This is a genomic window from Methanomethylovorans sp. PtaU1.Bin093 (assembly GCF_002067275.1).
In the GTDB taxonomy this organism is placed as follows: Archaea; Halobacteriota; Methanosarcinia; order Methanosarcinales; family Methanosarcinaceae; genus Methanomethylovorans.
In genome coordinates this window covers 1-57,671 of record NZ_MVQX01000060.1, presented here as the reverse complement: position 1 = coordinate 57,671, position 57,671 = coordinate 1, and the positions used below count along the sequence as shown (strand labels likewise).

54 protein-coding genes, 2 tRNA genes and 1 pseudogene (1 of these 57 running past the window's edge) are annotated in these 57,671 nt (G+C 45.7%); 23 read left to right on the top strand and 34 right to left on the bottom strand.

Annotated features, from left to right (window positions below):
* Nucleotides 1-780, top strand: partial view of an isocitrate/isopropylmalate dehydrogenase family protein gene (locus A4E24_RS07455; RefSeq protein ID WP_292352654.1) — the 3' portion only. It extends 249 nt beyond the left edge of the window; the window shows 780 of its 1,029 coding nt (coding positions 250-1,029); its start codon lies beyond the left edge, outside the window; the stop codon is at nt 778-780.
* A gap of 135 nt (nt 781-915) precedes the next feature.
* Here the strand turns inward: A4E24_RS07455 and A4E24_RS07450 are convergent, their stop codons facing one another.
* Complete coding sequence (locus tag A4E24_RS07450; protein ID WP_292352653.1) at nt 916-2,265, bottom strand: isopropylmalate synthase; 1,350 nt, start codon at nt 2,263-2,265, stop codon at nt 916-918.
* A gap of 213 nt (nt 2,266-2,478) precedes the next feature.
* On the opposite strand from A4E24_RS07450, the gene A4E24_RS07445 reads away from it, so the two are divergent.
* The gene (locus tag A4E24_RS07445) at nt 2,479-2,982 is read left to right on the top strand and encodes an amino acid-binding protein (RefSeq protein ID WP_292352652.1); all 504 of its coding nucleotides are present in this window, start codon (nt 2,479-2,481) and stop codon (nt 2,980-2,982) included.
* A 30-nt stretch (nt 2,983-3,012) separates the two neighbouring features.
* Here A4E24_RS07445 and A4E24_RS07440 read toward each other — a convergent pair whose 3' ends face one another.
* The 3 genes from A4E24_RS07440 to A4E24_RS07430 form a co-directional block, all read right to left on the bottom strand.
* A complete protein-coding gene (locus tag A4E24_RS07440) occupies nt 3,013-4,206 on the bottom strand; it encodes an NAD(P)/FAD-dependent oxidoreductase (protein WP_292352651.1) in 1,194 nt (397 codons plus the stop codon).
* Nucleotides 4,207-4,208: 2 nt separating this feature from the next.
* On the bottom strand, nt 4,209-4,922 hold the full coding sequence (locus A4E24_RS07435; RefSeq protein ID WP_292352650.1) for an HAD family hydrolase: 714 nt from the start codon (nt 4,920-4,922) through the stop codon (nt 4,209-4,211).
* A gap of 297 nt (nt 4,923-5,219) precedes the next feature.
* The gene (locus tag A4E24_RS07430; protein WP_292352649.1) at nt 5,220-6,176 is read right to left on the bottom strand and encodes an alpha/beta hydrolase; all 957 of its coding nucleotides are present in this window, start codon (nt 6,174-6,176) and stop codon (nt 5,220-5,222) included.
* A 192-nt stretch (nt 6,177-6,368) separates the two neighbouring features.
* Here A4E24_RS07430 and A4E24_RS07425 point away from each other — a divergent pair, with 192 nt between their 5' ends.
* Together A4E24_RS07425 and A4E24_RS07420 are read left to right on the top strand one after the other, a co-directional pair.
* Complete coding sequence (locus tag A4E24_RS07425) at nt 6,369-7,532, top strand: PAS domain-containing sensor histidine kinase (RefSeq protein ID WP_292352648.1); 1,164 nt, start codon at nt 6,369-6,371, stop codon at nt 7,530-7,532.
* Nucleotides 7,533-7,764: 232 nt separating this feature from the next.
* Nucleotides 7,765-7,938, top strand: coding sequence for a hypothetical protein (locus tag A4E24_RS07420; RefSeq protein WP_292352647.1), 174 nt, complete (start codon nt 7,765-7,767; stop codon nt 7,936-7,938).
* Between the two features lie 155 nt (nt 7,939-8,093).
* Here the strand turns inward: A4E24_RS07420 and A4E24_RS07415 are convergent.
* Nucleotides 8,094-8,165, bottom strand: a tRNA-Arg gene (locus A4E24_RS07415).
* A gap of 65 nt (nt 8,166-8,230) precedes the next feature.
* Nucleotides 8,231-9,499, bottom strand: a complete 1,269-nt coding sequence (locus A4E24_RS07410) for a DEAD/DEAH box helicase (protein WP_292352646.1) — start codon at nt 9,497-9,499, stop codon at nt 8,231-8,233.
* 454 nt (nt 9,500-9,953) lie between these two features.
* On the opposite strand from A4E24_RS07410, the gene A4E24_RS07405 reads away from it, so the two are divergent.
* Nucleotides 9,954-10,175 (top strand): CDGSH iron-sulfur domain-containing protein, encoded by a 222-nt coding sequence (locus tag A4E24_RS07405; protein WP_292352645.1) that lies wholly within the window; start codon nt 9,954-9,956, stop codon nt 10,173-10,175.
* A gap of 374 nt (nt 10,176-10,549) precedes the next feature.
* On the opposite strand, the gene rpsJ is transcribed toward A4E24_RS07405, so the two are convergent.
* The 21 genes from rpsJ to A4E24_RS07300 all read right to left on the bottom strand — a co-directional run bounded on the left by rpsJ (nt 10,550) and on the right by A4E24_RS07300 (nt 32,819).
* Nucleotides 10,550-10,861, bottom strand: coding sequence for a 30S ribosomal protein S10 (rpsJ, locus tag A4E24_RS07400; RefSeq protein WP_292352644.1), 312 nt, complete (start codon nt 10,859-10,861; stop codon nt 10,550-10,552).
* A 33-nt stretch (nt 10,862-10,894) separates the two neighbouring features.
* Nucleotides 10,895-12,163 (bottom strand): translation elongation factor EF-1 subunit alpha, encoded by a 1,269-nt coding sequence (gene tuf / locus A4E24_RS07395; protein ID WP_292352643.1) that lies wholly within the window; start codon nt 12,161-12,163, stop codon nt 10,895-10,897.
* A gap of 115 nt (nt 12,164-12,278) precedes the next feature.
* A complete protein-coding gene (locus A4E24_RS07390) occupies nt 12,279-14,471 on the bottom strand; it encodes an elongation factor EF-2 (protein ID WP_292352642.1) in 2,193 nt (730 codons plus the stop codon).
* A gap of 44 nt (nt 14,472-14,515) precedes the next feature.
* The gene (locus A4E24_RS07385; RefSeq protein ID WP_292352641.1) at nt 14,516-15,076 is read right to left on the bottom strand and encodes a 30S ribosomal protein S7; all 561 of its coding nucleotides are present in this window, start codon (nt 15,074-15,076) and stop codon (nt 14,516-14,518) included.
* Nucleotides 15,077-15,082: 6 nt separating this feature from the next.
* Nucleotides 15,083-15,511 carry a 30S ribosomal protein S12 gene (locus A4E24_RS07380; protein ID WP_292352640.1) on the bottom strand — a complete coding sequence of 143 codons (429 nt, stop codon included), beginning with the start codon at nt 15,509-15,511 and terminating at the stop codon, nt 15,083-15,085.
* 58 nt (nt 15,512-15,569) lie between these two features.
* Nucleotides 15,570-15,995 (bottom strand): NusA-like transcription termination signal-binding factor, encoded by a 426-nt coding sequence (locus tag A4E24_RS07375; RefSeq protein WP_292352639.1) that lies wholly within the window; start codon nt 15,993-15,995, stop codon nt 15,570-15,572.
* 15 nt (nt 15,996-16,010) lie between these two features.
* Nucleotides 16,011-16,298 carry a 50S ribosomal protein L30e gene (locus A4E24_RS07370; RefSeq protein WP_292352638.1) on the bottom strand — a complete coding sequence of 96 codons (288 nt, stop codon included), beginning with the start codon at nt 16,296-16,298 and terminating at the stop codon, nt 16,011-16,013.
* Nucleotides 16,299-16,405: 107 nt separating this feature from the next.
* Entirely contained in the window at nt 16,406-17,548 is a 1,143-nt protein-coding gene (gene rpoA2, locus A4E24_RS07365; RefSeq protein ID WP_292352637.1) for a DNA-directed RNA polymerase subunit A'', read from the bottom strand.
* A 2-nt stretch (nt 17,549-17,550) separates the two neighbouring features.
* Nucleotides 17,551-20,193: a DNA-directed RNA polymerase subunit A' gene (locus A4E24_RS07360; protein WP_292352636.1), complete on the bottom strand. Its 2,643-nt coding sequence runs from the start codon at nt 20,191-20,193 to the stop codon at nt 17,551-17,553.
* A gap of 12 nt (nt 20,194-20,205) precedes the next feature.
* Nucleotides 20,206-22,020 carry a DNA-directed RNA polymerase subunit B gene (gene rpoB / locus A4E24_RS07355; RefSeq protein WP_292352635.1) on the bottom strand — a complete coding sequence of 605 codons (1,815 nt, stop codon included), beginning with the start codon at nt 22,018-22,020 and terminating at the stop codon, nt 20,206-20,208.
* The gene (locus A4E24_RS07350; RefSeq protein ID WP_292352634.1) at nt 22,013-23,629 is read right to left on the bottom strand and encodes a DNA-directed RNA polymerase subunit B''; all 1,617 of its coding nucleotides are present in this window, start codon (nt 23,627-23,629) and stop codon (nt 22,013-22,015) included. The genes rpoB and A4E24_RS07350 overlap by 8 nt, the downstream gene beginning before the upstream one ends.
* Nucleotides 23,630-23,752: 123 nt before the next feature.
* A complete protein-coding gene (locus A4E24_RS07345) occupies nt 23,753-23,989 on the bottom strand; it encodes a DNA-directed RNA polymerase subunit H (protein WP_292352633.1) in 237 nt (78 codons plus the stop codon).
* 76 nt (nt 23,990-24,065) lie between these two features.
* Nucleotides 24,066-24,142 (bottom strand) — tRNA-Lys (locus A4E24_RS07340).
* Between the two features lie 294 nt (nt 24,143-24,436).
* Nucleotides 24,437-25,672, bottom strand: coding sequence for an adenosylhomocysteinase (locus A4E24_RS07335; RefSeq protein WP_292352632.1), 1,236 nt, complete (start codon nt 25,670-25,672; stop codon nt 24,437-24,439).
* A 34-nt stretch (nt 25,673-25,706) separates the two neighbouring features.
* A complete protein-coding gene (locus A4E24_RS07330; RefSeq protein WP_292352631.1) occupies nt 25,707-27,008 on the bottom strand; it encodes an amidohydrolase family protein in 1,302 nt (433 codons plus the stop codon).
* A 5-nt stretch (nt 27,009-27,013) separates the two neighbouring features.
* Complete coding sequence (locus A4E24_RS07325) at nt 27,014-27,655, bottom strand: HD domain-containing protein (RefSeq protein ID WP_292352630.1); 642 nt, start codon at nt 27,653-27,655, stop codon at nt 27,014-27,016.
* The gene (locus A4E24_RS07320; RefSeq protein WP_292352629.1) at nt 27,646-28,416 is read right to left on the bottom strand and encodes a 4-phosphopantoate--beta-alanine ligase; all 771 of its coding nucleotides are present in this window, start codon (nt 28,414-28,416) and stop codon (nt 27,646-27,648) included. Before A4E24_RS07320 ends, A4E24_RS07325 begins: the two co-directional genes overlap by 10 nt.
* A 117-nt stretch (nt 28,417-28,533) precedes the next feature.
* Nucleotides 28,534-29,274 carry a pantoate kinase gene (locus A4E24_RS07315; RefSeq protein WP_292352628.1) on the bottom strand — a complete coding sequence of 247 codons (741 nt, stop codon included), beginning with the start codon at nt 29,272-29,274 and terminating at the stop codon, nt 28,534-28,536.
* 145 nt (nt 29,275-29,419) lie between these two features.
* Nucleotides 29,420-30,655: a bifunctional phosphopantothenoylcysteine decarboxylase/phosphopantothenate--cysteine ligase CoaBC gene (gene coaBC / locus A4E24_RS07310; RefSeq protein ID WP_292352627.1), complete on the bottom strand. Its 1,236-nt coding sequence runs from the start codon at nt 30,653-30,655 to the stop codon at nt 29,420-29,422.
* A gap of 84 nt (nt 30,656-30,739) precedes the next feature.
* The gene (locus tag A4E24_RS07305) at nt 30,740-32,236 is read right to left on the bottom strand and encodes a right-handed parallel beta-helix repeat-containing protein (RefSeq protein WP_292352626.1); all 1,497 of its coding nucleotides are present in this window, start codon (nt 32,234-32,236) and stop codon (nt 30,740-30,742) included.
* Nucleotides 32,237-32,333: 97 nt separating this feature from the next.
* Nucleotides 32,334-32,819, bottom strand: a complete 486-nt coding sequence (locus A4E24_RS07300; protein ID WP_292352625.1) for a TspO/MBR family protein — start codon at nt 32,817-32,819, stop codon at nt 32,334-32,336.
* 110 nt (nt 32,820-32,929) lie between these two features.
* Here A4E24_RS07300 and A4E24_RS07295 point away from each other — a divergent pair, with 110 nt between their 5' ends.
* From A4E24_RS07295 to A4E24_RS07285, 3 genes are all read left to right on the top strand, one after another.
* A complete protein-coding gene (locus A4E24_RS07295) occupies nt 32,930-33,145 on the top strand; it encodes a hypothetical protein (protein WP_292352624.1) in 216 nt (71 codons plus the stop codon).
* Nucleotides 33,146-33,236: 91 nt separating this feature from the next.
* Entirely contained in the window at nt 33,237-34,214 is a 978-nt protein-coding gene (locus tag A4E24_RS07290; protein WP_292352623.1) for an NAD(P)-dependent alcohol dehydrogenase, read from the top strand.
* A 66-nt stretch (nt 34,215-34,280) separates the two neighbouring features.
* Nucleotides 34,281-35,249 (top strand): NAD(P)-dependent alcohol dehydrogenase, encoded by a 969-nt coding sequence (locus A4E24_RS07285; RefSeq protein ID WP_292352622.1) that lies wholly within the window; start codon nt 34,281-34,283, stop codon nt 35,247-35,249.
* A 69-nt stretch (nt 35,250-35,318) separates the two neighbouring features.
* Here the strand turns inward: A4E24_RS07285 and cfbB are convergent, their stop codons facing one another.
* The 7 genes from cfbB to A4E24_RS07250 form a co-directional block, all read right to left on the bottom strand.
* The gene (gene cfbB / locus A4E24_RS07280) at nt 35,319-36,800 is read right to left on the bottom strand and encodes a Ni-sirohydrochlorin a,c-diamide synthase (RefSeq protein WP_292352621.1); all 1,482 of its coding nucleotides are present in this window, start codon (nt 36,798-36,800) and stop codon (nt 35,319-35,321) included.
* A 5-nt stretch (nt 36,801-36,805) separates the two neighbouring features.
* Nucleotides 36,806-37,600, bottom strand: a complete 795-nt coding sequence (gene cfbC, locus A4E24_RS07275) for a Ni-sirohydrochlorin a,c-diamide reductive cyclase ATP-dependent reductase subunit (protein WP_292352620.1) — start codon at nt 37,598-37,600, stop codon at nt 36,806-36,808.
* A 10-nt stretch (nt 37,601-37,610) separates the two neighbouring features.
* The gene (gene cfbD, locus A4E24_RS07270; protein ID WP_292352619.1) at nt 37,611-38,738 is read right to left on the bottom strand and encodes a Ni-sirohydrochlorin a,c-diamide reductive cyclase catalytic subunit; all 1,128 of its coding nucleotides are present in this window, start codon (nt 38,736-38,738) and stop codon (nt 37,611-37,613) included.
* A 142-nt stretch (nt 38,739-38,880) separates the two neighbouring features.
* Entirely contained in the window at nt 38,881-40,287 is a 1,407-nt protein-coding gene (gene cfbE / locus A4E24_RS07265; protein ID WP_292352618.1) for a coenzyme F430 synthase, read from the bottom strand.
* Nucleotides 40,288-40,383: 96 nt separating this feature from the next.
* A complete protein-coding gene (locus tag A4E24_RS07260; RefSeq protein WP_292352617.1) occupies nt 40,384-41,007 on the bottom strand; it encodes a DUF2150 family protein in 624 nt (207 codons plus the stop codon).
* Nucleotides 41,008-41,091: 84 nt separating this feature from the next.
* Entirely contained in the window at nt 41,092-41,541 is a 450-nt protein-coding gene (locus tag A4E24_RS07255; RefSeq protein WP_292352616.1) for a UPF0179 family protein, read from the bottom strand.
* A gap of 22 nt (nt 41,542-41,563) precedes the next feature.
* Nucleotides 41,564-42,631 (bottom strand): NAD(P)-dependent glycerol-1-phosphate dehydrogenase, encoded by a 1,068-nt coding sequence (locus A4E24_RS07250; RefSeq protein WP_292352615.1) that lies wholly within the window; start codon nt 42,629-42,631, stop codon nt 41,564-41,566.
* 145 nt (nt 42,632-42,776) lie between these two features.
* Between A4E24_RS07250 and A4E24_RS07245 the strand changes: the two genes are divergently transcribed.
* The 15 genes and pseudogenes from A4E24_RS07245 to A4E24_RS07175 all read left to right on the top strand — a co-directional run.
* Nucleotides 42,777-43,628 carry a DUF63 family protein gene (locus A4E24_RS07245; RefSeq protein ID WP_292352614.1) on the top strand — a complete coding sequence of 284 codons (852 nt, stop codon included), beginning with the start codon at nt 42,777-42,779 and terminating at the stop codon, nt 43,626-43,628.
* Nucleotides 43,625-44,239, top strand: coding sequence for a stage II sporulation protein M (locus A4E24_RS07240; RefSeq protein WP_292352613.1), 615 nt, complete (start codon nt 43,625-43,627; stop codon nt 44,237-44,239). The genes A4E24_RS07245 and A4E24_RS07240 overlap by 4 nt, the downstream gene beginning before the upstream one ends.
* Before the next feature lie 73 nt (nt 44,240-44,312).
* On the top strand, nt 44,313-45,470 hold the full coding sequence (locus A4E24_RS07235; RefSeq protein WP_292352612.1) for a formate--phosphoribosylaminoimidazolecarboxamide ligase family protein: 1,158 nt from the start codon (nt 44,313-44,315) through the stop codon (nt 45,468-45,470).
* Nucleotides 45,471-45,652: 182 nt separating this feature from the next.
* The gene (locus A4E24_RS07230) at nt 45,653-46,879 is read left to right on the top strand and encodes a translation initiation factor IF-2 subunit gamma (protein ID WP_292352611.1); all 1,227 of its coding nucleotides are present in this window, start codon (nt 45,653-45,655) and stop codon (nt 46,877-46,879) included.
* Complete coding sequence (locus A4E24_RS07225) at nt 46,876-47,244, top strand: DNA-binding protein (protein WP_292352610.1); 369 nt, start codon at nt 46,876-46,878, stop codon at nt 47,242-47,244. Before A4E24_RS07230 ends, A4E24_RS07225 begins: the two co-directional genes overlap by 4 nt.
* 68 nt (nt 47,245-47,312) lie before the next feature.
* Nucleotides 47,313-47,885, top strand: coding sequence for a DNA-directed RNA polymerase (locus A4E24_RS07220; RefSeq protein ID WP_292352609.1), 573 nt, complete (start codon nt 47,313-47,315; stop codon nt 47,883-47,885).
* Nucleotides 47,886-47,887: 2 nt separating this feature from the next.
* Entirely contained in the window at nt 47,888-48,073 is a 186-nt protein-coding gene (gene spt4 / locus A4E24_RS07215) for a transcription elongation factor subunit Spt4 (RefSeq protein ID WP_292352608.1), read from the top strand.
* Nucleotides 48,074-48,655, top strand: a complete 582-nt coding sequence (locus A4E24_RS07210; RefSeq protein ID WP_292352607.1) for a GTP-dependent dephospho-CoA kinase family protein — start codon at nt 48,074-48,076, stop codon at nt 48,653-48,655.
* Entirely contained in the window at nt 48,645-48,959 is a 315-nt protein-coding gene (locus tag A4E24_RS07205; protein ID WP_292352606.1) for a 30S ribosomal protein S24e, read from the top strand. Before A4E24_RS07210 ends, A4E24_RS07205 begins: the two co-directional genes overlap by 11 nt.
* A 12-nt stretch (nt 48,960-48,971) precedes the next feature.
* Nucleotides 48,972-49,121: a 30S ribosomal protein S27ae gene (locus tag A4E24_RS07200; protein WP_292352605.1), complete on the top strand. Its 150-nt coding sequence runs from the start codon at nt 48,972-48,974 to the stop codon at nt 49,119-49,121.
* A 459-nt stretch (nt 49,122-49,580) separates the two neighbouring features.
* The gene (locus A4E24_RS07195; protein WP_292352604.1) at nt 49,581-50,252 is read left to right on the top strand and encodes a DUF2162 domain-containing protein; all 672 of its coding nucleotides are present in this window, start codon (nt 49,581-49,583) and stop codon (nt 50,250-50,252) included.
* 2 nt (nt 50,253-50,254) lie between these two features.
* Nucleotides 50,255-50,878, top strand: coding sequence for a MotA/TolQ/ExbB proton channel family protein (locus A4E24_RS07190; RefSeq protein WP_292352603.1), 624 nt, complete (start codon nt 50,255-50,257; stop codon nt 50,876-50,878).
* Nucleotides 50,875-51,237 (top strand): DUF2149 domain-containing protein, encoded by a 363-nt coding sequence (locus A4E24_RS07185; RefSeq protein WP_292352602.1) that lies wholly within the window; start codon nt 50,875-50,877, stop codon nt 51,235-51,237. The genes A4E24_RS07190 and A4E24_RS07185 overlap by 4 nt, the downstream gene beginning before the upstream one ends.
* A 116-nt stretch (nt 51,238-51,353) precedes the next feature.
* The gene (locus A4E24_RS07180) at nt 51,354-56,504 is read left to right on the top strand and encodes a cobaltochelatase subunit CobN (protein ID WP_292352601.1); all 5,151 of its coding nucleotides are present in this window, start codon (nt 51,354-51,356) and stop codon (nt 56,502-56,504) included.
* Nucleotides 56,505-56,771: 267 nt separating this feature from the next.
* Nucleotides 56,772-57,671, top strand: a pseudogene (locus A4E24_RS07175) (cobaltochelatase subunit CobN); the annotation flags it as partial.

Sequence of the window (57,671 nt, the reverse complement as noted above, 5' to 3'; positions counted from 1 at the left end):
GTGGCTGTTTCTATAAGGCAGAAATATGACCTTTATGCCAACGTGCGTCCCATCAAGACCTTCCCTAACACCAGCAGGCCTCTTGGTGATGTTGATTTCGTGTGTGTCCGCGAAGGTACCGAAGGGCTGTATGTGGGCGAGGAGATACGTCTTACAGATGATGTGGCCATAGCCATCAGGAAGATCACTCGCACAGCAAGCGGCAAGGTTGCAAGATACGCCTTTGAGGAAGCCAAAAGAAGAAATTATGATACCGTTGTGGCCATCCACAAAAGCAATATTCTCAGGCGCACATGTGGTCTGTTCCTGGAAGAGGTGAACAAAGCGGCTGCGAGCTATCCGGGTATTGAAGTGTGGGAATACCACATCGACAATATCGCACAGCAGCTGATCAAGAACCCGCAGATCTTCAACAACAAAGTGTTACTTTCCACTAACCTGTTCATGGATGTGCTCAGTGAGGAATGTTCTGCCCTTGTGGGAAGCATCGGCCTGATATATTCTGCCAATATAGGCGATAATTTCGCCATGTTCGAGCCAGCTCACGGTTCTGCGCCCAAATATGCCGGATTGGACAAAGTGAATCCTGTGGCTACAGTACTTGCAGGTGCCTGGATGCTCGGATATCTGGGTGAACCAGAGCGGTCGGCAGCCATATTCAGGGCTACTGAGCGTGTCATATCCGAAGGCAAGTATGTCACGTACGATCTGGGAGGCAATGCAAAGCTCAGTGAGATGACAAATGCGATCGCAAAGTATACTGCAGAGGAGCTTAAGTAATAGCTTCTCTTTGTTATTTTTATAGACCCTCTAAAAACCGGTCCCAAGTCAGGGAATTAAAAAACAAAATTGGTGGCAGACATCCATTACATTTGATATTGAGTAGTCTGCCAGTGTTTCTGTGTTTTATATTATTCAGTCCACTTCGTCGTACATACGAGGTTTGATATCACGCTGATCGTTTCCCGGAGCATGTTCATGACCTTCATCGTCCTCTCTGCGGTGCAGGTCCTGGTTCACTATGGGGTTGAACATGAAGTACTTCTTGACATAGGCGCGGATCTCCTCATCGGAAATGCAGGAAACCCTCTTTTCTTCATTGAAGAGTCTCTGGATGTCTGCCTGTATACTCCTTAGACGCTTATCGTTCTTATCTACCTCTATGTGAACATCCATCATTTCTTTTAGCGTTTCCTGTACCTTGAACTTAAGCACCTCTATTCCCGAAGAATCCCCGATTAGGAAGTTCCTTTGGCCTCCAACCATCTCGGGCGGATATGGTTCATACGTGAAGGGGTTCTTGATAACGCCTGCAGTATGGATACCTGACTCGTGGGCAAATACGTTCTGCCCCACCACAGATTTATTTCGGGGTATCCTTATACCGATCTCCTTCTCCATGAACTTGGCAAATTCCACAAGGCAGCTCAGATCATATTTCTCAAAGCCCTTGATACGCCTTTTCAGGAAGACCAGCAGTTTTTCCATCTCTGCATTGCCTGCCCTCTCGCCAATGCCCAGGTATGTCACATTGGACCAGTTGGCACCGTGCCAGTAGCCTGCCAGGGAGTTTGCGACTGCGAGCCCGAAATCATCATGGCAGTGAGTTTCGATGTTCTTCGCACCGAGCTCATGTTTCAGGTATTTGACAATAGTGGGTATTCCGTAGGGTTCATCTACGTTCATGAAAGGGATGCCGTATCCTATGGTGTCACAGATCCGGATGGTGCAGTCAGGATCGATCTCAAGTATCTTTTCCACCAGGGGGAACACGAAATCATAATTGTCAGCACGGGTCATATCTTCGATATGAGCGCGTGTCCTAAGACCATGGTCTACTGCATATTGCAGAGCATTGAGATATTTTTCCTGGGCTGCTTCCCTGGTTGGAAGTTTCATCTTATCGTAGATATGGGGATCGGACACGGACATGAGGATGCCTGTTTCTTCTATTCCGTCAACATTGAGGACCATGTCGATATCCGCAGGATTTGCACGAGCCCATCCTGTTATTTCCGGGAATTCATACCCTTTGTCCTGCATGAGTTTGATAGCCTTTCTATCTCTTTCATTATAGACAAATGTTTCCAGCTTTTCAATGCCGATCATATGCAGATATTCGTATATCTGCACTTTGTGCTTGCTTCTTATAACAATGCCCGGCATCTGGGCTCCATCCCTTAAGGTACTGTCACTGATCGACACCTCCTGCCCATGGGGAAGTTCTATCTTAGGCAGGTCATCATAGTCCCGGTATGTCTTCATATATTTCCTCCAACAACGCCAGCATAAATATAGTCTGGCAAAATAATACGTTCACATCTGCATTTAAAGGCATGGTCCCATATGCCTTTAAGGAGCACAGGACCGTCCAGCGGGTGTGTACAAAACCTGCTATTCTACATGTGTGTTCAGATTAAAAGGTTTTCTTTGCTATCTGACTTAAGGATTTATAATTTAAACGCTAATCTATAGACCATGTGGAGCACCATAATGCAGAAATTCCAAAAACACCCTGCTCAGCAGAAAGTCATAAGGCTACTTTTCGAGCGCGGTTTTCAGGTTAACGAAGAGGGAAAAGTTACATCCGGTAAGATAGAGATCCCCCATACCCAGCTTGCACGGGAGGTAGGGGTAGACAGGCGTGTGGTGGACTCTACCACAGAGGCCATACTTGAAGACCCTCTCTTGAAGAACATATTCCAGAAAGTGCATTCCATACCATTTTTAAGGGATGTGGCTCCTTCTCTTGGCCTTGGAGTAATTATCATAATTCCAGATGATGCGGCACATTCGGGTATAATCGCCGACGTTACCGGTGTGATCTCCATTCATGGTGTCAGCATCAGGCAGGCAGTTTCGGATGACCCTTATTTTACGAATGAACCACGCCTGACAATTATCACTGACAGCAAGGTTTCAGGAGAAGTTGTAGAAGAACTTCTCAAATTGAAAAGTGTAAAAGGGGTAAGTATATCCTGATCCTTCATATCAGGTTCTGAGGTTTGGATCTCACAGCACAGCTTTTGCAAAGGCCGTGAAGAGCTTCACCATATGCACTGACCTTCTTGGGTCAAGCATTTTCCTGATGAGTATAGAAGGATGGTCCATATCCCCGTATTCCGTAATAGTGTCCACAATAGAAGGTGTGTTCATAGCGCCTAGCAATTCATCCAGTTCACTGTCGCTGAGACCTTTGATGAAATCATGTATCTTCATACCCATGCTAAGTTCTTTTCCAATGGCGGCTTTCCATTGTTTTTCATATTGTTGTAAATTGCCTGCAGAAGCATCGTCATCAAGGGAAGCTGCCGCCTTCCCGGCAATTTTGGCACATAAAACACCTGTATAGATGCCACCTCCGGAAGTCGGTTTAGTTTGGCCGGCAGCATCGCCAACTACCATTATCCCATCAGCATAGGTCCTGCGCAGGGGTCCTATAGGTATGCCACCAAATACCATATCTGTCAGGCCACCCTGATAGCGGGCTGCAATATGAGGATGATGTTGAAGCAACCATTGCAGGCATTCATTAGTTTCAGGGCCATTGATACCATCGGTTGCCAGTCCTATTCTTGAAATATGTTCATCCACAGGCACTGTCCAGGCAAAGAACCCAGGTGCCTTCGAACCTACGAACAGCTCGACAAAATCAGGGTCATCTGACCTATATGGAGCTTCTACCTGTATACCCGGCATGATCCTCTGCACATTTCCAAGACCCGCCATCTTTGCCATATTACTGCGTACTCCATCTGCAGCAATGATCACTTTTGCCCGGATGTTCTGCACGTTGCCTTTTTCAAGCACGCTGAGAGTCTGGGAACTGTTGCTGAGCTGCATTCCTGTTGCACGCGTCCTGAGCATCACGTCAACCCCGGCATCTGCTGCCATCCTGAAAAGTGTTCTGTCGAACATTTTTCTTGACACTACGTACGCTTTTGTTTTGCCTCCGTCTATAGGCAATGGTCTTTCAGAGGGCGGGTGAACATAGGCTCCTCTGACAGAGTTAAGGACAAAGTCATCGGAAGGTTCAACATCGCATTCTTTTACCGCACGTGTGCTGAGCAGGCCTGTACATCCCACCGGTGAACCTATAAAAGCATGTTCTTCAATAAGCAAAACCTTTGCTCCTTCCTCACATGCGTAGCGTGCTGCAGTTGAGCCGACAGGTCCGCCTCCTACAACAATGACATCATACTGCATGTTTATTCTCTTTTTCCAGTTTTGAACAGGTCGAGCACTTCGCTGATATCGTTCAGTATAATATCAGGATCTGCAGTTCCGCAGGGTCTGTATGTATCGTTGTTCCTGTCCCCGTAAGCTGCATAGGCAGTGAGCATTCCTAAAGCCTTTGAAGGTGCAATGTCCCTGCGCAGGCTGTCACCAACGAAGAGAGTTTCACAAGGCTGCAGGTCAAGTGCTTCCAGAGCAAAAAGGAAGGTTTGATGCGAAGGTTTGCTTGAACCTGTGATGTCCGCACAGAAGAGAGCGTCCAGCCATTGAGAGAAACCGGTCTTTTCAAGTCTCTTCTTTGCATTTTTACTGTGTGCGTCTGTAAGTATTACAATTTTCAGTCCCATTTTCTTGAGTTCCCTGATAGTGGGAATGGCGTTTGGATATGGATCCACAGCTCTTAATTTCTCTGTTTCGTATATCTTACAGCATTCATCATACGTAGATCGTGAGAATACGCCCATATCCAAAATATAGTCCCGTATATTGTTCCAGTCTTCGAAGCCGCAGCCTGGTCTTCTGAAGTACTGGAAAAGTTCAAGTGCATCTCCACATCCAAGGTGGTCCACTATCTCCTGGCAAGCACGTGTTTTTGCTTCCACAAAATCAAAAAGTGTATTGTCCATATCGAACATGATGGAGGTAAGGTCATCGGTATTGAGTATAGCCTGTGTTTCAAGCTTCATGAATTTCCTCTCTGTATCTTTCAGACAACATGTAATAGTTAAGGTCTATAATAAAAGATGTGTTCTTATGCAGAGTGAGTTTTATATATGTCTTGTATATATCTGGATTAGTATCTATTTAATACGGGTGATCATCAGATGTCTATCGATACCATTGAACCTAACAGAGAAAGTAACCTTGAGGATAATATACAAGTGCATGGACCATGTGAAAGAACAGACGGCTTTTACTCATCTTGCGGGCAGGCTTTTATCCGGGCGCCATCAGATAAATGCCGTTGAGATCTCAGGTGGTCTTCATTCCGGCCATTGGTCAAAGATAATTGCCAGTTCTTTTTCTAATTCTCCTTTTGCAGATGGACTATATCCGTGTATGCTGCCATTCACGGTATACATTGCTTTTGGTGCTTTGGCCAATTCAAATGTAACCTCGGCCATGCTGTAGGGAACTATAGTATCATTAATAGCATGGATCAAGACGACTTTCCGGGGTGATATTGTTGCTATGTAGTTATCAGGATCTATGGACCTGTAGAATTTGTATGCATTTTCATTGATCCTGTTCTTATCAATTGCGCCAGTCTGGTACCCCGATGTGCTGATGCCAATGACTCCCTTGATCCTGGGGTCAAGAGCTGTTGCAATTATGGCAAACCTCCCTCCGTTACTGATTCCAAGCATAGCTATATTTTCAGGATCCACTTCCTTCTGGTCTCTTAACACTTCAGCAGCCATGAGGGCATCATATACCATGCTATATTCAAAGGGACCTTTACCTTCTTCAAATAGTTGCAGATCAGTTTCAGGGTTCACAACCCCCTGGTTACGCTGGTCGATAGTGATGGTGGCGTATCCCATATCCGCAAGGTCGGATGCAAGCCCCTGTTGTTCTTCCTTTGCGGTCCCGGCTCCGGGAAGCACTACTATGCCAGGGACTTTTTTGTCAGATAGAGGAAGGCGCATGAGTCCTTGTATGATGCTGTGCTCACTGGTGAATGTAAGATATTTAAGCGCATTCCCATTTTCTGTCATTTTAGCTTCAGTGATGGAATAATCTGCTTTTTCCGGCAGATCATAAGATAGTACCCCTTCATCAGAGACAGACCATTCCCCGGAACTTCTCATGTTGTGTAATATCCCAATGGCGCCCGTGATCATAAGCACAACACCTATTCCGATCGCGATACTGCGCATCCGGATGTCCTTGCTCCGATTTTGCAGGGCACTGCCTTTCAATTTTTTATTCCTTTTCATCCGATCTCCCCATTGATATTTCAATATCCACTATCCTAAATACTTAAATCATTTCCCTTTGAAAAACGTGGGTTATAAATGTACAATGATACTCCTTTTAATTTATGTTTCCATTTAACTATATGATTTAATGCTGAGTATAAATTTTTATAAGTAGAATATTATATATGCAGCCAGAGAGTATGTTGGTACATGGCAGTCTCGCAAAGAGATATTTCCAATAGGAAGCTTTCAGAGGTAACTTTAAAGGAAAGTGAAGAAAAGTTCCAGGCGCTGTATGAAAACATTCCCAGTGGAACTCTGATCATTGGGCAGGATTATATTATCGAGGATGTTAATCACAAGACCTGCGAGATCACGGGTTTTTCAAAGGAAGAGCTTGTAGGCCAGTTATGTGATATTCTGTGCCCAAAAGGATCAGGATCAAAAAAATGTCCTATATGGGTTGAGGGACTTAATGGGTTTCAGGGCATGGACACTACTATCAAATGCAAGGATGGTAGGAAGAATCCCATTCTCAAGAACACTAAAAGGATCAGTCTGCATGGTAAACAGTATATCCTTGAGAGCTTTCAGGATATCAATGAACGTAAACAAGCAGAAGAGGCAATGTTACATGCGAAGCTGGTAGCTGAGGAGGCCAGCAGGGCAAAGTCCGAATTCCTGGCAAATATGAGCCATGAACTAAGAACTCCACTTAATTCTATAATTGGTTTTTCCCAGGTCTTGAATGAAGGGACATTTGGAGATATGAATGAAAAACAAGCAAAATATGTCCGGAACATCTTGAACAGTGGAAAACACCTGTTGCATCTCATCAATACGATACTGGATCTTTCTAAAGTAGAAGCAGGAAAAATGGAGTTGTATTGTGAGAGATTTTATGTCCAAGAGTTATTGGATGATCTAAGTATAGTCATCCATCCTATGGCAGTTAGGAAGAACATAAGATTTGAGATCAATGAACTTACCAATAATGCACAGGTATGTGCAGATAAGACAAAGCTCAAGCAGATAATGTATAACTTGCTTGACAATGCGGTAAAGTTCACTTCTTTCGAGGGGTCAGTGACACTTACTCTAGAACTTATTGACAGTGAATTGCAAGTATCCGTATCAGACACGGGTATCGGGATCCCTCGGGATGCCATTGATTTTATATTCAAACCTTTCATGCAGGTTGATCCGTCTACCTCGAAGATCTATGGCGGCACAGGGCTTGGTCTTGCGCTGGTGAAGGAATTTGTTGGATTGCATAAAGGCAGGGTGTGGGTGGAAAGCGAGGAAGGCAAAGGGTCTACTTTTAAATTAAGGCTTCCACAGCAGGAACCAAACAAAAAAGAAATTAACTATTGAAAATAATGTAAGTCACTGTATTTGCGAAATTGTTCTTTTTTAACGGACCACGACAATCTTTGTCCATTCCACAAAATGTTAGCATCATCATGTATAGAATCAAAAATATATTAATATTTTCTTATGAATGGAATGGAGTACTAGAAAGACTTCAATTATCAATCATTATAAAATATTCTCACGATTGTTTATTAAAATTTTATTTATATAGTTAGCCCGCATATTATCTATTATGTTAGAAAAACTGTGGTTATTAGTCCTCGTAACAGGTATTGGATCAATAATAACTGAACATATGATATTAGGGATTGCTTTGACTTTTGTGGGCTTTGCGTTGGCAAGATATAAAGAAGAGTACGTGTATACAGAAACTGGCTATGAAAACCAGACTGTTACAGCAGTTTAAAAAAATTATATTCTTTTGCCTGTCCACATAAACCTTTTGAGTTTCTTCTGAGTATTGTTTAGAATGGTATTTATGTGGTTTTTTCAGTATAATTTTCAGTATAAGTATGTTGAGCAAAAAAAGCAGTAACTTTTAGAATTAGTTAATTTTTTTAGCGGACCTGCCGGGACTCGAACCCGGGTTCTAAGCTCCGGAGGCTTAAGTGATATCCGCTACACTACAGGTCCAGAGAGTGAATACCGATAAGGTATTCATCACTGATAAATGTGCTGTTGATGTTATTTTCAGATTGTCAGCGGCCTCTTGCAGGACGCGGGTTCCTTGCTACAGGATGCTGCCTGTTCTGTTTCTGTGGTCTGGTTCTCTGTCCGGATCCATGCTGTTTTCTTGGTGCAGGTTTCGCTGCCTCACCTGTGGCATTTTTTGCCTTTTCCGAATGATAATGGTGTTCTGCAATTTCTATTTCCTGGCATGTGAGTTTTTCGATGCTGCGCAGGTAATCGCGTTCGTCTGCCGCACAGAATGAGTATGCTGTGCCATCTGATCCTGCTCTTGCCGTACGTCCTATGCGATGCACATAATTCTCTGGCTCGTTAGGAAGGTCATAGTTTATAACGTGAGATATATCCTCAATGTCAATCCCACGCGCAGCAATATCGGTTGCCACCAGTACCCTCACATTTCCGGACCTGAAGTCATCCATAGCTTTAGTGCGCTGGTTTTGCGATTTATTCCCATGGATGGCATCCGCTTCGATATTGTTCTTATTAAGCATCAAAGCCACTTTGTTTGCACGATGTTTTGTGCGGGTGAACACCAAGACCGATGTTAAATGGTTATGCTGCAGAAGGCCGAGCAAGAGGTTATCCTTATTTTCCTGGTCCACGAAAAAAACGAACTGGTCTATTTTTTCCACAGTTGTAGCCTGTGGAGTGACTTCCACGTGCACCGGGCTGGTAAGAAGCTTGCGCGCAAGTTCTGCTATCTGTGGGGACATAGTAGCAGAAAAGAAAAGAGATTGCCTTTTCACAGGAAGCAAGGATACTATCCGGTACACATCTTTGATAAAGCCCATGTCAAGCATCCTGTCGGCTTCGTCAAGCACAAAGAACTCAACAGCATTTAGCTTTGCATATCCCTGGTCAAGGAGGTCAAGTAACCTCCCTGGGGTGGCTATCAGGACATCAACACCATGCGATAAGGCCTTTACCTGAGGTCCCTGCCCGACACCACCAAAAACAACAGTGTGCCGGAACCTTATGAACTGCCCATAAGTGGCAAAGCTCTCCCCTATCTGCGCTGCAAGCTCTCTTGTAGGCGCAAGTACAAGTACCCGTGGCATTCCAGGCTTAGATGGTCTGTTCACCTCAGACAGTTTTTGAAGGATCGGCAATACGAATGCGGCAGTCTTGCCTGTACCTGTCTGGGCAATGCCTATCAGATCCCTGTTCTCCAACAGGTGGGGTATAGCCTGTGCCTGTATCGGGGTGGGTGTAGTATATCCTTCATTTTCAAGCGCTCTTTGAAGTGGTTTTTTGATCTTTAGGTTTTCAAATGACATTTTACCTCTTGATTTAATAACACAGGGACAGATTTAATTGCAGACTCACATTCAGGATAGGTCAATTGAAGGCTACAGCATGGCAAAAAGCTCAATACAGAGCTTCAATTTTATTTTACGGCTCATATGTTCCCAGAACAAAAGAATCTAGTTTTTAGCATATCATCTATCTATTTTTTCCCCGTGTGCATATATTATGATAATTTTTTCGGCTAATTCTAGCAGATGAGTTCATTGAACAACTTTTTATTATTTTAATCTATTTACAACTTACTTTTTCCATGGTTCTTTTCAATTGACATAAATATGACAGTCCCAAAAATAATCAGTCAATATCTATACTGTAATCCTTAAATCTGAAGTCCCAACTTTTTTTATAAGATTACGTGTTTCTACCCAAGCTGCATCAAAAACAATATTAACTTATGAATATTAGTAGAAGTTGGGAATTATCATGACACATGCAGAAAAGACGATTTCTCATAAAAAACCATCTATAGAGATCACAAAAAATGGTCCTTATATTGTAAAGAATGTTGATCACTTGATCAGTTCACAAGGTGCTTCTTTGTCAACTCAGCCTGTAATGGCTTTGTGCAGGTGCGGCGGGTCCGCCAGTAAACCTTTCTGTGACGGCACTCACAGCTCTATTGATTTTGAAGATGACAAAACCTGAGAAAAAGAAGATGCTCCTCAAAAGGAGCTTCTTCTTAAACATCTTTTGTTGCCCTTCCCAGGGACTTGATAAGTTATATCATAATGCCCATGCCTTTCATATTCGCTGCCACTGGTCCGGTGTACCCTGCTCCTAAAATCAGTACTTTTTCTTTTATATGAGCTCCCATTTTCTCTATGAGTCTTTTTACGGATATACGTTACTTTTATGATGCTTTTTCATCGTAGTATTCGAGAATATGAATAAGTACTTCCTAAAAATGACTTTTAACAGCAGTTCTGTCACAAAAACCTTTCACAGCTAACACTACCGGCTTTATCAAAGAAAATAAAGAAAAAAAGAGGGTTACAGATCAGATCTGTAACTTTATGTTTTTAGTTCTGGAGCACGATCTCTATGTTGATATCCTTCGGCACCTGAATGCGCATGAGTTGCCTCAATGCCCTTTCATCGGCAGCGATGTCTATCAACCTTTTATGTACTCTCATTTCCCAGTGGTCCCATGTTGCGGTCCCTTCGCCACTGGGGCTCTTCCTAGTAGGGACAACCAGTTTCTTGGTAGGAAGAGGCACTGGTCCAGAGATGCTGACCCCTGTCCTCTCAGCGATAGCTTTTACCTGATCGCAAACTCCATCCAGATTTACCGGACTGATCCCTGATAATCTAATTCTTGCCTTCTGTGCCATATTATTCTCCTCTGAGATAAAAGGAGAGTGTCCTTATTTCTGTTTGACACTCATGCACATGCCGGCAGCAATGGTCATTCCCATATCACGGATGGCAAACCTTCCAAGCTGTGGAATGGATTTTACAGGCTCGATACACATTGGCTTTGTTGGCCTAACGGTTACAATTGCCGCATCTCCAGCCTTTATAAAGGTTGGGTTCTCTTCCTTGGCCTGTCCTGTCTTCGGGTCAAGTTTCTTGTCTATTGACATAAGGGTACATGCGGTCTGTGTGGTGTGGCAGTGGAATACTGGTGTATATCCGACCGTGATCGCAGATGGGTGCTGGAGTACCACGATCTGTGCACTGAATTCTTCGGCAACGCTTGGTGGATTGTCGCTGTGTCCGCATACGTCTCCTCTGCGCACGTCAGCCTTTCCTACACCTCTGACGTTCCAGCCAATGTTGTCACCAGGTCCAGCCTGAGGGATTTCCTCATGGTGCATTTCAATGGATTTTACTTCTCCACCTGCGCCAGTTGGCATGAATACTACCTTGTCACCTTTCTTCATTATACCGGTCTCTACTCTGCCTACAGGCACAGTTCCAATACCGGAGATGGTGTATGCATCCTGCACGGGGATCCTGAGTGGCAGCTTGTCCGGCTTTTCTGGAGTCTTGAGTGCGTTAAGAGCTTCAAGTATGGATGGTCCCTTGTACCATGGAGTGTTCGGGCTGGGTGTCTTTGAGATATTGTCACCCTCAAATGCAGAGGTTGGAATGAATGGGATCTCAGATGCCTTGAAACCGACCATGCCGAGCAACTGTGAAACCTGTTCCTTTACTTCCTTGTACCTTTCTTCGCTGTACTTTGCTGCGTCCATCTTGTTGACGGCAATGATCAGCTGGTTGATACCAAGGGTTCTGGAGAGGAATATGTGTTCCTTTGTCTGTGCCATGACGCCATCAGGTGCGGCGACCACAAGGATCGCAGCGTCTGCCTGGGATGCACCTGTGATCATGTTCTTGACGAAGTCACGGTGGCCTGGGCAGTCCACGACTGTGAAATAGTATTTGTCGGTATCGAACCTTCTGTGAGCGATATCGATGGTGATACCCCTTTCTCTCTCTTCCTTCAGAGAGTCCATAACCCATGCAAAGGCGAATGACTCCTTTCCTTTCTCTCTTGCTTCCTGCTTGTATTTCTCGATCATGTGAGCAGGTACTGCTCCTGTTTCGAACATCAATCTTCCGACAAGTGTTGATTTGCCGTGGTCGATGTGACCGATGACTGCTAAGTTCATGTGTGGTTTGTCAGCCATTTAAATCGTCTCCTATTTGATATTGCTTAAGTATGATTTGTCCTAATAGTTTTTTCTACGTTTAAACCTTTCCGAGGAAAAGCTGCAGGATAAAGGCATAAGCCTTCTCTACAGCTTACATGGAGAGATAATCGGATGCCTGTGGGATCTCCTTCTTCAGGCCTTTTCTTTGCCTGATGGCTCCCACTACCTCACCCAACAGGTTCGTAGGCAGTGTTTCAAAGCCAGCGAACTCTGTGCTCCACATTGCACGGCCTTCGGTCGCAGATCTTATATCACCGGCAAAACCGAACAGTGCAGCTACAGGAGCCCTTGATTCAATAATTGTAGTGTCACCTTCAGTATGCATATCCATTATTATTCCACGGCGACCCTGGATCTCCTTCGTGGCTCCACCCATCTGGTCCTGTGGTACCTGGATAAACACTTTCTGATAGGGTTCAAGGAGTGTATCTCCAGCCATAAGCATGGCTGCCTGTATAGCCTGTCTGGAAGCAGGAATTACCTGAGCGGGTCCTCTGTGCACAGCGTCTTCGTGCAGCTTTGCATCCACTAACTTGATCTTGATGCCCATACATGGTTCCCTTGACAATGGGCCTGCTTTCATTACCTCCTGGAAGCCCTCAAGGATAAGTTCCATTGTTTCGTTAAGGTACTGGATACCTTTCGTCATATCGATATAGATATTGGACTCGTATATGTCTACGATACCTTTTGCCTCATCCTTGTTCATTCCAGCTGCCATGAGCTTCTCACGGCGTTCCAGTTCCGGCATATTCATGGAAATATCGCCGTTACGGATCAGTTCGATCACTTCTTGCTCCAGAGGTTCGATCTCCACATAGAACCTGTTGTGTCTGTTGGGAGATTTACCTTCCACTGGACCAGCTTTGTCACGAATGGTCTCACGATACACAACTATTGGTGGTGTAGTAGTGATCTCCACTCCTTTATCACGCTCGATCCTGTGTGCAATGACCTCCAGATGAAGTTCGCCCATACCTGCCATCAGGTGCTCTCCGGTCTCCTCATCAAGAGTGATCCTGAGCGTTGGGTCCTCTTTTGCCACCTGTCTCAGCACTTCGACAAGCTTTGGAAGGTCTTTCATGTGTTTTGCTTCCACAGCAACTGTCACCACTGGTTCACTGCCATGTTTTATGCTTTCAAAGGGTGTCATGTTTTCCAGCGTGGTTACCGTGGATCCAACTATTGCATCCCTAAGGCCTGTTACAGCAGCAATGTTGCCTGCAGGTATCTTTTCTACTTCAAGCCTTTCTGGGCCCATGAAAATTCCTACCTGCTGTATCCTGTTCTTCTTGGCAGCACCGGATACGTATACTTCCATCCCGCGGGTAAGACTTCCACTGAAAAGTCTGCCAGTGGCCACTTCTCCTGCATGTGGGTCCATGGATATGTCCGTGACCATGAATGTAAGGTCTGCAGAGGCATCAGCGCCCATCATGGCTTTTCCTATAGGTGATTCTTTATCCCCATGCCAGATAGCTGCTACTCTTCCCTTCTGTGCCTGCAGGGGATTTGGCAGGAACCTGACCACCATGTCGTTTACTACCTCATGCAAAGGACATTTCTCAGCAAGTGCCTTCATGTCCTCTTTCTTACAGTAGTCATATACCTGATTGAAACTGATTCCAGTCTTTTTCATCATTGGTACGCTTATTGCCCAGTTATAAAGTGCTGAACCGAAAGCTACAGTACCGGCCGCGGCATCTACTCTCCAGCCTGCCTTGTATCTCTCTTCGTTCATTCCTTTGATAAGCTTGTTAACATGGTCTATAAGCTTCCCTAGTCTGACCTGCATTTCCTGGGAATCCACCTGTAGTTCGTTTATAAGACGATCCACTTTATTGATGAACAACACAGGCTTAACATGCTCTCGAAGGGCCTGCCTCAGCACGGTCTCTGTCTGTGGCATTGTACCTTCGACTGCATCAATTACAACTACGGCTCCATCCACTGCACGCATGGCACGGGTGACGTCACCGCCAAAGTCAACGTGACCAGGTGTGTCTATAAGGTTGATCAGGTATTCCTGTCCCTCGTATTCGTGCACCATTGAAACGTTGGATGCATCTATGGTAATTCCCCTCGCCTGTTCCTCCTCGTCGGAGTCCATGAAGAGCTGCCTGCCTGCCAGTTCCTTGGATATCATTCCGGCCCCAGCCAGCAGGTTATCGGATAATGTGGTCTTACCATGATCAATATGCGCAACTATTCCAATGTTGCGTATCTTCTCAGGTGTGCCCATCAATGCAGTGACGCGCTCCACCATTTTCTTTCTTCTTCCCATAATACTACCCTGTAATACTACTATTATTATAAGCAATGAACAGCTTAACGTGCTGCCTTTGCGACTCTTTCCTTAGCATCCTTCCTGTTAATGGAGAAGCACTTTGCATCGCGATTTGCCGCTGCTATAAGTTCTGCTGCAAGGCATTCTGCCAGGGACTTCTTTGATTTGAATGCTGCCTGGCTTGCTCCCATTGAAATATATCTTAGAGCACTGTCAACACGCCTCTGAGGTGCAGTGTCCACAGCTTTAGGAACAGATATGCCTCCGTATTTAAGCCTGACAACCTCTTCCCTGGGGCCCGCGTTGGCAATAGCCTCTATAAGTACCTGCACGGGGTTCTTCTTTGTTTTCGTATTGATTATTTCCAGAGCATCTTCAACAGTACGCATAGCAAGTTGTTTCTTGCCGGTGTTCTTTTCTCCCCTCATCATACTGTTTACAAGACGTTCAACTATAAGCAAATTCGATTTGTTGAACTGTTGGCGTGCGTGTCTCCCGCTTGAATGTGGCAATATCACAGGCTCAAGGTTAGCATATCTCTTTATTCCGAGATCTGTTACCTCTACTTCTGCAAGGTCCCATTTTCCATATAATTTATACATTGAAGATCATCTCCTGGGTTTCTCTTTGCGGCCAATGACCATCTGGTTCAGGGACACGTTGTTGACTGCAATAACTTTGAAACGTACACCGGGGATATCTCCCATTGCACCACCCATGCGTCCACCAATTCTCTCTACCGTTACTTCATCGTGTTCGTCAATGAAGTTGATAGCACCGTCCCCCGGGCAGAATGCGGATACCTGACGACCGTTCTTGATCAGCTGTATCCTTACACATTTCCTTATTGCAGAGTTAGGCTGCTTTGCTTCTACTCCTATCTTTTCAAGTACAATTCCTCTTCCCTGTGGAGCTCCTCCAAGGGGGTCCGCTTTCACGTTCAAACCAAGCGTACGCCTGTTATACTGGGTGTCTTTCCACCTAGCATTTTGGCGAATGCTCTTTAAGGTATGAGCTGCATATTTTCCATTTGGCATAATACTTTCTCCAAGATTTCATCACAGTAATGTTGCTCTTGATCCTGATTCTATGAGGTCACTGAAGTATGACATCATCTATATCGTGGTGCCTTTGCGCAACCATTTTTACTTTTCCGATGTTCTTTCCTTCACGTCCGATGGCTAGTCCCTTTTCCTTGTTAGAGACATCTGCATAAGCCACACGTTTGTCGTTCCTTGTGGTAATGTTCACCGACTTGACAGTTACAGGACCAAACGCATTCTTTATGAATATGACCGGATCATCTGAATATTCCACGAGTTCAACGTGTTTGTCAACAGTTTTTTTTATACGGTTAATGTGGTCACCATTTCTTCCGATGGCTGCACCCATATCACCCGGTTTCACCACATATATTATACGATCGTCCTCAACGATGCAATCCATCACGGTTGCACCAGTCACGCTCTCAAATAATGCGATGTATCTTATTCCTTCTGTTGACAGCCTGATCTCGCTCAAGTCAAGCAACTCCTTTCAAGCTGCTGCTAGTATATCGGATTCACCCGTTTCCAGGATCGCAAGTGCAGCGATCACAAAAGGCTTTCCGCAAACAGGACCAAGTTCCATGTTCGTACCGGAATAATTGAGTACAGGTACATCTGTAGACTCGATCTGTGCTCTTATCTCTGTCGGGCAGTTGGAAGCAAGAACCACTATTTTCGCTTTTCCGCTAATAGCAGCGTTGATGGTGCTCTTAGAGCCGATCACCACCTTTCCTGTCCTGATTGCCTTGATCAATGCTTTGTCGATATTAATATCCATATTACCATCTCTTATGCAATTTAAACCTAAGGTCTGTATTCTAATAAGTGAATCCTTATATCTACTTTCTGGTTGCTCTTCTGTAATCCGTATACCATTTTGAAACTTTATTTAGCTATCAGGTGCACGTCCCCAGTTCCAAGTTTAATTGGTTGCCCAACTATAATGTTCTCCGTGACACCATTAAGCTCATCAACATCACCGCGCATTCCTGCATCAAGCAAGTGGTTCACAGTAACTTCAAAAGCAGCACGTGCAAATACACTGGCCTTTTCACCTGAAATGCCGTGACGACCTATCTGCTTAACTTCACCATCACAACACATGATATCAGAAACTAACATTATATGTCTGATATCCACTGTAAGACCCTGTTCTCCCAGCGTACTGGTAGCTTCTTTGATAATGGCATTCCTTGCAGCTTCTATCCCGAACACATCGTATATCTCACCAATGTTATTGGTATAGGTGCGGCTGATGTCAACACCTTCCACTTCCAGTACTTTCTTCAACTGGGACCCCTCGGTGTAGAGCATATATTCATTACCATCTTTGCGTATGACGACCCTTTTGATACCTTCTATCCCCTTCAAGGTGATAGTGTCGATATTTTTTCTCATCTGCAAAAGATCTCTATAAGAAGGCTCTTTCAGCTTCACAATCAGTTGGTTGTCAATATTTTCAGAGAGCCTGACTTGGATGTCCAACTTATCGGTTAGCTTCTCGATAATCTCATCGACTGTTATATTTCGGTACATCAGGGTCTTCTCATGCAGGTCTATTATCAATTGCATGTTCAGTGCATCAGTTGTGACATCTGCAAGTTGGTCTATATGCGTAGCCTCGATCTCCCATGCAAGTTTGCGTGCCTTATCTCTGTCCTGTGCATATTCTTCCAGAACAGCAATTGTCATCGTTGGAGTGCTTGGTTCCTTTCTCGCATCAACTATCTCTATAAGGCGGGGTAGTCCCAATGTAACGTTGATCTCGGCTACACCGGCGTAGTGGAAAGTACGCATCGTCATCTGAGTGCCCGGTTCTCCTATGGATTGGGCTGATACAACTCCCACAGCTTCGCAGGGTTCTACTTTTGCATATTCATAACTTTCCTTGACCTTTTCGATGATCTCTTCAAGCTCTTTTTTGTTAACTCCTGCTTTAATGACATCTTCTTTCAGTGTCTGGAGGATATTTAAAGGCAGGTCAAGGTTACCAAGCATCGAGTCTATAGTAGATTCTATCAGAGCCATTTTCAGTTCACCTTCCTTCCTGTAACCGCTTCCACGATCTTATGTACGTTATCAGGCTTACTGTAATCACTCTTTGTTGAGTCTATACCATCTTCTCCGTACTTGAACTGCACTATCACTCCTCTTGTTTCCCTTACAGTACCATCATATTGTACCTCTAGGTCCTGGAGAGCATTTACCAGTCTTCTCTGCAGATATCCTGACTGAGATGTACGCACTGCAGTATCCACAAGACCCTCACGTCCTCCTATGGCATGGAAGAAGTATTCGGTAGGTGACAATCCGCTTTTGTAGCTGGATTTTACGAATCCGTGAGCATCGGCTCCCAAGTCACCTTTGTCAAAGTGCGGAAGTGTTCTGCCTGCATATCCTCTTCTGATACGTTCACCACGTACCGCCTGCTGTCCAACACAAGCAGCCATCTGTGTAAGGTTAAGCATGGACCCTCTTGCGCCAGACTTGGCCATTATCACCGCAGAGTTTTCCAGGCCAAGCTGATTACCTGCAATATTACCTGCCTGGTCCCTCGCCTTACCAAGTGTCTGCATGATCTTCATTTCAATGGTTTCGTCGAGTGTTCTTCCAGGCAAAGGTTCCAGTTCTTTTGCCTCATAAGCTGCTATCAGGTCCTTTACCTCGTTCTCCGCCTTGTCAAGAACTTCTTTTATATTCTTCTTGGCAGTTTCCGGAATATCCTCGTCACTGATGCCAAAGCTGAGCCCTGTCTTCATTACACCTCTGATGGCAAGTCTGGTGAAGTCATCAACAAATTTAGCACCAGCCTCTGTGCCATATTTTTTTACGACCTTATCAAGTATGATGCCTTTGAACGCCCCTATGGCCTTCTCATCAATGGTCCCCTTGACCATTTCTCCATTTCTGATAACAACATATGCGTTGTACTCACAGTCTTCTTTTTTGCATGTTTCACATTTGAAGCATACTTCAGCCGGAAATTCTGCATTCAAGCCTTCCGGAAGGATCTGACTGAATATCTGCTTGCCATTCCAATAAGGCTCCCCGTTATCATCATATCCGCTAGGCTCTGGTAACTCTCTGATCTCTGCTTTCCTGAGGAGTTCAAGAGCTTCGTTCTTAGTTATACGGTTCTCGTTCCTTGTAAGCAGGAACATGCCCGATATATGATCGTGTATTCCACCAATGATCGGTCCGCCGAAACGCGGTGAAAGGATATTCTCCTGCACCTGCATGAGTATACTTGCTTCTGCTCTCGATTCTTCTGTCTGGAGCACGTGCATGTTCATTTCGTCACCATCAAAGTCAGCGTTATATGGGGGACACACTGCAGGATTAAGCCTGAACGTTTTGTTCGGCAGGACTTTTACCTGATGGGCCATGATACTCATTTTGTGCAGAGAGGGCTGTCTGTTGAAAAGCACCGTGTCTCCATCCATCAATTGTCTTTCAACGACCCATCCCTTCTCGACCTTCTCAGCCAGCTCTTCCTTGTTGTTCTCTGTGATCTTTATACGCCTTCCATCCGGACGTATCACGTAGTTGGCTCCAGGATGCACATCGCTTCCCCTGAGAATATACATCCTCAACAACTCTGTATTTCTGTCTATGACCCTTTCAGGTATGGTCATCTGGATAGCTATGGCTTCGGGTACTCCAACTTCGTTGATACTAAGGTTGGGGTCAGGGGACACTACAGTACGGGCGGAGAAGTTAACACGTTTACCTGACAGACTTCCTCTGAAACGCCCTTCTTTTCCTTTCAGACGCTGAGTAAGCGTTTTCAGAGGTCTTCCGGACCTGTGCCTTGCCGGTGGCACACCTGATACTTCATTGTCAAAGAAAGTGGTCACATGGTACTGTAACAATTCCCAGAGGTCTTCTATGATCAGTTGTGGAGCTCCTGCATCCCTGTTCTCCTGGAAACGCTGGTTTATGCGTATGATGTCCACAAGTTTGTGGGTCAGGTCATCTTCACTACGCTGGCCGGACTCAAGCGTGATGGACGGTCTGACAGTTACAGGCGGCACGGGTAATACTGTAAGGATCATCCATTCCGGCCTGGCACTTGCAGGATCCATCCCAAGTACTTTTACATCATCATCCGATATGTTCTCGAACCTGTCCCTTATTTCAGTAGGTGTGAGCTTGTGTCCGTCCTCTATATATTCGGTTGGCTTCTCGAACTTGATCTCCAGCTGCTCGGCGCCGCAGTAAGGACAGACCTTTGTCTTTCTTGCTTCTTTGAAAACCTCGTTTATCACAGGGTCAGGAAGATGTCCCATTTCCTGGAGTTTACTGATCTGAGCAACAAAATCCTTCTTTTGAGGAGGTTCCAGCAACAGAGCACTGCAATTGCGACATATGGAACGTAATGTCTTACGGATGGTCTTGTTGAAACCAACATGCACTACCGGTGCAACCAATTCTATATGCCCGAAATGTCCGGGACACTCTCCCGCTCTGCTTCCACAAGTCTTACACTTGAGTCCGGGATCTATGACCCCAAGTCTGAGGTCCATTAATCCCATATCTATAGGGTAACCGTCATCATCATAGGTATCTGCAGTAATGATGTTCGTAACGCTCATTTTCCTGACCTCTCTCGGAGATATCAGGCCAAATTGTATTGCAGATATTCTTTTAGGGATGGAAGGTATTGTATCCATTTTATATCACCTTCACACAGCATCGTCCAATTTTAGTCTCGGTGCAACTCCCAGCGACTTGATCTCATCAAGTAACAGCTTGAAGGCATAGCTCATTTCTACCGGGTGAATGTCGGTTTCAGCGCCGCAGCTTGCACAATATCTTATATTCCTCTTGCGGTCAAAGGTAGCTATCATGCCACAGTGTCCGCAGACAAGTTCGACTACCTTGTCGGATTCATCAAGCAGTCTTTCCTTCAGTGTCATGGCAGCCCCGTGTCCGATAAGGACATCACGCTCCATTTCTCCGAACCTCAGACCTCCTTCTCTTGCCCTGCCTTCTGTTGGCTGGCGGGTAAGCACCTGTACAGGTCCGCGTGACCTGGCATGCATCTTGGAGGCGACCATATGGTGCAGTTTCTGGTAAAGGATCACGCCTACGAACACATCCGCGGGTATTCTCTTTCCTGTGACGCCATCGAAGAACACTTCTTTGCCTGTGTGGGCAAATCCCTGTCTTTTAAGACCCGCACGCAGATCCTCTTCGTTCTCTCCTGCGAAGACAGTTGCATCGATACGCCTGCCTTCCATGCTGCCTACTTTGCCTCCGATCATTTCAAGCACATGTCCGACTGTCATACGAGAGGGGATAGCATGTGGGTTTATGACAAGGTCTGGAACCATGCCGTTCTCTGTAAAAGGCATGTCCTGGTATGGTACTATAAGGCCGATAACTCCCTTCTGTCCATGCCTGGATGCGAACTTATCGCCGATCTCAGGTATTCTCTGATCCCTTATCTTTACTTTTGCAAGGCGGGTACCGTTTATTGATTCTGTGAGAATTACAGTATCAACGATACCCTTTTCATTAGAACGCATAGTTATTGCGCTTTCCCTGCGCTGCTCTACAGTGATACCGAAATCAGACTGTTCCTCAAGGAAACGGGGGGGACTGGTCTTACCTATCAGTACATCATTTGGTCCTACCAAAGTTTCAGGGTTTACAAGACCGTCCACATCAAGATTAGAATATGCCTCAGGACTGCGGGCTCCCCTGTACTCGGAATCAGGTATCTCGAACTTGTCTTCCTGTCCGCCGGGATATCTTCTTTCCTCACCTTCGAACGTCCTGATGAAATGGCTTCTTCCAAGACCTCTCTCTATAGAACCTTTATTGAACACCAGAGCATCTTCAATATTATGGCCTTCGAATGACATCACTGCCACCACGAAGTTCTGCCCGGCAGGTCTTTCATCAAATGCAATGTTCTCACAGGTCATGGTCCTTACAAGGGCTTTCTGCGGGTAGTGTAATACGTGTGCACGCGTGTCAGGCCTAAGCTTTGTGTTAGATGTTGATACACCTATACACTGCTTTACCATGGCCGCACCCATGGTATTACGGGGAGATGCGTTATGTTCGGGATAAGGCACCATGCCAGTACAGATCCCAAGCATGAGGCTTGGGTCTATCTCAAGATGTGTGTTCTTTGGAACGATCTCAGGCTCTGTAAGGGCAATAAATGCATTCTCTTCTTCTTCAGCGTCCAGGTATTCAATGACCCCGTCCTTTACCAGGTCATCATAGGTCATCTCGCCTTTCTTCAGAGCTTCCTTGCGGTCCTCGGTCAGTAAAGACTTTCCACCTTCAACTACTATTAATGGTCTCCTGGCTCTCCCTATATCGGAGTTTATGATAACTTCGTGAATGTCCTCATTTAGGGTAACATTGACCTGTCGGGATATTACTCCACTTCTCCTTTGCTTGCGAATGTTTTCCACAAGGTCCTGTGGATTGCTGTGGGTACCGATGAGTTCCCCGTCCAAAAAAACTTTTGCTTCAGTCATCTGCAAAGCCTCCCATACCATCGTCCATATCTGAATAGTCGACATATCCTAGATCAGGCTTCTCTTCTTCATGTGGAATTGTGTCAAATTCATCAGTGTACTCTTCAAGCTCTGCATCGTATTCCACCACTTTTTCCAGGCGGTGTTGCGGAATGTTTGGCTTTACGTCCAGATCCAGAAGTATTTTCTTAAGGACACTTTTGTCATCCACCCCGGTGGATAATTCCACCATCTGTGCAAAGTTCTTGACAAGTCCACAGTTTGGTCCTTCAGGGGTTTCAGATGGACATAATCTTCCCCATTGTGTGGGGTGCAGGTCACGAGCCTCGAAGTGAGGCTGAGCTCTTGAAAGAGGAGAGATCACACGTCTGAGATGTGAAAGAGTAGAAATATAATCAGTTCTGTCCAAAAGCTGGGATACACCTGTTCGGCCTCCCACCCAGTTACCTGTGGCAAGAGGATGCTGCAATCTGTCGGTAAGTACGTCGGCTCTGACGAGGGTTACCACGTTCAGTTCACGGTTCCTCATGTTCGCTCTCTCAAGCTGGTACTTTACGTCCCTGGCCAGCCTGTTGAATGCCACTCTGAAAAGGTCCTCCATGAGGTCGCCTGTAAGCTTAAGTCTCTTGTTGGAATAGTGGTCCTTATCATCCGGAGAACGCTTCCCAAGAGCAAGCTCAAAACAGGATTCTGCCATCCTTCCAAGGAAATATGCCTTAGCAAACCTGTCCTTAGGTTCATTTCCAAGATGGGGCAGCAAATATCTGTCCATTACGTAGTTGGCACGTTTCATCTGATAGTCACGGGCCTGACCCGCCGCAACCCTGGTACCTATCTTCTCAATTGCTTCACGGGTTGTTGCTACTTCCGCTTCCTCCAGATTCTCGAGCATGAATTTCATTATCTCAGGGTCGTTGGATACTGTATTTACCAGATCTTCGTCAGTTTCCACACCCAATGCTCTCATCAGTGTTATGAAATTGATACGACCTGATATCGATGGGAATGACACTTCGAGCAGGGATTTGCGCCCTCTTTCAACGACCACAAGGGCCCTGTATCCCCTTCTCTGGGAGAATACCTTCGCCACCTCTATCATATCGCCATATCTCTCTCCAAACTCAGTGAGTATTTTGTTAGGGGCAAGGTCCTCAAGGGTCATTACAACCCTTTCGGTTCCATTTACAATGAAATATCCTCCGGGATCGAGCGGGTCCTCGCCATAGTCGATCATTTCTTTTTCATTGAGTTCCACAAGGTTGCATATTGAGGATTTTATCATCACGGGTAACTGCCCGATCTTTGCTTCCACTGGTTCTGACTCTTCCTCTCCCTGCACGACGTTCATCTGCAGGTATATTGGAGCTGAATAGGAAAGGTTACGTAGTCTTGCTTCATTTGGATAGAGTTTCTCTATGGCACCGTCCGCTTCTTTTACAACCGGTTTTTCCACACGGATGTTCCCTAATTTGATATACACGTCCTCTATATCGGTCTCAATGACTCCTTGTTCGTTAATAATGTTCTGTAGACCACTTTCAAGGAATTTATTATAAGAGTCGATATGGTGCTGGACTATCTTGTCCCTGGTAAAATATGCCTCTGACACTTTACTGCCCTCTTAAATGATGATTACAACTAATTAGTTGATAGAAAGGTATGAAAAACATTACGTAGCACGACCACAATAAAGTGGCAATAGAAAAAACAAATGCTTTCATTTGATGCTATCTCACTCTATTACAAGCCTGTAATAAAGTGCCTGTCCTGCTGTCTGGCTTTTCCTGGTTATCTTAACAACATCTCCGACCGATGCGCCAATTTGTTGCACTACAGGATCATTCATCTTTATCTTTGGGAATTGTTCCCTTTCTATCTTGTAGCGTTTTAGAACAGATTTCAACTCATCCTCACCCAATATCTCATGTTTTGGGATCAGTTCATTGTCGAGCAGGTTGAATTTATTCAAATTTTCTCCTCCCTCAAAAAGTGTGCACGTGGAATGATTGGCAAAAAAATATACTTATTTGAAGCCATGGTTGTCATGGCGGGCTCGTAGGGATTTGAACCCTAGGCCGTCTGGTTAAAAGCCAGACGCTCTGCCTGACTGAGCTACGAGCCCATTATGTTTGTATGTCCCTTTGCCTGTCCACTTTCGCATCAGTTCGGTGTAGACCCCCAAAACGTACTTATCATATATATATATTTCGCAGACAGGAAATGGGGCCAAACAGGTTTGGGATATACATTCTGACAATATCCCAAACCAACAAAAAAACGTTCTCAACTGGTTGTACGTCCTTGTGTCATAACCTATTTATATTAAGTTTTCGTCCCTTTAAAAGCAAGTTCGGTTAATTTTTCTCCTTTCAACAGTATTCTATTTATCCGCAGCAGATGCGTATGGCCAAATATCTTAAGTTCCTGATTTCCATCCGCACATGTATTCACACTGTTCCTTGCTCAAAGAGTCGATACTGACTCCCATGGACCTGAGCTTCAGTTCAGCTACGTGCATATCTATCTCATGGGGCACGGCATGTACTCCATTGACGAGCTTATTCTCTGCAATGTGCCTTACACACAGGGCCTGATTAGCAAAGCTCATATCCATTACTTCAGCAGGATGCCCGTCGCCTGCAGCCAGGTTCACGAGCCTGCCTTCTGCAAGCACGTATACTTTTCTGTCACCAATGTCGTACTCTTTTATGTTCTTACGGACAGTACGCACACCTTTGGCCATATTTTCCAGATCCTCAAGATCGATCTCAACATTGAAATGACCCGAGTTGGAAAGGATCGCCCCATCCTTAATTACTTCAAAATGTTCCCTAGTTATAATATCACAGTTCCCTGTAGTCGTCACGAAGATGTCCCCTATCTTTGCTGCTTCTTTCATGGGCATTACCAGGTTTCCATCCATCTTTGCTTCAAGGGCACGTATCGGATCTATTTCTGTCACGATCACATTAGCTCCAAGGCCCCTTGCACGCATGGCAACTCCTTTGCCACACCATCCATATCCTCCCACGACAACGTTCTTACCCGCCACCAGCAGGTTCGTGGTCCTCATTATCCCGTCCCATGAGGATTGTCCGGTCCCATACCTGTTGTCGAACATGAACTTTGTCATAGCATCGTTGACGGCCATAACCGGCATTTTCAGGGCCCCGTCTTTTTCCATAGCTTTCAGCCTGTGTATGCCCGTAGTGGTTTCCTCACATCCCCCAAGTATATTGGGCAGCAGATCCTGTCTTTCTGTGTGCAGCTTGAATATGAGGTCTGCACCGTCATCTATTGTAATATCAGGTTCTATTCCAAGCACCTTGTCCATAGCAGCATAATATTCATCATTGGTGCATTCATATTTTGCACATGAGCTTATATTGTCGCGTGTGCACAGTGCAGCAGATACATCATCCTGTGTACTCAGGGGGTTGCATCCGGTAATGGCTACTTCCGCTCCGCCAGCTGCCAGTGTTTCCACAAGCACCGCAGTCTTTGCTTCCACATGCAAGGCCATTGCGATCCTATGTCCTTCCAAAGGCTTTTCTTTCTCGAAATTCTTCCTGATTATATCCAGCACTGGCATGTGTACTCTGGCCCATTCTATCTTCTGGTCACCAGATTCAATAAGTTCTTTTTTGTGCATTTCAATATCTCCAAAAATACATTTAATAAAAGTTCTATTCATTCACTCTTTGTATAAGATCCTCTGCAGCCACAATTGCCTGCTCTATAATTTTCATCTCATCCATACAAAGCACTTCATAATCCTGCATGAGCAATTTTCCATTTACAATGTTTGTCATCACATCCTGTCCATTGGCGCTATATACCAGATGCGAGGCAGCATCGTAGAATGGTCTCATGTGGGCTTTATTCATGTCAACTATTACTATATCCGCAAGTGCTCCTTTTCTTATCATGCCCGCATTGATCCCCAATGCTTTGGCACCGTTGACAGTTGCCATCTTCAGCACTTCTTTTGCAGGCAGTGCCGTAGGGTCCATGGTGCTGACCTTCTGCAGTAATGCTGCGATCTTCATTTCCTCGAACATGTCCAGGTTATTGTTAGAGGCGCATCCGTCGGTTCCCAGACACACGTTCGCTCCACTGTTCAGAAGCTTTGTCACAGGAGCGATCCCTGACGCCAGTTTCATGTTGCTCACAGGATTATGGGATATGTTCACTCCTTTTTCTGCCAATATCTTAATATCTCCATCAGACAGCCACACGCAATGAGCAGCGACAACATCACTATCGAAAAAGCCAATGTTATTCAGCATGTGTATGGAGCACATGCCATATTTCTCTTTCATCTCTTTTAGTTCAGCCTCTGTTTCCAGTACATGGATATGTACCTTCACACCGTCCTCCCTCGCTTTATCCTTGACCCTTTGAAGGAATTCCCTGGAACAGGTATTAGGTGCATGTGGTCCATACATTGCTGTGATCCTGCCATCTGCCTTGCCTTGCCATTTCTGCACGAACCGGCTGCCTTCCTTTAATTCCGCATCTGCTTTATCCTTATTTCCCAACTCTATCATTCCATAGGACAGGGCAGCCCTTATTCCGGCTTGCTCTACTGCTTTTGCCGTTTCATCCATATGGAAGTACATGTCATTGAAGCAAGTGGTACCGCTTTTGATCATCTCAAGGCATGCAAGCAGAGTTCCCTTATATATATCATTATCAGTAAGTTTTGCTTCTGCAGGCCAGATATGCTGCTGCAGCCACTGTGAAAGGGGCAGATCATCTGCATATCCTCTGAAAAGTGTCATTGCTGCATGTGTATGAGTGTTCACAAGACCGGGCATAACGATGCCTCCCTGTGCATCCACTACGATGTCTGCAGTTTCCTGTGTTTTTTCTCCGACCTCTGTGATGGTCCCATCGTCTATGACCACCACTCCGTTCCTCAATTCATGCTCCTTGCCGGGCTCCATTGTAAGGATATGCCCATTCTTTATGATCATATCAGCCATAGTTATCACTTTATGCAGCAGGTCTCTTCCTGAAGTGCATTAAGATACACATGCATCAGTTTAAGTCTCTCCCTCGCTATCTCTCTGGCAGTGCCGGTGTTAAGTCTTTCCAATATTTTGAAAGGTTTATTGTTCATATATTCATAGAACCCTTCAAGGGGGTCCTCATTATAAGCATTCATGGATCTCTCTTTCACTGTTCCGATGGTAGACCTCATGGCACGCAAAGCTCCCATGGACACCAGGGACCTGAAAATACCCACTGCTCCGAGGGCATCTATCCTGTCAGCATCCTGTAATATCCTTGCTTCCAGCGTATGTGCCTTCAGTCCACTGCTGAACCTGTGGGAACGGATGCAAGCCGTCACATGCTCTGTCAGGTCTTTGTCAGCACCCGCAACTGTGAGGAATTCCTGTGCGATCTCAGCACTATATTGAGCATGATCGCCTCCCTGCTCATGCTCTTTGATGATTCCCACATCATGAAGCAGTGCAGCAAGGCGCAGCACCAGTTCATCACCACCTTCTTGTTCCCTGATGCTCATGCATACATTCTCTACGCGCTCTATGTGAGACATGTCATGGGTGCTGGGCTCATCTGCGAGGATCTCTGATACATATTCTCTGGTCTGCTCTATCAGATCCATTCGATACCCTCGCGCCCTGCCTGGTTCTTAAGATGTTCCTGGATGGCATACATGGCATCAGCCAGTACTCTTCTGTTGTCATAGGAATCAATGATCGCTTGTAATTGTTTTTTACTATCTTTTTTCATCTCTTTTGTGAACTGGATCATGTTCTCCAATGCCCTTGTAACATTATCGGCGATTGTCACAGTTGCAGAAAGTGAGGTTCTGGACAGTGGGTTAAGGTCTATTGCTATGACTATCTTGCCCATTTCCACGAGTTTCTGGCACCTGTCCCCATCTTCCAGAGGTACAAGTACCACATCTGCCGCATATATGCCTTCCTGGTCGACTATACCCCGATCATGGGAAAGGTCAAGTCGTGCATCACCTTTTGAACCAAGTACCTTTCCTGCTCCATGTGCTTTCAGATGCTCGATTATCCTGTGCATCCTGGCATCGCTGCGGTGGAACAGGTTCACTTCCAGTTGCGCTCCTGTGACGTCTGACAGCGATACAAGGGCTCCAGGTACAAGGGCCGCAGTATTGCCATTAACGGATATAATGGGTCTTTGTGCAGTGAGCAGATAAGCTACTGCCACACGTTCTGCAATTGCGGCGGATCCGATCGTACGCTCGCCGATAAGATAGTCAAAGGCTTCACCCCTGCCCTGGGCCACAAGTCCTTGCTGGCTGGTGATACCCATCTGTACACCCTCAACTATCCTTTCCCTGGTTATCAGGGATGCATATCTTGGATGATCCTCAGGGATATGTGTCACGATCTTCTGTCTCCCGTTATTCTGTCTTCTTTCAGTTTTCCATGATCCAGATTATAATTTATATATAGGTTGTATTTTTGTGAGTTTAATGCAGCAACATACTAAATAGGCTTTTTGTCACAAAAGCCCTGCTCTGCAATCATTCAGATTATATGCCAATGGCTGGCCGAACTCATTGAGCGCTTCGATCACTGCTTCCCTTCTTCCAGGGTCCGCTATTGCAAAAACGGATTCTCCAAGCATAGCCTGGGACGCCATGCCACCGGCAGATCCAACTGCTTCTATTATATCCATTATGGCATCGGACGCAAGTCCTGTACCTATGGCAAAGTCCCGGGAGCATTGCATAAAAGTCTCAAAGGTGGGTGCAAGCATGAGTTTTTTCATTGCACCTCTTCCCATGGAAGTTATGCGCCAGACAAGATCAGGGTCCGAGATGACAGAACCAGTATCCAGTTCTCCGAGTGGCAGGCAGAGTACTTCTTTGCGTGCAACCGGGATCCAGTCCACTTTTCCATATTCCGGTGCCCCTGGCGCTGTGCGAATGACCACGCCTCCGTAGGATTGTGCTATTACGTCCCCGAGTCCGCTCCTGTTAATGACCTCTGCCACATGTGCAGTTTCAATTATCTTGGCCGAGGTCAGGTTGAGGCACAGTGCCTCGTTCAATGCGTAAGCGGTGCCGAGGGCTCCTGCGCCGGATGCTCCGAATCCGCACCCTATAGGGATGTTCGCTACGCTTTCCACAAGCACAGGTAAATTTGTAAGCATATCTGCCACAGTCCTTGTAGTGTGACCTCCTACCTGTTTGCCGTTCAGGGTTATCTGTGTATCATCCAGTTCTTCTGAATATGTCACAGTGGTAACCACTCCTCCATCAAGGACAATACCACAACCTGTAGAACCTTTTTTACGGGGGTCTTCATGATCGTGTATACAAAAAAAGCCGGTTATATGTGCCGGGGCAAAGGCACTGGCAGACCATTTTTTTTCCTGCGTGCTATCACTTCCCTGACATCAGCAGGTGGCCTATCTCATCCAGCAATGCAGAGGCTATAACTCTTTTTGACCCTTTTATATGGATATGGCCGGGTTCTTCCGCAGTAAGGATATATACTTCGTTATCCTCGGTACCAATACCACTGCCTGCTACATCATTAGCAACTATAAGGTCAAGTTTTGAGGTTTCCAGGGTGTGCGTTGCTCTTTTGAGCAGCTCTTCCAGGCCGGTTCCGGTTTCGGCTTTGAACCCTGCAATGAGCAGGTCCGGACATTTCTCCCTTGCTTTGCCTATCAGCTTGGCAGTAGGCCTCATGTGTAGGGTAAGTTCTTCCCCTGACCTTATTTTAGTATTTGCCGGATCAAGGGTATAATCAGCTATGGCAGCTGCACTGATCAGTACATCATAACCACAGTCCAGTTCCCCAAGTACCGCTTCTGTCATCTGGGAGGCGCTTTCAGCATATATATCCTTGATGCCTGTAAAGCCCACTTTGTTGCGGTGTACTATGGTCACTTCCGCCCCGCGCCTGTAGGCTTCCAGAGCAAGTTCCACACCAGTCCTGCCTGATGCTCTGTTTGTAAGTATTCTTATAGGGTCGATTGCTTCTGCAGTGGAGCCGCTGGTTATAAGGATCTTCCTGCCTGCAAGTTCTCTGCTGCCGGACTGCCTTTCCACCTGCAGCACTATCTCTTCATTAGAGGCTATCTTAGCAATACCTTCCTTGATATCCGGTCCGATGAACCTAATTCCCCAGCTTTTGATCTTCTCCAGATTTTCGATCAATGCTGGATGGTTATACATGGCTTCGTGCATTGCAGGTACTATCATCACCGGAATGCCTGCTCCAATGGCCGTGGTGGCGAAGGTGGTCACAGGTGTGTCATCGATCCCGGATGCAATTTTTCCGATGGTGTTAGCTGTTGCAGGAGCTATGAGCAACAGATCGGCCTTACCGCTCATACCGCAGAACTCCACATGCTCCACAGCCCCTGTTATCCTGGTTATCGCTTCATGACCGGTGGCGTAGTGGAGGGCCATGGGATCAAGTATCCATGAGGCGGCCTCGCTCATGACGGCATATACATCGGCACCTCTGCGTATTAATTCTCTGGCAAGTTCCACAGTGCGTACCGCTGCAATGCTGCCGGTAACTGCAAGCACTATGGTCTTGTCCTCAAGTGAAGCTGAAGTACTGCCCTGGATCCAGAGTGTGGGGTGTTCACGCATGGTTTGCATGATTTTAAAAGGTCTTTTTTGCTATTAAAGGTTGGTCTATGTTCCTTTCAGGAACGATGTTTCTAATCCCTTCTGAAACAAAGGTCAGGTGGCAGGACTCTTGGAAGCTTCATTAGTATTGCCATATCTGCCTATGTTTATTCTGCCACCATTGGGCTCGGGTTCACGACTGAAGGGCGATAAAGGATATCCTGCATCAATGAGCGGACTTGTTACAGCATCATTTACCCATGCTTTGCCGGACCATCGGCCTGCAGTACTTTTCAGGTGATAATCGTGTTTTGCAGCATCTGCAAACAACGGATCAACATAGATATCGTCTTTATAGACGATGCCTTTACCGTTGTAGTTATTGTCCACACTATATATACAGTTGTTATTCGATACGAAAGTGTGATTTATTTCATCAGTGTTCCACAATCCACTGTCCTGGTATTTATCAGAGCCCAGTATAATATTGTTCCTGACAATGGTCGTGAATGATGTATTCATGCTGGCTGCGTTCGGGTATTGGTAATATTTAATTCCCGCCTGACCGCCATTATGAATGACGTTGTTCTCTATTATTGTATTATTGAACTGCCCGATAACGATCCCCGCGTTGCTGTATCCGGTAAACTTGTCGTACTGGCCAACATCATATATTATATTGTGGTGTATGTACACATCCTTGCCACGTATCACATCGTCAGTGTCCTCTCCAAATATCCAGATAGCAGCACCATTAAGGGTGTGGATCTTATTCCTGTATATCTCGATATTCTGGGACTCGTATCCATCGCTCTTGTCGATCTCGATGCCGGGGCCTGTTGACCAGTCCTGTATCTCCGAATGGATTATGTTGTTGTAGATCTTAGCGTGGCCTGAACTTGATAGTCTGAAAGCGGTGTTGGTCCTGGTGAACACATTGTTGTTAGCTGCTGTCACACCGTTCAGTCCCAGGGTGTACAGGGCTTCGTGTCCAAGCTTATATACTGAATTATTTGTGAAAACGATGTTAGAAGGTCTGTCGTGGAAATAGTTCCTTACTATCAGCCCGTCACTTGTTCCCCATTCCAGACGCATGTCAGTAACAGTGATGTCGGTACATTTGTAGAAATAGATCATATCGTAATATGCAGATCCCCGGCGAACTGACTGGTTCTCACTGTTCCCATCTATCTCGAAGCCCTTTACTGTGAAATTCTTATTTGCACCATCCATGTTAGTGATCAAAGGTACATAATCTCCCCAATTGGCATTTGGTATGAGCTTGATACAGGCGCTGGAGTCCCCGGTGAGGATAGTGTTGTCCCCCATCTTCAGGGTCCCGTTTATCCAGTACGTGTTAGGTCCCCTAAGGTACACAGTCCCACCGCCGATACTATTGACATATTCAAGTGCTTTGTTGATCTCCACGTGATCATTTACCCCATCACAATTGTAATTTGCATTTCCGTCGGTATCTACGTATGCAATGGGTCCGGTTGGCACATTGACGTTTGTGACCGTGTCAACGCCTTGGTCAGCAGGTGAAACACATCCTGATATTGACAGGCTTATGATAAAGACCAGGAACTTCAATAATACGGGAATTACCATAATACTCCATAGTGGTCTGCACTACTTATTAATGTTTCACATGGGTGTTGTAAAACAAACAGATAAAAATGGCTGTAAACACATTTTGTATTTCTTTTCAGACATTAAGCACCCATATTGTGTAGTTCAGAACTGTTGCAAACGATACCCACAGGATGTACGGTACCAGCAGTAATCCTGCTGTTCTTGAGATCCTGTAGAACAGCCAGATGTTTACAAGAATAATTATCCACAGGCCAACTATCTCTACAAGTCCGTAGAGAGGTGATCGCAGGCCGAAGAACAGCACAGACCACAGAAAGTTCAGGAAAAGCTGTACCCCGAACACTCCCATAGCTTTTCTGACCTCTGCCTTCTCTAAGCCTTTTTCCCATACAAGGTACAGGGCAATACCCATGAGCAGGAAGAGCAGTGGCCAGACCACCGAGAACGTCCAGCTCGGGGGCACAAAGGAAGGCTTCACTAAGTTTGTATACCAAGTAGGTATTGCAGGCGTGGTGAACAGCGCGCCCAGTACGCCGGTAAACTGGCAGAGTAGGATCGATATAAGCAGGTGTTTCCAGTTGATCTGAGAGCGAGGCATAAGTAGTATATTTTCTTTGGGGATTTGCAGAGCATTGAAACGCTGAAGTATTTGTTCTCCTTTAATGAAATACAGAAATAAAGAACTAACGTTTCTACCTACTCCATTTAGTGGAAGATACACCAAAGGTTATTCAAAGGATAAACAAATTATTAAAACCGGGTGGATTGTTTCTTTCTGCAACACCGTGTATGAGAGGGGCATTTTTAGGAGTTCTGTTATCACCTGTGAGCAAAATCGGATTAATTCCTCAGATCACATCATTTAAAATCACCGAATTAGAAGATTCAATAGCTAATAGATACTTTGAAATTGTTGAAACTTAATGTTTTCATTAAAGGTCACAGCAATATTTCATCGTAGCAAAGAAAAAATAGGTGATAAAATATAAAATCCTGTATAAATAAAGAAATACTTATGAAAGCAATTGTATACACGCAATACGGACTACCGGATGTCCTTCAGCTAAAAGAAGTGGAAAAGCCTGTCCCTAAGAATAATGAGGTGTTGATCAAAATATATGCAACAACAGCAACATCACCTGATTGCTTAATGCGAAGTGGTAAGTCGCTTCTTGGCAGAATGATTACGGGTTTCAAGAAACCAAGAGATAAATATAGAATTCTTGGGTTGGAGTTGGCAGGAGAAGTTGAGGCAGTAGGCAGAGATGTAAAACGATTTAAAGAAGGTGACCAAGTTTACGGGTTTACCGGTTTTAGCGCAGGTGCCTATGCTGAGTACAAATGCATGCCTGAAACGGGATCACTGGCTGTAAAGCCATCTAATATGACATATGAAGCTGCCGTTGCTATTGCTGATGGGGCAACAACAGCTTTATTTTTTCTAAAGGACAAGGCTAATATTAAGAGCGGGGAAAAGGTACTTATCAATGGTGCTTCAGGAAGTATGGGTACTGCTGCGGTGCAACTTGCTAAGTACTTCGGGGCTGAAGTTACCGGGGTTTGCAGTTCATCAAATATCGAGTTGGTGAAATCTCTTGGCGCTGATGAAGTGATCGATTACACGAAAGAAGACTTTACTGAAAATGGCAAGTCGTATGATATTATCTTCGATGTGGTTAGCAATAGTTCATTTTCACGGTGTAAAAACTCTTTAAAGCAAAAAGGGCGCTACATCGTTACAAAGCAAGGGTTGGTACCAGTTGTTCAAACATTCTGGACTAGCATAGCAGGCAATAAAAAAGTTATATTTACATGGTCGATCAATAAAATAGAAGCACTATTTTTCCTAAGAGAATTAATTGAGGCTGGAAAGTTTAAGGCAGTCATTGATAGATGCTATCCACTAGAAAAAGTTGCAGAAGCTCATCAATTTGTTGAAGCTGGGCATAAAAGGGGAAGCATAGTCATTACTGTGGAACAGAGTAGAAAATAATTTCAGTCGAAAAGATAGAGCGTTCTGACAGCATTATATTCTTTAATGAGTGATTTGGAGAAAAGAATGAAAGCAGTTGTATGTACTAAATACGGACCTTCTGAAGTTCTTCAGTTGACAGAGGTTGAAAAGCCAGTTCCTCGCGAAAATGAAGTACTGATAAAGGTCCATGCAGCTACTGTAACTCCTGCAGATATCTCCTTTAGAAAGGGTGATCCCTTCATCTCAAGATTGTTCACCGGTCTCCTCAAGCCAAAGTTCACACCTGGGGACGAGCTGGCTGGAGAAATAGAGGCTGTGGGCAAGAGCGTCAAAGGATTCAAGAAAGGTGACAAGGTTTTCGGGTCAAGCGGTACTACTTTTGGGGCTCATGCTGAATATATATGTCTGCCCGAGGACGCGGCGCTGGGAATAATGCCCGACAGTGCGGACTATGCTGAAGCCGTTGCCGTCTGCTATGGCGGACTGACTGCATTGCCTTTCCTGAGGGACAAGGCAAGCATTAAAAGGGGGCAGAAAGTCCTCATCAATGGTGCTTCCGGAGCGATAGGCACTCTTGCAGTGCAGCTTGCTAGGTACTATGGGGCCGAAGTAACCGGTGTGTGCAGTACTGCTAACCTTGAACTGGTCAGATCACTTGGCGCTGAGAGGGTGATAGACTATACCAAAGAAGACTTCGCCAAAGCCGGCCAGACCTACGATATCATCTTCGATGTAGTGGCCAAGAGCTCATTCCCGCGATGTAAAAGTGCGCTCAGGCCTGACGGGATCTATCTTATCACTTTTCCTTCGCCGGGGATAATGGTCCAGTCGATATGGACCTCGAAGTTCGGTCGCAAAAAGGCGATGTTCCAGGCCACAGGTCTGAGACCGGCACGAGAAAAGTCTAAAGACCTGCTTTTCCTCAAAGAGATTACTGAGGCAGGAAAGTTAAAACCCGTCATTGACAGGCGTTATCCTCTGGAACAGATCGCTGAAGCTCATATTTATGTTGAAGAAGGGCACAAGAAGGGAAATGTGATTATAACTTTTTGACACAATGGCAAAACCTTACTGCTATGGATAGGGTTAAATTACTTTAGAGAACAGTTCATTTCGATTTATCTATTCCTTTTTCTTCTCCCTCACAAACTCCACAAAGCTTTTCGAGAATTCCTCATAAGAGCTTGCCACCAAATGTGCATAGCAGCCCAATGTGTTGTTTACTGTGAGCCCGTCCCAGCCATCTATGATGCCGGTGCCCCGGGTGAGCTTGATGGCGAATTTGGCATCTGAGGGTAGTTCTGTGACCTCAGAATGGTGGAATTCATGGGCACGGAAGTTGTTTCCTGTTTTGCCGATGACGGTATCGAGCGTGAGAGAGCCGATGTTGTAGCTTACCACGCGCTTATGTCCCATGAGGGTATGTCCGGGGAGTGCGCCCACCATCTCGTGGGTGGATTCGGGCATGTCGGCCATGTTATATGCACCTTTACCCTTCACGCCGGTAGTGAGCTTATTGGTGAGATACATGAGGCCACCACATTCCCCGTAAATGGGAAGTCCTGCCTCAGATGCTGCTTTTATGTCCTTGCGCATGGATGCATTAGCCTCAAGCTCGGCAGCGAACAATTCGGGATAGCCGCCGCCGATGTATATCCCGTCCACGTCCGGCAGGTGTTCGTCATGCACCGGACTGAAATACCGAAGTTCTGCTCCTGCAAGCTCCAGCAGCTCAAGGTTGTCGTGATAATAGAAGTTGAACGCCTCGTCCAGGGCAATGCCGATGACCGGCTTTTCTGTTACTTCCCTGCGGACAAATATAGTACCGGTGGGTATTGGAAGCGGAGCCACCTGCCGTGCAATGTCCAGCACCAGATCAATGTCCACACCTTCAGTGATAACATCCCGGATGGTGCTGATCCTGGCATCGAAATCCGCAGACCTGCGGCGCTCTTCTATGGCAGGTACCAGTCCCAGATGGCGCATGGAGATCATCATCTCATTGTTGCGGGGGATGATGCCTATCACCGGCACGCCGGTATAATGCTCTATGGCTTCCTTTGCCTTTTTGGCATGGCGCTGGCCACCGATGTTATTCAATATCACACCCGCAATGTTCACCTGCGGATCAAACGCCTTGAAACCTGAAACAATAGCCGCAGCAGAACGGGTGATGCTGCGTGCGTTCAGTACAAGGATGACAGGGCAGTCAAGGGTCTTTGCTATCTGTGCAGTGCTGCCGATGTCACTTAAGCTCTCCAGGCCCTCATACAGTCCCCGCACACCCTCAATAATGGCAATATCAGCCTCTTCGTCCGTTTCACACCCATGCAGGAACACATCGCGTACCCTCTCCTCGTCCATCAGGTAGCCATCGATGTTCCTGGCCCTGCGTCCCGTGATCTCCGAGTAGTAACTGGGATCGATGTAATCCAGCCCCACTTTGAACGGCTGCACCTTGTATCCTGCTTTTGACAGGGCAGCCAGAAGGCCTATGGTTACAGTGGTCTTACCGGAAGACGAGCTTCCGGCAGAGATCAGCACCCTGGGGATGTGTTTCTCCTCGCCGGCTACAGTCGGACGCATGTTGACGGCAGCGGTCATGTGGATCAGCGTGTAAGCTCCCTTAACCTTTCATCATCCAGTGATGTTGGCAATGCTGAATCTGAATTTGACATGATGGCCCGGGCAAGGTCGCGGTACACATGGGCAATGTCCGAACCAGGGGCTTTTTCAATGACAGAGAACCCGTCTCTTTCACAGTCCTGCACGATCTGTTCCTTAGGAATGAAAGCTACCAGCTTGCTGCCGATCTCCTCGGCGAACCTGCGCACTATCTCTTCTTCCCTTGTTACGCTGCGGGAATTGCAGATCACACCACTCAGACGGGTATCTATCTGCCGAAGACCTTTGCAGATGTTATTAGCAGCGTACAGAGGCATGTACTCTCCGGATGTCAGCACATATGCTTCGTTCACAAGTCCCTTCCTTATGGGCGCCACAAAACCACCGCATACTATGTCGCCGGGAACGTCGTAGATGATAAGGTCCATATCATCCATTTCCTTGCACATATCCCTTAACGTCTTGATGGCTACGATGATGCCCCGTCCTGCACATCCAATGCCGGGTTCAGGGCCGCCGACTTCCACACATCTCACATTCCTGTATCCGTGGAAGACAATGTCCTCTTCCGTTACTTTCACACCCTGCCGAAGCAGGTCCAGGATGGTTGGTATTCTCCTCCCGCCCAACAGCGTAATGGATGAATCGCTCTTGGGATCGCATCCGATGATCATTACCTTGTAACCTTCCTCTGCGCATGCTGCAGCAACATTTGATGCAGTGCTCGATTTGCCGATACCGCCCTTGCCATAGATGGCTATACGTTTCTGGTTACCCATCTTTTTCACCTCATGCGGAACAATCAAGCGTCTCTTTTGCCATTTCCCGCAGCGTGGCACCAAGTTCCGACTCTACGATATGGTTCACCCCCAGGGTCTTTGGGTGCAGGTCTATCTCCACAACAACGTGCCTGTGACCCATTTCCTTCAGGGGTACCACCTGCCGGGGACCGTTCGTAACCGAAATGATCTCCATGTGGCTGATGTGGTCCATGGGTATCGCATGAGGAACACCGGTGATCACAGCGAAATCATGATCTGCATATTTCTTAGCTATGAGTTCGTCCACCACATGACCTGCAATAGGATATTCGTCCAGTCCTCCTGTGATATCGTGGATCTGAACACCTTTTTCCTTAAGGTCGTGCATGATATTGCGGGCATGGTCCCTTACCCTTGGCAGGCCGAGTGACTCATCCAGGTTTGCCATGTTCACCACATTTCCAGATACTCCCAGCCGGGATGCGACTTCGTGAACAGCGACATTGATATCAGCGAACATATAGCCAGTCTCCTTCTTGGCGTTCATTATCACAAGGCCTTTCTTGCCTTCCTTCAGCAGTTCTATGATACGCTGTGCCACCTTGTACTTCAGGTCTCCTCTTGAAGGTGCCAGGTATTCCTTGCTGGCTGCACCGTGGCGCTTTTCAACCTCCGTTGCCTCTTCCAGGAGCACTTTCTGGCGCTCGAACTCTTCCCTGTCGATAACACCTATATCCAGCGCCGATTCCAGAGTGAGCAGCACTCCTTTTGTATTATTTGCATATCCTGCATGGACCTCAACCTCTATGACAGGCACGTCCAGATCTGCATCCATTACCGGCTCATGCAGTTCTTCTCCAATGATCATACTGGCGCATGTCCCTACTACGCCTATCAACTTCGGATGGAACATCTCATTGACCTTTTCAAGCACAGAGGAAAGCTCCCGACGCCCTCCGAAAACGAAACCGTTCTCATCCAGGGCCGTGGTAACTACGTGTATCCCGTCTTCTTCGAGCAGTCTCGCATGCTTAAAAGAGCATCCCGGAGGGCCATGCAATATGGCAACATCCACATTCAGGTCCCTAAGGGTGTACAGGGCAGCAACTATCGAACTCGGTCTGGGGTGTATTATAGATATGTCATTCGCAGCCATGCTATTCTCCATGGTGTCATATGATCGTTATGATATTTACTTAAAGAAGTATGATTTTTTATACTTATTCAAATGCTACTTTTGCACTATACTACAGCCTTCTGATATAAAAGGGCTGTTTTATGTAACAAGCTCCATATTATCAGCGGAAGCACTTCACACACAGAGCAACAATAACTTCATAAGCTCTCTTTTTTCTGGCAATTCCCATTGCATACATTCTCCCCACATCCAAGCTTTCTGCATAGTGGATATTTCCGGTTGCCAGGGGCTTCATCCTCTCGCCTACCAGTATCAGTTCATCCATATCCTCCAGCCTGCGGCTGATCAGGTCGGCAACACCCTGCGGCGGCAGTCCTTCGCATACCTGTGCAGCCTCTTCGCCAAGCACCATGATAACCCTTTGCTTTCTTTTTAAACTCAGGTCCAGTGCTTTTTCCACTGAAACGATGTCCATCCCGGAATTGGAGTTATCAAGGATACTAATGTCTTCTTGTATCATCTCCTGCATCCTGCCCTGTAAACCCCTGAACTGTTGGATGGTATTTTTTATATTTTCCAGCGGTACATCTATTTCAAGGGCTGTGACACAGGATGCAGCAAAAGCTGTGATGTATGACCTTGCATCATATCCATCTGCAGGGAATAATTCGATATATCCTTTCCCAGTTGTGATGGAGAAACTGTTTTTTTGCATGTTCAGAAAATGGTCAGCATCTGAAGTTCTACTTTCTTCATTTCCCATAATGCAGAAGGTGGTTATGTTTTCTGTTCCAAGGGATCTATCCAACTGTTCTAATGCTTTCCTGCAGTTCTCATTGAGTATAATATGTGCTTTTGAAGAATAGTTTAGCAGAGACCTTACCTTTGCCTCACTTGCCACGGATGTTTTGCCTGCTATCATGTAATCCATGTCAAGGGTGGTGATGATGCCAACGTTCCCATATCCTGTAACTCCCAGTGATATCTCGAAAATATACGCATCTATTTTCCTTCCGATAGATCCTGCAATATCCATTGCATCGAGGATACTACCCGGAGCAATGCTAAGACCTTTATGGATCACCTCGCACACACCATCTTCCCACAGCTCCAGTCCTCTGGAAGTATGCAGCACAACAATACGCTCCCTTGAGATCATATCAGCAAGCAGGGAAGCAGTACTGGTCTTTGCCTTGGTGCCTGTGACCTCGATCATGAGTGGATGATCACTTTCATATTTAATTGTCAGGATCTCTCCAACAGCTCTGTGATGAGATATTACGGGAACATGTTTTTCTTCGGCCAGATGAAGCATAATATGATCGGGATGAAGGTGAACAGGGCTTATTATAAGGTCCGGCTCCTCAATAGAGCAGTTCTTTTCTGCCACCCATATACCATCTATACCCAAAGCATAGCATTGTTCAGAAGAAAGCGTTCCATAAACATCCACACCTGTCACATTAAAGCCCAGCTCTTTGAGCTTGCGGGCAATGATAACGCCGCCATGTGTCATGTCAAGAACAGCTATATTCTTTATTGCCGGGTCGGTAAGGTGACAGTACATATCCCGGAAAAGCACTTTACTTCTAGATAAGTGCAACGATGACCTGGTAGAATAAAAGAAAAAGATCGGCCGGTCAAAGCCGGTCTAACCATGATCTCAACTATCGTCGTCAGCTTCGTCGTTCTTGTAGCTGTCACTTCCCATCATGGCAGCGGCAATGGAATCTATCCCATCCATCCACTCAGCTACAAATCCGTAAGGGATGTCTTCCATTACATCATCGGGTAACTTACGTCCGTTAATGATCAATGCGCCGATCTGTGCCACCTTATCCAGTGATATCTCGATACTGTCAGATGCCTCAGCCTCAAGTGCCTGTTTCAGCAGAGTGGGTATCCTTGCCTTCTTGTTATAATCCTGTCCTATATAACATTCAAAGGCAGCAAATGTTCCTATAAGTGAGGTCTGCATTGAAGATATCATCATATCTATGTCATCGGATATATGTTCGATTTCTGCAAGGGCGATATCCTTTATCTGAGAGATCAAGTGGAAGGCAGATTCTGCGGAAATGAGCTCCTTATCGAACTTAGCTACTACTTTCAGGCATGCAAGGATGATGTCGTCCTCCATGTTGATGAAAACCGCACTGTCCTTATCTTGTGGTTCATCAGATTCCTTGAACTCAAAACCACTCTCTTTCACCTGGTTTATCCAGTTGTTCCATCGTTCCCTGGTATAAAAATCATGGGAAAGGATCTCTGTTTCCGTATCAGACATCAAACACCTCTTTTTAGGTTACGCTATGTTCTTAGCATTCTGTTAGTAGTATAAAAGACATTCGCATTAACGTCACTTCAATTTTCATAACTGCAATTCTACCTTCTTCAGCGGAGTGGCACATATGTCCTCGTCTTCAATATTATCCAGAATGTCAGTTATGGTACATTTGTCTCCGGTGCGCAGTCCTTCCGGGAAGAACAGGTCATACATATCATCTGGAACGTCGCTGCATTTCGGAGGCTCATAGCTGATCTTAGCGCCTCGGATGGCTTTCCTGGAATCGAGGATCGCCACTACCGGGGATTTCACTACTTCTACTGCTATTACTCCACCGTCGTGAAGGAAACATTCATGTATCGAAGGGGTCTTTATCCTGACCACTTTATACCTGCGTCCCCTTTCAAGGTTTAAACATGTGTTCCTGAGCTTACATTTATTGCACTCGTTAGACTCCCCTTCGAATATGAACTCCATGCCTTCTTTAGCAAGCCTGGATCCAATAAGGGTTATTGTAGTATCTACCTCGACCATATCAACACACACCTGATCTGAATCATTCTATTACTTTAGTAATCTTTGCCACTCTCTCGGCAGCTTCAGGAGTAAGGCCTGAACCGAGTATCGTATATCTTTCCGGACGAATTGTATGTGCTAGAAGCAGAGCCTCCAATATATATTTATCTTCAATGCCCAGCTCTGCAGCAGTAGTGGGTGCATGCAGTTTTTTCAGTCCGTTCCTGATGCGTTCCCAGTCGCCTCCGTGCAGGTACATCATCATGATAGTTCCCACACCACATTGTTCCCCATGAAGTGCAGGTTTAGGGGCCACCATATCAAGAGCATGGCTGAACATGTGTTCAGAACCTGATGCAGGCCGTGAAGATCCTGCAATGCTCATGGCAACGCCGCTTGATACAAGTGCCTTTACCACTATCCTCACCGAACTCTCAAGCTCCGGTTTTATGGAATCGACGGAGTCAAGCACTATTTTTGCCGTCATCCGGGAAAGCGCAGCAGCATATTCACTGAATGGCTCATTTCTGAGCCTGTAAGCCAGTTCCCAGTCGCTCACTGCAGTGTAATTCGAGATGATGTCTGCGCAACCGGCTGCCAGAAGCCTGTATGGGGCATTTGCGATGATCTCTGTATCTGCAATGACTGCCATGGGAGCATTTGCTTCCACGGAGGTGACCCTCTTTCCATCATGTATGGAAGCCCTAGAAGAAACAATTCCGTCATGTGAAGCTGCGGTAGGGACACTGATGAATGGAAGGTCCAGTTCGGTGGCTGCCAGTTTAGCCACGTCAATGGATTTGCCGCTGCCAACACCCAGCAGGTAATTGGAATTATTATAAAGGGCAACTTCTTTAACGCGTTTCACTTCTTCAGTTGTGGCTGATTTGATCGTTATCACACTTGGATCGACACCTGCGTCTGCCAGCGTGTCGTATACGATATCTCCGGCTATGTTCCGGGTATGCTTTCCTGTTACTATCAGGGGATTGTTGCCCAGCTTAAGGTCATCACAGACTCTTTTTACTTCTCTGATGATTCCGTGTCCTATTACTATATCTCTGGGTAATTGCATCCATTTGGAGTTCTCTTCTCTGGGTGGGATCACTTGAATACCTGCAATGGTTTTGTACGGTCGTTTTGTAACTGAACTATATACTGCATGTTAGTTGAGATGTTTTTAATGACAGAAGTTATTAAACATTAATTCTATTAGGATATTCCTGTAGCATCACATAAACATTTGAGGTTCAATGACTTCGTACATAGATAAGGTTTCAGGATTTATAAACACATATTATATAGACCCTATCCTGCACGATGAGGGTTATAACATAGTCAACACCCTTACATGGGCCATCATACTTGGATTATGTATATTTGCAGTTGTCAAGCTGCTTAAAAAACTGGATATACGGGCAGATAACAGGTTCATAGCCTCAATAGTGCCTTTTGTACTTGCCGGATCTTCCATGCGGGTCCTTGAAGATGCGGGAGCCATACAACAACCCTTCAGTTTCTTCCTGATAACCCCAATCATATATTTTGTTGTTTTTTTTATTACGCTGGGATGTCTGGTCATAGCTAAGGCGATCAGTGAAAAATGGACTGGAAAGAGCATGGAAACCATTTTCGCATCCATGGGCACTCTCTGGTTCTTGTTGAACATATCTGTGCTCCTTAGTGTTCAAACGGTAGTTCTTCCTATGGTACTTATCTATATCCTTGGCCTGGGTACATTGATCACATTATTTGTTTATTTTATAGCAAAGAAGATAGGTTTTGGAATACTTACGGACCGATTGAACATATCCATACTCGGAGCCCACATGCTGGATGCCTCCTCCACGTTCATAGGAGTGGATATGCTGGGATACTATGAAAAGCACGTACTACCTTCTTATCTCATCGATCTAACAGGAACAGCATTTGTGATGTATCCTTTAAAGCTGGCCATTTTTATTCCTGTGCTGTATATAATAGATACTAATTTCAATGAAGATGATGAGTCCCGCAACCTGCGGACCTTTGTAAAAATGGTGATCCTTGTGCTCGGCCTCTCACCGGCATGCAGGAACACTATACGTATGTTTTTCGGGATATGATGAAAATGTACAATATCAGCAATAAAGAACAAGCATTACAATACATAAGGGTCATTCGCAAAGAAATAGTGTGCATGTTCCTATTGTTCCTGATATCTGCAGTTATAGGATATATAACTGCCATTATGTACCCCGGCATGGTCATAAGGTCCCTGGAGGAGCTTGAAGGACTTGTGGAGCTATTGAAAAACCTGTCCCTGATCGAGATAATGTTCCTTATCTTCCTGAACAATGCCCTGAAAAGCTTGCTCATACTGGTACTTGGCGTTGGCCTTGGGATAGTGCCCTTCCTTTTCATTGCGTACAACGGCTACTTCCTGGGTATTTTTAGTCATAAGATCATAATGGAGCAAGGTTCGCTTTATTTAGTTGCTGGTATTCTGCCCCACGGCATCATTGAAATACCGATGGTCGTGATCTCCGCTGCTATTGGTCTGAGGCTTGGGTTTAAAGGACTTGCTTCTCTTAAGGGGAGATCGGTACACTTAAAAGAAGAAATTATCACCGGTGTCAAGTTCTTTTTCTACTGGATCATGCCCTTGCTTTTAGTAGCAGCTGCAGTGGAAACATTTATAACTTCGGGTATTATCGGCCTGCTGAGCCAGATGTGAGGACCAATTGAAAGGGAACTACACAAAGCCTATATAGTTCATTGATATGTGTGAAGACAAGAGAGGGTATAAGATGATAGACAGAAAAGAGATCATAGATATCGTTCAGGATTACGATCCCGATAAGATCAAGATCGGAGCAGTTGCTTCTCACTCTGCATTAGATGTATTTGACGGTGCTGTGGAAGAGGATTTCCGCACATTCGCTATATGTCAGCAGGGAAGGGAGAATACCTATTCCCATTATTTCAAGGCCCAGAGGGATGCGTACGGAAGGGTAAAGCGTGGAATTGTGGACGAGACTCTGATATTGAAGAAGTTCAATGAAGTGCTGCTCCCTCAAAATCAGCAGATGCTGCGTGAGCAGAACATCCTTTTCATTCCGAACAGGTCCTTTACTTCATACTGCGGGATAGATGATGTAGAGAACGACTTTTCTGTGCCTCTGGTAGGCAGCAGGAATATGCTCAGAAGTGAGGAAAGGGGTATTGACCGTGACTATTATTGGCTACTGGAGAAGGCCGGTCTTCCTTTCCCTGAAAGGATCAATGATCCCCAGGATATCGAAGAGCTCTCTATAGTGAAACTTCCGCATGCTGTCAAGAAGCTGGAAAGAGGTTTCTTCACAGCTGCAACTTATGAAGAATATCTGAAGAAATCAGAAGCATTGCTTAAGCAAGGCGTGATCACGCGGGAAGCTTTGGACAATGCAAGGATAGAGAGATATATTATCGGTCCGGTGTTCAATTTCGATATGTTCTATTCTCCCATCGAGGAAGAAATGAGCAAACTTGAGATACTTGGCATAGACTGGCGTTTTGAGACCAGCCTGGACGGTCATGTACGCCTGCCTGCACCCCAGCAGATCACTCTGGCAGAACACCAGCTGACCCCTGAATATACTGTGTGCGGACACAATTCTTCCACATTGCGCGAGTCCCTGCTGGAGGATGTGTTCATGCTGGCCGAGAAGTATATCAAGGCAGCCAGTAAGCACTACGATCCTGGCATAATAGGGCCGTTCTGCCTGCAGACCTGTATAGACAAGGACCTTAATTTCTACATATATGATGTCGCGCCCAGAGTTGGCGGCGGGACCAATGTACACATGTCAGTGGGCCATCCTTATGGTAATACCATCTGGAGAAAGAACATGAGTACGGGAAGACGCATAGCTTTTGAGATAAGAAGAGCGATCGAGATGGAAGAGTTGGGTCGCATTGTGACCTGACCTCTTTTATCTATAGATAAGTAGATTTAATATGTAGACATTACTAAAACGTTGAAATCATTTAAATACCAGTAACCAAATGATAACAACGGTCTGGAGCAAGATATCATCCGGTCATAAGACCGATTGCAGGCATTGCTACGTACTTTTATATTATTTGCCCATCGGAGGGAAATCAGTAATTGAGTCAACCTTGCATTAATATTGGCATGGTAGGTCATGTCGATCATGGAAAAACCACTTTAGTGAGCGCATTATCTGGCGTGTGGACAGATACGCACAGCGAAGAGATGAAGCGCGGAATATCTATCAGGTTAGGGTATGCAGATACTACTATCAGAAAATGTCCTAACTGCCCTGAGCCACAATGTTACACTGTACAGGAAACCTGTCCGGGATGTGGTGAGCCTTCAGAAGAAGTGCGCGCTATCTCTTTTGTAGATGCTCCCGGTCATGAGACCCTGATGGCTACAATGCTTTCCGGGGCGGCTATAATGGACGGCGCCATCCTTGTGATCGCTGCTAACGAGGAATGCCCCCAGCCGCAGACAAAAGAACATCTGATGGCTTTGAACATTATCGGTATCAAGAACCTTATCATCGTCCAGAATAAGATCGATCTGGTATCTAAGGAAGAGGTAATAGAGCACTATAAACAGATCAAGAGATTTGTGAAAGGCACCGTGGCAGAGAACGCTCCGATAATTCCCGTATCTGCTCAGCAGAACATAAATATCGACGCTCTGCTCCAGGCAATGGAAGAGCATATACCAACCCCTGAATATAAGATCGACAAACCGGCACAGATGCTTATCGCACGTTCTTTTGATATCAACAAGCCGGGAACTCCTATAGACAAGATCAAGGGTGGTGTGATCGGTGGAACTCTGACCGAGGGTGTCTTAGCCATCGGTGAAGATCTTGAGATAAGGCCCGGCTATAAGCTGGAAAGTGAAGGGACTACCAGATGGGTTCCTATAATCACTAAGATCTCAATGCTCTTCGCAGGTAAGGACCCCGTAGACAAAGCCACTCCAGGAGGACTGCTTGCTGTGGGTACTACACTGGACCCTGCCATCACCAAGAGTGATTCCCTTGTGGGGCAGGTAGCAGGAAAACCCGGAACTTTACCGCCCACCCGTGATGTATTCACTCTTGAGCTAAATCTGCTGGAACGGGTAGTAGGTGTGATAGATGAAGCAGAGATAGGTTCTATCAGAACCAGCGAGCCACTTATGCTTAATGTGGGCACGGCCACTACTGTGGGTGTGGTCACCAGTGCAAGGAAGAACGTTGCTGAAGTGAAGCTCAAGAGACCCGTATGTGCCAGTGCCGGTTCAATGGTGGCTATCAGCAGAAGGATAGGTTCAAGATGGCGCCTGATAGGTGTGGGAGTCATAAGGTCTTGAAGGTGATAATCGACACGAATGCTCTGATGATACCTGTGCAATTCAATGTAGACATATTCAGTGAATTACACAGGCTGGGTTTTGATCATTTCATTGTTCCTCTGGCCGTGCTAAATGAGCTGGAGAGGCTTGTTACAACAGCCAGGGGTCAGGATCGCATAGCTGCAAAGGTAGGTAAGTCTCTGGCACAGAGGTGCGAACTTGTTCCCATGGAAGGGCATGCCGATGATATCATCGTGTCCCTTGCAGATGATACCGGGGCTGCGGTCTTGACAAATGATATCGGGCTTAAGAAAAGGTTGCTGGAAATGGGCATCAGGGTAATATCTCTCAGACAAAGGACCCGTCTGGAATTATTGTCATAAGAGAGAGTAAAAATTATAACATATAAATAAGTTTATAGCAGGATAACTGGGCTTTTGGAGATAATCGCATGTACAAGAAAATGAAGCTTTCTGATACCATCCGGGTAGCTCCTGATCTTTTGGGTGGGGATGTTCAGGTCAATGTTAAGAATGCACTGAGGGAGAAGCTTGAAGGCAGGCTTGATAAGCAGATAGGTGCCATCGTTGCCATCACGGAAATTGAAAAAGTAGGTGAAGGGCACATCCTTGTGGGCGATGGTGCGGTCTATTATGATGTGGACTTCGATGCCATCGTGTTCTCACCCATGATACAGGAAGTAGTTGAAGGAGAGGTTGTTGAGACCGTTGATTTCGGGGCTTTTGTCAGCATAGGCGCGATGGATGGTCTCTTACATGTAAGCCAGATCACGGATGACTTCATGTCATATGATGGAAAGAATGGCCGGCTTATGAGCAAAACCGGAACCCGTTCCCTTGGTGAAGGTGACAGGGTGAGGACCAGGATAGTTGCGCTCAGTATCAATGAAAGGGAGCCAAGGGAAAGTAAGATCGGTCTTACTATGAGGCAGAATGCCTTGGGTAAACTGGAGTGGCTCGAAGAGGAAAGGATGGCTAGATCCAATGCTCAGGAAGAGGTTTGAACATGGTAGAGCAGGTTTGTAGGGAGTGTCACAGGATAATCACAGGCCAGACGTGCCTGATATGCAGTTCCAGTAACCTTAGTAGTGATTGGAGTGGCATGGTGATCATTGTGGACCCAGAACTTTCCGAGATAGCCCAGAAAATGGAGATCAAAGTAGCTGATCGGTATGCACTGAAGGTGCGGTAATTGGTGAAAACGATACACCTGCCTGCAGAACTGCGTCCTTTGTTAAGGAAGACCTTTGGGGTCCTTTACACGGGTACCGGTGATGACACTATACAGAAGCTTTCCAAAGACCTGGGCAGTCCCACAAAACTTATATCGGTGGGTGATGTTACTACATTCCACTTGCTCAATTCCAATATCATTCCGGACATCCTTGTCGTTGATGACCGGACTAAACGCGGGCCAGCGTCGGCACGCGTAGTAGTGGGCACAAAGCATACAGGGTTCAGTGAAATATTCGTGGATAATCCTCCCGGGGTCATAACCGAGGATCTGATAAATGTGGTCCATGACGCAATAAGATCAAAGGACCATGTGCGAATATTCGTGCGCGGCGAAGAGGACCTTGCAGCATTGCCCGCAATACTGCTTGCACCTGAAGGTTCGGTTGTGCTGTACGGGCAGCCGGATGAAGGAGTGGTGCTTGTCAATATCACAAGATCCAAAAAGGAAGAGATCCTTGACCTGCTGGACAAGATGATACATGGGCAGGAAGACAGGAACAATTTGATAGATATTCGGAGGAAATTCAATGGATGTTAAAATCATTGAGGATAAGAATAATGTACTTCTCAACAGGCGTGAGCTTAACTTCGAGGTAACTTTCGAAGGGCCCACTCCCGCAAGGATGGACGTAAAGAACAAGATGGCAGCATTACTGAACGTGCCACTGGAACTTGTCGTTATCCAGAGGATGAAGAACGATTTCGGAAGGCAGAAGCTGAGCGGCTACGCAAAGATCTATGAAGATGCTGCCCGTATGAAAAAGATAGAAGAGGAACATATCCTCGAAAGGAACAAGCTGCCTGAGGCACCCGAGGAAAAGGCAGAAGCAGCGGAAGAGTAAAAAGGTGTGACAATGGCAGTAAAAGATTACTATAAGGTCAATGGCGATAAGATCGAAAGGACACACCAGGCCTGCCCAAGATGCGGAGAGGGTGTTTTCCTTGCTGAACACAAGAACAGGCGTACCTGTGGCAAATGCGGTTACACCGAGTTCAAGAAATAAATCTCTTTCCTTTTTTTCTTTATTTTGATTTGTTCAGCATACTTGCTAAACTAAGTGTGCTCAACTGAAAGTAATTTAACTACTTCTTTTTTCATAGTTGGTCTAAATAGATTTTCAGTTCTTCACGGGACTACAGAAAATATTATTTTAGATGTTACCTTGGCTATTGAAACTTTTTATCGTACACTTTTAGGCTTATTTTGTATGTTTACCTAATTAATATATTTTATGTTACATCTATTGTTGCCGAAAAATATAAGAAGGCTTAAGTAGTGCCAGTTATTATCTAAATGAAAAACGTATGTAGCATTAAAATATGTATGTGAAATTAAAAACTGAACGAACATCAGTTTTAAGTTTTCATATGTCTAAGTATTAACAATTGTTAATTGCTTTAAACCATATATAGGTAATTAAAGCAGCAACTTATATAACAAAAAGAAAAAGGGTAGGAGAGGAATGAATTCTGTTTATGCTATAGTTGTTGGCATCCTGTTGGGAATAATGATATTTGCCCTGAAAACGGGTGTAGGGTGTGGTTTTTCCAACATCTGCAGAAGAGATGTGTTGATCATTGCTGCAAGTTACTTTGTCATTTCCGTAATTCTTGGCGGACTTATAGGACTTGTGGACCAGTCCAGGCTGGACATGATGACCAGCATGGGCATGACTCTGCACGTTGTTGTGGCCTTGCTCCTCATAGGTGCAGGAATATATACCCAGAAAAAATGGTCATGTGGACATGATGTGTCAAGGCACACTTTCCTTTTCATCTCAGTGCCATGTCCCGTATGCCTCACCGCGCTGTTCGTGTCCTGCATGATACTTGCCTCCACTCTCGGATGGAGTGGTTTCAGGATAGGAGCTTTAGTAGGTTTTGTCTTCTTCTTCACAGTCGTATCTTCAAGCTGGATATTCAGAAAAATGCACCGCACACCGGAAGACCTTGGAGCTGTGATGATGTTCCTGGGTATATTCTACCTGCTTGGTTCCATGCTCGTACCAGCTTACATAAAATCCAGGCAGCTCCAGATCCCCGAAACCGGAGGGGAACTTCACATAGTACCCCTGCTGATAATGACCGGTATCGTAGCCTGCGGGTATGTCATCAATACTTTTAAAGGTGAATAAAAATGAGCCTGTTCGCTGTGATCAATAGCATAATGAATACATTTTCTGCTTCTTTGCTTTACCCTGTGATCATCCTGTTAGTGGCACTATCATTGTTGTCCCTTATACTGATCGGGGAATTCCTTTCAGAGTATGCGAAGAGGAACAGGGATATTGAGAATCTGGAAAGTACCTGCTTTACCGTGCAAAACCATGTAAAGGGATCTAATTTTAAAGCCGCAGCTGATGCTTTAAGAAAAATAAAGCAGAACTATATAGTCACTGCTTTCTCAAATGCCGCAGCTGTTCATCTGGAACAGGACAGGATCCCTGCCATAGAATGGGTCTCTCAGGAATATGAGATCAAAATGGCCAAGCGGCTGGAGCAGACCCGTATCATCACAAATATAGCGCCGATGCTGGGACTGATGGGTACGCTCATACCTCTGGGCCCTGCACTTGTAGCATTATCGCAGGGAGATGTTGTACAGCTTGCACATAACCTGATGATCGCCTTTGCCACTACTGTTGTAGGTCTTTTTGCCAGCAGCGTGGCCTACATACTTACTCAGATAAGGAAGAGATGGTATTGGCAGGATATGGCAGATATTGACTATATACTTGATACCATCGAGGCTAAAGTATGAGGCAGAGACGTTACCGACGGACCGGTCTGTTACACGATGAAGAGGAAAGGAATCCTCTTGAAGGGGTTGCTAACCTTTTCGATACAGCCATGGTTTTTGCCGTGGCTCTGATGCTGGCACTGGTTATGTCATACCAGATGCCTGAACTGCTAAGCCCCACTGAAGACATAACCATCGTGAAGAATCCCGGTCAGGAGGATATGAAGATCATTATAAAAGAGCAAGGGCAGCCCATTGAAGTGATGAACCTCACTGACCAGATAGGGGGAGGCACTGGTGATGTCCTGGGCACCGCATACAAACTGGCGGATGGCAGAGTTGTGTATGTGCCGGATGATGGAAACAAGACTACTACTTGATCGATTCGAAAAAGTGGAGTAAAACAAAAGAAAAAGGATATTGAATGAGCGGGCACTTCGGTACCGCCGCCAAGCAATGTATCCGAAGTGCTCAGCACACGTTATCGGAGGATAACATGCAACGAAAATATGTACTTACATTAGTATTAAGTGTATTGTTGTTGACATCCTTAACAACAGTGGTATCGGCAGCCGGAGAGAAAATAAACATAACTTACATCGCGTACACGCCAAGTGATGCGTTACAGTCTGCAAGTCAGACAAATGTGTACAGCGCATATATAGATTTCACATATATTCCAGCATACAATGCTTCATATTCTGCAAGCGATGAACTGCTCTCTGCGGTTGGAAGCGGATTTTTAGGAACTCAGGATGTCATATTCTGTGATATGGTAGGCAGTAAGGTCTACAATTCCAACAATGGAGCAGTAAATGCCACCCTGCAGGCAGCACACGACAATGGTGCTTCATTGCTGAGCATACGTACAAGCAGTGCACCTTCATATTTTGATTATGTTTCGGATGGTGATGGCAACGATACTATCTGCACTTACTACAACAGTATGGGCACAACCGGTGATGGGCTCACAAATGCAGAGAACCTGCTCATATATCTTGCAACAGAATACAGTAGCCTTTCTGAGATCATTGATAGCAATGAAAGCTCCACCGATGATAGTTCAACTGACAACAGTTCAACAGGTGGTAGCTCTTTTGGAAGTGGAGATGTGAAGTTCCTGTTCGTCCTGGGCACGGATGTTAATACTGCTGCCCTTAATAGTGCAGCGGCTGCATCAGATATATCCTCAGAACTAAGTACGACCGTTATTTCAAGGAGCGAAACAGTACCGCAGGACCTTGACTTCTCCGAGTATTCCATGATATTCATTGAATCCAGGGATGAAGCTACTGTTAGTAACTGGGTCACCAGTATAAACGCTGCCAAAGCCAGTGGTGCAATGGTCATAGGTTACAATCTTTCTGAGAACATCACTCTGTCAAATGTAGATCTCTATTCTGGTAATTACACTGATATCGAAAGATACTGGGTGCAGGGTGGAGAGACCAACATGGGCAACATGCTGAAGTTCATGGGCCAGAAGTTCTCCGGTGCCTTTGCAGGGCAAGCGATTGCCGTACCAGCGGTCTTGCAAGAGAAAGTGAATATTACTTACATCATCAATTCGGACACCAGTGTATATTATATGGAGCAGGTGCTTGCTGAAAGAACAGTGATCACCGACCGTTTCAATGTCAATGTGATGACAGGTGGAGAAGCCATAAACAGTTCTATTGATATCACCAATGAAGATGTGATTATGTTATACATGGTGGGAGCCAACGAACTTCCTCAGATAAAAGACAAGCTCCTTGCTGCAAAGAACAACGGTGCACAGATCGGAATGTTCGGTATGCTGGCGGATGTGTATGGCATAGCCACCATAGACATGGCCAATCCTCCATACGATGCAATGACAGATTATCTCTTCAATGACGGATACAGCAATATGGAGAACTGGATCCGTTGCATCGGAGCTACCCTTGAGAATGTCTATATTGAGCACTCTGTTGCAGCTGAGCCAACTATTCCGGATGATGGGATCTATCATCCGGATGCCTTCCCAAGAACCTTTGCCAACAGTACCGAATATCTGGCATGGTATGCAGACCACGGTTACAATGCATCAGCTCCTACGATCGGAATAATCGGTAATAGACTGGGTAAGACCCCTATAGAATACAATTCTGAGGACGCGATCATCAGAGAGCTTGAATCAAGGGGATGCAATGTGATCTACACCACCTATGCAGTATGTGAGGATGATGTGGATTACTTCACCATGAACGGTGAAGTGATAGTTGATTCAATAATCTCGGTAAAAGGTTTCTATCTAAACTATAATGACCATGAAAAAGGAATCGAATATCTTCAAAAGTACAATGTACCTGTGATCAAAGCTATACAGGATTATTACCAGACACCGGATGAATTTAATGAAAGTGTACTGGGACTAAGCAGTACATCTATTCCATATCAGGTAACACAGCCTGAAATAGACGGGCTTACCGATTATATCTGGTTAGCCGGAAGGGTGCAGGACGAAGCAACAGAGCAGTATTACTATGAACCTCTGGAGTGTCAGGTAGAATGGCTATGCGACAGGGCCATTGCATGGGCAGAACTTGGAAGAGAAACAAATGCTGACAAGAAGATCACTATCCTTTACTACAACCACGAGGGTGGCAAGAACGACATTGGTGCCAGTTACCTGGATATCGGTTCAAGCTTTACTCTGCTGCTGGAAGACATGCAGGCTGCAGGATACAATATAGGAAACGGCAGTGTTCCAAACGGTAGTGAGTTCATAGATCTGTTCATTGAAAGCAGGAATGTGGGTACATGGGCACCCGGTGAGCTTGAGAAGGTCGTGCAGTCCGGATACGTAACACTTCTGCCTGTAGATGAATATCTTGAATGGTACGAAACATTGCCACAGAGCGTGCGCACCGAAGTAGAGGACACATGGGGGGAAGCTCCCGGTGACGTCATGACCTATGAGAACAGAAGTGGAAAGTACTTTGTAATACCTACTATCCAGCTTGGAAATGTCAATTTCATACCCCAGCCAACCAGGGCAGGACTTTCCGATGAGTCTCTTATATATCATAATTCCTCAATACCGCCCACACACCAGTATCTTGCGACATATTTCTGGATCAACGACATATACGATGCAGATGCCATGATACACTTTGGTACTCACGGTACACAGGAATGGCTCCCGGGCAACGAAGTTGGTCTGTGGAGATATGACTATCCGTCTATCATGGTAGCTGAAACCCCTGTGGTCTACCCGTATATCATGGACAATGTGGGAGAAGGTACACAGGCAAAGCGCAGAGGCAATGCTGTCATAATAGATCACCTTACTCCTCCGATCATCGAAGCAGGTCTATATGGCGATCTTGCCACAATGAGCGAGAAGATCCATAACTATCAGGATGCAAAAAGTGACAATGAAGCTGGAATGATGGTACTCTATCGTAACAGCACGATACAACTTTACGGTAATCTCAGCCTTGCAGAGGATCTGGGAGTTTCAACTGGTGAACTGTATAATATGACAGATGACGACTTTGAGAACTTCCTGGATAGCGTGCTGGAAGAATATCTCGAAGATATGAGATTAGAGCTCATTCCGTACGGTCTCCATGTCTTTGGTGTGGCACCTGATGGAGAGAAGCTTGTGTCTATGGTAAGGTCCATGCTGGGTGATGATTTCAGTGATCACATCTATAATGTGCTGGTTAAAGCTAACGGAACCGAGGACGACTGGAGATCAGAGGCAGAGTCGGATGCAACATTGCTTTTGAACGCTACCCTGCTGAATGCAACGAATGTTTCTACTGCTCAGGTGGAGGTACTTGGGCTTACAAACGCCAATATCACGGCTGATCTTGAACTGGCGCTGCAGTATGCAGATGATCTGGCCCAGACAACTCGTGAGATCGACCAGACATTAAGGGCACTTAATGCTGAATACATAGAACCTGGTACAGGCAATGATCCTATCCGCAATCCGGGCGCATTGCCCACTGGCAAGAACTTCTACAGCTTTGACCAGAGAACTATCCCTGACGAAGAAACTGAAGCCATGGGAGATGCCATCATAGACGCCTGGCTTGAAAACTACTATGCTGCGAATGGCACATATCCCAACAAAGTAGCCTTTGTCATGTGGTCTGTGGAAACAATGCGACATGAAGGTCTTATGGAAGCACAGATCTATGCTCTTCTGGGTGTGGAACTGGAAAGGACTAGCGGAAGGATAACAGGATTTAAAGTTATCCCGCAGGAAGAGATGACACATCCGAGAATCGATGTGCTGCTCACAACATCGGGACTTTACCGTGACACCTTCCCATACCAGATCGAACTTATGGATACGGCAGTCCGCATGGTTGCACAGCTCAATGAAACAAATGAGACCAACTATGTTAGATGGAATTCACTTGCAATAGAAGATGCAATGCTGGAAGGAGGATATAATGAAAGCATTGCACATAATGTTTCTATGTCCAGGGTATTCAGTGAGGCCACAGGTACTTATGGTACTGGTGTTTCCGAAGCAGTGGAGGCAAGCAATACCTGGGAGAATTCTTCAGAAGTTGCGGACCTGTACATATCCCGCATGTCCAACGTATACGGGAAGGATGTATGGGGTGTCAATTATGAGGATGTGTTCGAAATGAACCTGGGAGGAGTGGATTCAGCCATACACAGTGATACTTCGAACCTTTACGGTCTCATAGACAATGACGACTATTATTCCTATTTCGGAGCACTCGGACTTGCTGTAAAATCGATCACAGGTGAATCCCCTTCGATGTATATCTCTGACCTGACCAGCGTGGATAACCCGGAGATCATCACACTAAGCGAAGCTTTCAGTGCTGAGCTGACCGCGAGGTACCTCAATCCCAACTGGATAACCGGTATGATGGAATATGATTATGCAGGTGCCAGGGAAATGATGAAGACCGTGGAATATATGTGGGGATGGGAAGCCACCACTCCTGATCTGGTAACTGATTCGGATTGGAACAAGATGTATGAAACATATATACTGGATTCCCAGAACCTTGGACTGGATGAGTTCCTTAAGGACAATTCATATCAGTATCAGTCCATTACAGCAAGGATGCTTGAGACCGTAAGGAAGGATTCATGGGACGCCTCGGACGAAGTGGTCCAGAACCTGGTGAAAGAATATGTTGAATCCGTGGTGGAAAATGGTGTCACATGCTGTCATCATACCTGTGGTAATCCTTCACTCGATGAGTTCATACAGGGCGTAATGTCTGTACCAGGTCTGGTGGACGAACAAACGGCATCAGACTACAAGAAGCTTATAGAGGAAGCTACCAGTGAGCCAGTGAAGGAAAGCACTTCCAGCCGCAGTAGCAGCAGTGGTTCCAGTGGTCCGAAACTGGAAATTACTAACCAGGCCACAACTTCTACATCAAACCAGACTATAGAATCTCAGATTGGTGCAGGCACAGACCTTAGCCAGCCTGCGCCCGAAGCTCCGAAGTCTACTCCTGAGAACTATGTAGAAGGGTATGAGATGACCAAGGAAACTGTAGCTCCACCTGAAAGCAGCAGTCCTACCTTCTCGGGTTCGGATATAGTTGCTATTGTGCTGGTGGTAGGAGCAGCCGGAGCAGTGTTCCTGGGATTCATGAGAAAGAGGAAAATGTGATATTCTATGGCACTTTTCTCTTCCGGAAGTGCCTATTCCCCCTTTTAGGCCGATGGCCTGGGAATTGATTTGGCTATCTCTCTGCCCTTTCTCTAAAGGGCAGGATATCCGAATCATTTTTGTGGGGGATGCTATCAAAATTCTCAGTAGCTTTGTTTATTAGTGTTGCTCGTAAGGTGGATAATATATCTTTGAAAGTGGAGCTAATGGGTTGGGTTTGCAGACCGGATGGCGAAGTAAAATCCACTTTTTTAAAGGGATGGTACTATGAAATGGAGAGATTTATTCCTGATGATCAGTATACTGGCTATGCTGTTCAGTATACAGATAGCAGCGGCAGACGAAAACAAGGTCAATGTTATGTATATTTCCTGGACACAGAGCGCTGCTCTTGAAGCGGCAAGCCAGTCCATGGCATACAGTTCAGACGTAGTGTATACTTATGTGCCTTCGTTCAACACTACCACCTGGGCTGGCCCCAGTGATGAACTGCTTGCGGCAGCAAGTTCAGGGTTATTGATGGAACAGGATGTGATCTTTACCGATATGTTGTCCAGTGCGGTCTTTGACCCAATGGGTCCATCGTTCAGGGCTGCAAAGGACAACGGTACTTCATTTGTTGATATAAGGTCCCTGGGAACGCCTGAATATTTCGACTATGTATCCGATGGGTCTTCAATGGAGCCAATTGATACCTATTATAATAATATGGGTATCGGTACTCCAACAGAAATGCAGAATGCAGAAGACCTTCTGACATATCTGTGCAGGAACTATGGTAACAAGCCTCAGATCACTGATGCCTGGGGCGGTAAAATACGCATTGCCTATATCGGCTGGCAGCCAAGTGCTGCTTTGGCAGACGCTGCAAGTACGACCAGATTCAATGACAGTATAGAATTTACATACATTCCTTCCTTCAATACTACATCATGGGCCGGTCCCAGTGATGAGCTGCTGCAAGCAGCTTCAAGCGGTTTGCTGCTGCAACAGGACGTGATATTCACTGATATGCTTTCATCTGCTGTCTTTGATCCCCTGAATACTACATTCAAAGCTGCTCATGATTCCAGTGTCTCTCTTGTGGACATAAGGTCTATGGGCACTCCAGGATATTTTGATTACATTTCAGATGGTTCATCCACTCAGTTGATCGATACGTATTAT

Excerpts from the sequence above, each read along its gene's own strand:
- A4E24_RS07450 (WP_292352653.1), bottom strand. The coding sequence starts at position 2,265 with ATGAAGACATACCGGGACTATGATGACCTGCCTAAGATAGAACTTCCC.
- A4E24_RS07445 (WP_292352652.1), top strand. The coding sequence starts at position 2,479 with ATGTGGAGCACCATAATGCAGAAATTCCAAAAACACCCTGCTCAGCAG.
- A4E24_RS07440 (WP_292352651.1), bottom strand. The coding sequence starts at position 4,206 with ATGCAGTATGATGTCATTGTTGTAGGAGGCGGACCTGTCGGCTCAACT.
- A4E24_RS07435 (WP_292352650.1), bottom strand. The coding sequence starts at position 4,922 with ATGAAGCTTGAAACACAGGCTATACTCAATACCGATGACCTTACCTCC.
- A4E24_RS07430 (WP_292352649.1), bottom strand. The coding sequence starts at position 6,176 with ATGAAAAGGAATAAAAAATTGAAAGGCAGTGCCCTGCAAAATCGGAGC.
- A4E24_RS07425 (WP_292352648.1), top strand. The coding sequence starts at position 6,369 with ATGGCAGTCTCGCAAAGAGATATTTCCAATAGGAAGCTTTCAGAGGTA.
- A4E24_RS07420 (WP_292352647.1), top strand. The coding sequence starts at position 7,765 with ATGTTAGAAAAACTGTGGTTATTAGTCCTCGTAACAGGTATTGGATCA.
- A4E24_RS07410 (WP_292352646.1), bottom strand. The coding sequence starts at position 9,499 with ATGTCATTTGAAAACCTAAAGATCAAAAAACCACTTCAAAGAGCGCTT.
- A4E24_RS07405 (WP_292352645.1), top strand. The coding sequence starts at position 9,954 with ATGACACATGCAGAAAAGACGATTTCTCATAAAAAACCATCTATAGAG.
- rpsJ (WP_292352644.1), bottom strand. The coding sequence starts at position 10,861 with ATGGCACAGAAGGCAAGAATTAGATTATCAGGGATCAGTCCGGTAAAT.
- tuf (WP_292352643.1), bottom strand. The coding sequence starts at position 12,163 with ATGGCTGACAAACCACACATGAACTTAGCAGTCATCGGTCACATCGAC.
- A4E24_RS07390 (WP_292352642.1), bottom strand. The coding sequence starts at position 14,471 with ATGGGAAGAAGAAAGAAAATGGTGGAGCGCGTCACTGCATTGATGGGC.
- A4E24_RS07385 (WP_292352641.1), bottom strand. The coding sequence starts at position 15,076 with ATGTATAAATTATATGGAAAATGGGACCTTGCAGAAGTAGAGGTAACA.
- A4E24_RS07380 (WP_292352640.1), bottom strand. The coding sequence starts at position 15,511 with ATGCCAAATGGAAAATATGCAGCTCATACCTTAAAGAGCATTCGCCAA.
- A4E24_RS07370 (WP_292352638.1), bottom strand. The coding sequence starts at position 16,298 with ATGGATATTAATATCGACAAAGCATTGATCAAGGCAATCAGGACAGGA.
- rpoA2 (WP_292352637.1), bottom strand. The coding sequence starts at position 17,548 with ATGGCTCTGATAGAATCTACTATAGACTCGATGCTTGGTAACCTTGAC.
- A4E24_RS07360 (WP_292352636.1), bottom strand. The coding sequence starts at position 20,193 with ATGGATACAATACCTTCCATCCCTAAAAGAATATCTGCAATACAATTT.
- rpoB (WP_292352635.1), bottom strand. The coding sequence starts at position 22,020 with ATGACTGAAGCAAAAGTTTTTTTGGACGGGGAACTCATCGGTACCCAC.
- A4E24_RS07335 (WP_292352632.1), bottom strand. The coding sequence starts at position 25,672 with ATGCACAAAAAAGAACTTATTGAATCTGGTGACCAGAAGATAGAATGG.
- A4E24_RS07330 (WP_292352631.1), bottom strand. The coding sequence starts at position 27,008 with ATGGCTGATATGATCATAAAGAATGGGCATATCCTTACAATGGAGCCC.
- A4E24_RS07325 (WP_292352630.1), bottom strand. The coding sequence starts at position 27,655 with ATGGATCTGATAGAGCAGACCAGAGAATATGTATCAGAGATCCTCGCA.
- coaBC (WP_292352627.1), bottom strand. The coding sequence starts at position 30,655 with ATGCAAACCATGCGTGAACACCCCACACTCTGGATCCAGGGCAGTACT.
- A4E24_RS07305 (WP_292352626.1), bottom strand. The coding sequence starts at position 32,236 with ATGGTAATTCCCGTATTATTGAAGTTCCTGGTCTTTATCATAAGCCTG.
- A4E24_RS07300 (WP_292352625.1), bottom strand. The coding sequence starts at position 32,819 with ATGCCTCGCTCTCAGATCAACTGGAAACACCTGCTTATATCGATCCTA.
- A4E24_RS07290 (WP_292352623.1), top strand. The coding sequence starts at position 33,237 with ATGAAAGCAATTGTATACACGCAATACGGACTACCGGATGTCCTTCAG.
- A4E24_RS07285 (WP_292352622.1), top strand. The coding sequence starts at position 34,281 with ATGAAAGCAGTTGTATGTACTAAATACGGACCTTCTGAAGTTCTTCAG.
- cfbB (WP_292352621.1), bottom strand. The coding sequence starts at position 36,800 with ATGACCGCTGCCGTCAACATGCGTCCGACTGTAGCCGGCGAGGAGAAA.
- cfbC (WP_292352620.1), bottom strand. The coding sequence starts at position 37,600 with ATGGGTAACCAGAAACGTATAGCCATCTATGGCAAGGGCGGTATCGGC.
- cfbD (WP_292352619.1), bottom strand. The coding sequence starts at position 38,738 with ATGGCTGCGAATGACATATCTATAATACACCCCAGACCGAGTTCGATA.
- cfbE (WP_292352618.1), bottom strand. The coding sequence starts at position 40,287 with ATGTACTGTCACCTTACCGACCCGGCAATAAAGAATATAGCTGTTCTT.
- A4E24_RS07260 (WP_292352617.1), bottom strand. The coding sequence starts at position 41,007 with ATGTCTGATACGGAAACAGAGATCCTTTCCCATGATTTTTATACCAGG.
- A4E24_RS07255 (WP_292352616.1), bottom strand. The coding sequence starts at position 41,541 with ATGGTCGAGGTAGATACTACAATAACCCTTATTGGATCCAGGCTTGCT.
- A4E24_RS07245 (WP_292352614.1), top strand. The coding sequence starts at position 42,777 with ATGACTTCGTACATAGATAAGGTTTCAGGATTTATAAACACATATTAT.
- A4E24_RS07240 (WP_292352613.1), top strand. The coding sequence starts at position 43,625 with ATGATGAAAATGTACAATATCAGCAATAAAGAACAAGCATTACAATAC.
- A4E24_RS07235 (WP_292352612.1), top strand. The coding sequence starts at position 44,313 with ATGATAGACAGAAAAGAGATCATAGATATCGTTCAGGATTACGATCCC.
- A4E24_RS07220 (WP_292352609.1), top strand. The coding sequence starts at position 47,313 with ATGTACAAGAAAATGAAGCTTTCTGATACCATCCGGGTAGCTCCTGAT.
- spt4 (WP_292352608.1), top strand. The coding sequence starts at position 47,888 with ATGGTAGAGCAGGTTTGTAGGGAGTGTCACAGGATAATCACAGGCCAG.
- A4E24_RS07205 (WP_292352606.1), top strand. The coding sequence starts at position 48,645 with ATGGATGTTAAAATCATTGAGGATAAGAATAATGTACTTCTCAACAGG.
- A4E24_RS07200 (WP_292352605.1), top strand. The coding sequence starts at position 48,972 with ATGGCAGTAAAAGATTACTATAAGGTCAATGGCGATAAGATCGAAAGG.
- A4E24_RS07195 (WP_292352604.1), top strand. The coding sequence starts at position 49,581 with ATGAATTCTGTTTATGCTATAGTTGTTGGCATCCTGTTGGGAATAATG.
- A4E24_RS07190 (WP_292352603.1), top strand. The coding sequence starts at position 50,255 with ATGAGCCTGTTCGCTGTGATCAATAGCATAATGAATACATTTTCTGCT.
- A4E24_RS07185 (WP_292352602.1), top strand. The coding sequence starts at position 50,875 with ATGAGGCAGAGACGTTACCGACGGACCGGTCTGTTACACGATGAAGAG.
- A4E24_RS07180 (WP_292352601.1), top strand. The coding sequence starts at position 51,354 with ATGCAACGAAAATATGTACTTACATTAGTATTAAGTGTATTGTTGTTG.